This is a genomic window from Beijerinckia mobilis (genome assembly GCF_000745425.1).
Taxonomy (GTDB): domain Bacteria; phylum Pseudomonadota; class Alphaproteobacteria; order Rhizobiales; family Beijerinckiaceae; genus Beijerinckia; species Beijerinckia mobilis.
This window is the reverse complement of sequence record NZ_JQJH01000006.1, coordinates 56,592-114,262: the sequence shown is the minus strand read 5'-3', so window position 1 is coordinate 114,262 and position 57,671 is coordinate 56,592. Positions and strand designations below refer to the sequence as shown.

Sequence of the window (57,671 nt, the reverse complement as noted above, 5' to 3'; positions counted from 1 at the left end):
AGAATGTACGGCCCTATCTTTTCAATTCAGCACCGTTCCTCGCCGACAAGACCTCCATCCAGCAGGGCTATGTCACTTCCGAGCCTTTCGAAATCGAACAGAAAGGCGGCTTCAAGCCGAATGTCTTCCTGCTGGCTGATCACGGGTATGATTCCTATTCGACGACGATCGAGGTGCGGCGTGATCTGATTGAAAAGCAGCCCGATCTCGTCAGGCGTTTTGTCGAAGCCTCGATCATCGGCTGGTATCATTATCTCTATGGCGATAATCATGCGGCCAATGCGCTCATCAAACGGGATAATCCTGAAATTACAGACGCGCAGCTCGCCTATTCCGTGGAGCAGATGCGGGCGCGCGGGATCGTCGATTCCGGCGATGCCCTGACATCCGGCATCGGGACGATGAATGACGCGCGCGTCAAAAGCTTTTTCGACAAAATGGTGCAGGCTGGCCTGTTCAAGCCCGATCTCGATTACAAAAAAGCCTACACGTTGCAATTCATCAACAAGGGTGTGGGCCTCGATCTGCGGCCGCATACGCCATGATGCAGAATGAACCCGCACGCATACTCGTTTCCCTGCGGGACGTATCGAAAGTCTACCGCAATGGGACGGAGGCTCTGCGGGACATTTCCTTCGAAGTCCGGCAGGGGGAATGCGTGACGCTGCTCGGACCTTCCGGCTGCGGCAAATCCACCGTGCTGCGATTGATTGCCGGGCTGGATCCTGTGTCCTCTGGCGTGCTGACGCATGAGCGGGGTGAGACTGTTGGGCCCGACAGCCGCTGTGATATGGGATTCGTCTTTCAGGAACCGGCCCTGATGCCTTGGGCGAATGTCTTCGACAATGTGTTTTTGCCGCTTCGCTTGATCGGCCAGAGGCGGAAGGAAACACGGTCGAAGATCGAGGCTATTCTCGCTCAGGTGGGGCTCTCGGATTTTCAGAAGGCCTATCCGAACCAATTGTCCGGCGGTCAGCGTATGCGGGTTTCCATCGCCCGCGCACTCGTGCGGGATCCGGCTCTTCTGCTGCTCGACGAGCCCTTTGCCGCGCTCGACGAGATCACTCGTTTCCGTCTCAATGATGATCTGCTGCGCCTTCGCGAGACATTCGGGACGACCTTCGTCTTCATCACCCATTCGATTTATGAGAGCGTCTATCTCTCCTCGCGCATTCTGGTGATGGCGGCAGCGCCCGGACGCATCGTCGAGGAAATTGCGATCGATGCATCGCTCGAGCGGGATGAAAACTTCCGGCTCGGCGAAACCTATCTCGCCTATTGCCGCAAGGTGACGCGGGCGCTGGAGTACGCGAGCGGGGCGCGGGTATGAGGCATTGGTTGTCACGTCTGCCGGGATTTTTTCCGCCGCTTCTCGTCTTTCTTGCAGCGCTCGGCCTTTGGGAAGCCATCGTGCGTGTCGCCGCCATTCCGCCCTATATTCTCCCGGCGCCGTCGCTGATCGTCGCGACGCTCTATAATGATCGCGCGATCCTGTTTCCGGCTTTGTGGATCACGGTTGAAATCACCTTTGGCGCCTTTCTCGCGGCGACCCTTGGTGGCGTTCTGCTCGCACTCTGCTTCGCGCGATGGCCGTGGGCGGAGCGCTGTTTCCTGCCCTTCGCCATCATTTTGCAGGTGACACCCATCGTCGCCATCGCGCCGCTTTTGGTCATCTATCTCGATGCCGATAGCGCGGTCCTCACCTGTGCTTTTCTCGTCGCTTTCTTTCCCATTCTGGCGAATACATCGCTGGGATTGGCGGCTACCGACCGTATGCTCGTCGATCTCTTCACCTTTTACGGGGCCTCGCGCTCGCAGATGCTGTGGTGGCTGCGCTGGCCCTCCGGGCTGCCCTATTTTCTTGGAGGGCTCAGGATTGGCGGCGGACTTGCGCTGATCGGCGCGATCGTTGCCGAACTTGCGGCGGGCGCCGCGGGGAAGGGCGCGGGATTGGCTTTTCGCATTACCGAGGCTGGCTATCGTTTGAACATACCGCGCATGTTTGCCGGTCTTACGCTGATATCGCTCACCGGCATTACGATCTTTTTCCTTCTGTCGGCAGTGTCGCGCCTGTTGTTGCGGCATTGGCATGAGAGCGCGCGCTCGTCTGAGCGTTGATGATTGTGACCCCGGTAGCCAACAGGCGTCATACGGAGCGAGCATCCTGGACGGTGCTCAATGTTTCACGAACAGGCTCCTTTTTCAAAGGGGGCCTCACTTGCTGGCCTGATGCTGGTGAACCGGCATCGGGCCCGTGATCATCGTTTCCTGTGAGAGGAGCCGATTGTGGCTGATTTCGAAGTTCTTTTGCCGTCCCGTCTGCCCGATCTCGTGATTGAAGGGCTTTCCCGCGTCTTGACGATTCACAAGCTTTGGGAAGCGGCCGATCCGCGGGCTATGATCGATAAGGTCGGGGACAGGGTGCAGGGGCTTGCGACCAGTTATGCCTCCGGCAGGATTGATGGCGCCATGATGAGCCGGTTTCCCAATCTGAAGATCGTCGCGCATTATGGGGTGGGCTACGATATTATCGATGCCGCCTGGGCGGGCGCCCATGGCATCATCGTGACCAATACTCCGGACGTACTCAGCGATGAAGTCGCTGATCTCGCCATGGGTCTGTTGCTGGCGACGGTGCGTGAAATCCCGCAAGCTGACACCTTTCTACGGGCGGGACATTGGCATCAAGGTAATTTCCCGCTGACAGCAACCTTGCGCGAGCGGCGAATGGGTATTTTCGGTCTCGGCCGGATTGGCAAGGCCATCGCCAAACGTGCTGCCGCCTTCGATCTGGACCTCGCCTATTGCGCGCGCAAGAAGCATGAGGACGCTCCTTACGCCTATTATCCGAATGTGCTCGACCTTGCGCAAGCCTGCGACATTCTGATGGTGATCGCGCCGGCGACACAAGAGACGCATCATGCTGTCAATACGCAGGTGTTGCAGGCGCTTGGGACCAACGGCATTCTCATCAACGTCGCGCGCGGATCGCTCGTCGATACGGACGCCTTGATCGAGGCTCTGGAGGCCAAAACCATACTGGCTGCCGGACTCGATGTCTTTGAAGATGAACCCAATGTGCCCCAGGCCTTGATCGACTGTCCGCAATGCGTGCTGCTGCCGCATGTTGGCTCCGCCTCTCAATATACGCGCGATGCGATGAGCCGGCTCCAGGTCGATAATATGGTCTCCTTCGCACAGGGGCGGGGGCCGGTGACTCCGGTCGCCGAGACACCTTGGCCGCCGAATGCGGCATGATCGGAAGCCATTGCCGCGTCCTCCTATGTGTATGGATTTGCTGCCCCGGGAAAGCTGACCCCGATATTCAAAGCATCAAACAGAAATAGGGAGGCATTTCCGGAAAGTCTGAGGGGGCACGAAAAGACGGCATGAGTGCCGCGATCCCGCAGTCGTGAGGACCAAAAGGCGATGAGCCAGACTCATCGCCTTTTGGTAGCGCGGTATCTTCAATGGTTGCAAGATACTCGCAGACTGGACTTGTTCCTGCGATTCTGTGACTGGACAAGCGCCTGGTGAGAGGGATCGCGGAATACGATCGACTGGTTTCGATGGGCGAAGCTGCTCCATCTCTGGCGTATCTTCGAAAGCGAAGCTTTTTGTGGTTGAACGGGCTCATTTCGGGGCAAGGCTTTTGTGAACACCTCTTGTCTTTTGGGGGTGTAACCCTTCAAGATGATCCGAGGCGCTTTCGATACCGGTTGAACATCGGGCCGATGGCGCTGATGGGTACTTGGCGTAATGGCCAATAGTTCAGTATAGAATGATCGAATTCCCAAGTCTTTTTGGATGATTTCAGCATGATCGTCACGTTCGACGTGAAAACCCTGCCATTTTCCATCATCGCTTTTCGTATTTTTCTGTTTCTGCTTTTCGCCTTCTCCCTGCTCGCGGGAAATGCGCGGGCGCAGAATGGTGATCTGAATCGCGGGGCTGCCGGCATGCCGGGCGGTTCGGCGCTATCGCCGGAGCTCGCCGATCTTGGGGGGCAATGGGATCTCGCCCTCGAAAATGAAGATGCGAGAACGCCCGGCCGTTCGACGTGCCGGCTGACATTGAGTTTGCGGGTTTTGCCCGACCAAAACTTCCTGCTTCTGGCACCTGCCTATTGCCGGAAACATTTTCCCATAGCCGCTTCCTTCGCGGCCTGGCAGCCTATCACGCCGCACCGTATCGATTTCGCCGACCGTAATGGATCGGTCGTTCTCACCTTCTTCGGCGGGGATCAGGGACAGCTTTCCGCTGTCGGTCCGGAGGGGGAACATTATCATCTCACGGAAGTGACGCTCGGCAAACCCAACAGAGCGCCGATTGATATGGAATCAGTCTCGTCGACGAAACCCGTGCTGGATCGTTCACAACCGGCTGAAAGCGGGACAAGCGATGGTGCTTCTTCGATGAAGACAGCGAGGCTTGCCGCAGCCTCCGGGGCCGGAAGCCATGGGGCTCCGGTCAAGCCGGAGGACTTGCCGGGCCGTTACGCGGTCCTGCGGGAAGACCGCGATACCGGATGTATGATAACGCTTGACCGAAATGGTGCGCGGGCTCTCCTTGCACCGGCATGCCGCGATCATGGCATTGTCGTTTTTGATCCCGTGTCCTGGCGGCTCGTCCGCGACCATATCGTGCTGACGGCTCGGAAGGGGCATAGTATCAATCTCGACCGGCAAACCGATGGGAGTTGGAAAAAGGACTCTGCCGACGGCAAGAGCCTCGGGTTGAAGAAATTGTAGGAGGCAGGCTGGAGCAGAAAAAACTCTCCGTCCCGGTTTCTCTGCGGCTTTCTTGAATTTTGTTCCCGTGTGCATTGTCATCAAAACGATCCATGAGATGTTCACGGGAATTTCCAGGGAAAATTTCAGCCCCATGGGCTCTGTCGCGGCATTCTCCCTGTTCGGAGATTTGCTGCGAGTCGAGAGTATTTTCGGATAACATTGAATCGCTATGCGATTTTATTGATATACCACTATTCCGAAGGAATAAGGTGCATGCTTCTATAAGTCATTGGAATAAAATGATTTATAAGAACGGAATCCGGAATTCTTGCGGAATGCAAGTATATAAAAATACGCGCTTGCGGAGTTTTACACGCACTTCATTCAACGAAATGAAGGCGTTTCATTGCCCCTACGAGAAATCCGTTCGGTTGGAACGAATACGCTTCACGGCGTGGAAAACCGGCACGCGCTCTCGGTCAATTTTTGGTGGACACGGCGCAGTGCGGCGAGTGCTTCTTCCAATTCGCTCTGCTGACGTTCGAGATGGGAAATCTGGGCGACGATCTGTTCCGGCATCAGCTTGAGCTCACCGGCCGGTTTCGCTTCATCGCCACGCAGCATGTCGTGAATTTCTGAGAGGGTGAAACCGAGGCGCTTGCCCTTCAAGATCAGCTGCAAGTGATGACGGTTGGTTGCATCATAATAACGTGCCGTGCCTTTGCGTGCGGGCGAAAGCAGCCCCCGATCCTCGTAAAAACGTAATGCCCTGACGCTGACACCGAAATCGCGGGCCAACTCCCTGATGGAGGAAAGCGTTTCTTTGGGCCAGCTTTCCCCTGCACAATCATCTTCCTCGCCCTTGTCGAACATTCCTCTTTTGGTGGGCGATTGATTTCTATCCATGCTTCTTCCTCCATACGCCTCGGATCATCGAACGCTAGAGCATTTTCCGATAATGTTGAATCGCTACGCGATTCCATCATTTTGAAAATACTCTAATTTTCTTTCGTGGAGCGTTTCTGGATATATCCGAAACGCTCTAGCCAATTTCAGTAGTGAAAACAACTAATGATTGTATATTTTACAACACCTATTTCTAGGTTGTGTCCGTGTGCTTGAGCGCGCTCCATGACGATTGGGTTGTTCCTCTCCGCTTGGGGGCAGGAAATAAGGAGAATCAAGGAGATTCGCTCGCATACGATTCATGTTGAGCCCGTCCCGATGCGCCCGGTGATTTAACTCGGTCTTTACCTTCCACTTTCAAGCTGGTGCGAGACTGGACGGGTGCCTCGGTAACGGAGCAGCTGATCTGCTTCCGCTCAATCATCCGGAGAGAGTTTCGGAACGGACTTGGGAAAGGTCCGGGGATATGACTTGCCGCAAGGCTTGTGAGCGGTTTCGTCCGGCAACAGGAAACCGGCTACAGGCGGCATATCAATATGGCAGGATGGGAAACCCTCGAACAGAAAGCGCAAAAGGCCTGGGCGTTCGCGCATGAGCGGGGAAGGCTTCGGGCCCTCGAGAATCGCCGCGATCAGGAATGGGAGTTGATCGCCCATCTTTCCCATTCCCTCGATGACCAATTGTTTCTGCTTGACGAAAAGGCAACCGGCCCGCATCCCTTCAACTCGGCATCGATTGGCCACCGCGGGATGAATTCTGCGGCTGGTTCCGGGACAGGCCGGGAAATGGCGGAACATCCGGCGGAATGGAACGATTTGTGGAGTACGCTCGAATCGGAACTGACTGCGCTTGACCTTCGTCGCCAAGGCTCGTCTTTCAATGCTGCGGCGCGGGCGGTTCCTGGACGTTCCGCTCCGGCTTTGCCGCCATCCGGGGAGAAACGCGGAGGCGAAGGAGAGCAGAACGCGCTCGTGCGCACGGCCTATCATGGGCAGAGCGAAATGGCCGGACAGCGGGTCAAGGAGATCGATTTTCCCTTGAATGGATTGCACGACGATATCAGCCGGCTTGCCGCACAACTTGACGCGATGCGTCAGGAGGCGATGCGGCGTGACGCAATTCTGCGCGTTGACGTGGAGCGTAGCGCCGATATCGGACAGTTACGCAAGGAAGTTGGTGAGATCACGCTGTCGCTCGGCTCTTTCATGCCGGTGAGTGCCCTGCGTGATTTCGATCAAGACGTCAAAGCCGTCATCGAGCGATTTGAAAAATTAGGGGCCTCTGGACCTGCCGAGCCAATGCTGCGGCTGCAGCGGCAATTGCATGAAATCAATGAGCTTATTGCCGCCATGGCGAACCTTGTCAGCAAGGCGATCGACCGATTGGGGCTGCGGCAGACGGGTCATGAAGCGTCGATCGAGATCGGCGCCCGGTCCATGTCAGAGGGGGAAAGAGTGTCGGCGGAGGCTCTTCGAACCGTCGAGGACCGGATAGAAACGCTCGCGCGGCGGGTTGGTGCAGCGATCGCTCAGACTGAAATATCTGATCAATATATAGCGCTGGCGCGGCAGATCGATGCCGTGAGGCAGGAATTGACCGCGCGTGCCGACGCCAATGCGGCGTTTAGTGTGCCGCACCGGCAGCAACTCGAACAATTGGTGCATGTGCTTGCCGCGAGAATGGCGTCTTTGCCAAATCCTCAGCCGGTCCCAGACTTAACGACGAGGACGGTCTCGCTCACGCCCGAACGAGCGGCTGAAGCGTCGCGGCAGGAGCCCCCATCCCCCGGTGCGGTCGTTGAGCGGCCCGGTCATGTGATTGATCCTTCGGACCCGATGACAAGCGCCATCCACCGTCTGTCCGCAGACATGGAGGAGATGAAAGGGTCTCTGCGGGACATTGTGCGTGACGCCGTGCATCAGGCAGCTGACGAGTTTCGCCATTCCATGCCGAAAGGGCAAATGTCCGGCGCGGATTTGCAGATGGCCGAAAGGCGTTTCATGCAAATCGAGGCGATGATCCGCGAAGGGCTTGCCGCACTCGAAGACAGGCTTGGCAAGGTCGAGGCACGCCTCACGCATGATGAGGGCGCTCAAGCAACGTTTTTTGGCACGGACGGCAGGCAAAACCAGGAGGTAATTGAGGAGCGGTCCTTACGCTCCATCCTGACCCTTGGTGAAACGCCGATTTTCGCCCCGGTCAATGAACGGGGGAACCGGCCTGCTCCCTCCGCGAATATAGAGACCTCGCCGCGCCACGTGCCGCCCTCCGGGGGAATTGGCCGCTCTCTCGAACGGTCCGAAGATCAGTCATGGCCAGAAAAGAAGGCTCCGGAGCCTAGTGCTGCCGAATCGCGCATCGACGAAGAGGAATTGCTTGAACCCGGCAGCGGCCTGCCGTTTTCGGTCCGCTCCGCAGGGAAACCGGCGGGAAGACAAGCCGCGGCGGCGGCATCGTTGCAGCAACCCCTGACGAAACCGCTGACGGCAATCGACGGTTTTCCGGGGGAGCCTTCAACGCAGAAGCCGCAATTTTCCGGTATCCGGCCGGTTATCGAGGTGAAAAAAACCTCAGGCGTGGAGGGCCAAGCATCGATATCACGTGGCCGGATCGCACGCATGCTCACGCTCTTCAGGCGTCTCTTTCAAAAGAAAATACTGCTGCTTGGCCTTGCCGGCTTCGCGCTGCTGGCGGTCCTCGAAGGCGGGCTTTACGCTTTCGCCGGGAGGAATCCTGAACGTGTGGCGGAGGAATCGGCTGGAGTCCTCGCGGCCGATTCGGATGATACGGCGGTTGACGCGGTTCTGCCGCCAAATGATGGCCAAGCGCATGTCATTGCCGCGGCGGCTCCGCAAGCGACCGATGAACAGTCGGATTTCGCGCAAATGGGTGAGGATCGGCTGATTGCGCTCAGCGATGCGGGGCAGGCGGCTGCGCAATATAGGCGTGCCCTCCATTTGCAGGAAGGGGCGGCGCATGAACCGGGCGATGACCCTGCGCGGGACTTGCGTGCGGCGGTAACATTGTATGAGAAAGCGGCGGAGCAGGGCTTTGCCCCCGCGCGCTACAGGCTGGCCGTGCTTTACGAAAAAGGGCTCGGTGTGGCGCGTGATCTGGATAAGGCCGTGGCGCTTTACCGGCAGGCGGCGGAACAGGGCAATACGCGCGCCATGCATAATCTCGCGGTTCTTTCCGCGGAGACGGAAACAGGCCCCGCGGATTATGCGACGGCTATCACCTGGTTCGCCCGGGCGGCGGAATATGGGCTGCGCGATAGCCAATATAATTGCGCCATCTTGCTCGCGCGCGGTCTCGGCGCGCCGCGCGATCTGCCGAAAGCCTATGCCTGGTTCGCCATAGCGGCGGCGCAGGGAGACGAGGAATCCGCGCGCAAGCGCGATGAACTCGCGCGCCGTCTCTCGGATGAAGAACTGATCACCGCCAAAACCTTCGTTGCCGCATACAAGCCGAAAAGCATCGACAACGCGGCTAATGATGTCCCGCCCTCCGTGATAAAAAAGGATATGGGAGCGCGCCGTGCCGACAAGGCTGCGCCAAAAACGGTCAGCCTGTGCGAGGGAGGACATTTTCTGGCGAATAGCCGGCTTGCCTGTTTTCAGTAGGGATCAACGGTTCTGTTGCCGGATTAATCACTTTCTATCCGATATCAGTGATATTACGGATACGCGGCAGCAGAACAGCAAAGAGATGCTGCTGAATGTTGCTACGCTTGATCCGCAATGCGATGCATCGGAGATCCATAGAACGAGCCTATTGCTCCTCCCGTGCCAGAGACAATCCGCTGAGAAGCGCGACCAGATCGGATTGACGCGACAATCCGGTTTTTGAAAAAACGGATTTCAATTGGTTGCGTAAGGTTCCGATTTGGACGCCGAAACTATGCGCCATTTCCGCCAGGCTCTGTCCTTCGGTAAGGTTACGCGCCAGACGGGCTTCCGCGAAACTGAGATCGAACAATCCCTGCAACAATTGGATTGGGGGTGCTTGTTTGCGTGTTACCGGTGTTGCAATCAGTAGACAATAGGCATTGGAAAAAATGTCGTTGGCACCGCCGCGCAGAGGCACGAGATGTAAGATAAAGGCGGGTTGATCGTCCTCCCTGGGAATGGGGATGGAGAGCGCCTCTCTCAATGGTTCTTTGGAGGCGACACGTTTTAGTGCCGAGGCGAAGGTTTTGTCTGTTCCCTGGTGAACGAGACGGACACGTTCCTGTCGATCCTGTATTTGGCTTGGGATCAAGGATTCGAACAAGGGATTCCAGGCGACGAGCCGATGCTGGTTGCCGACGACAGCTGCTGCCAGCCCGATTGCATTCATCGTTTCCACAGCGACTCGTGCCCGCTCCAGACCAAGCCGGGCAGCCAACAGGGCTGAACGTGCAAAATGCGACCTGAATTGATCCGTATAAGCAATTGTATCGGTGTCAAAGGGCCCGTGGGCATGAGCGCGTTCGAAGTTGAGAATGAGCTGGTCGCCGCTTGGGACATCGAATGCACAACCAACGCTCCAGCCGCCACCATGTTTGCGGAGGAAGGCATACATCGGATTTTGCGCCATTTCATCCTGGGTCAGGAGTTGATGATCCGCGACAGTAAATCCAACCAATCCGCGATTCACAATACGCGCCATCCGGGGATTGCTGTCGATAAAACCCGAGGCTACGAATTCCTGGAAAGCCGCAGCATATTCCGGGGATGAAATGCATCCTGCTCTCTCGGCATTGACCGCAAGAAGAAATCCCGCCACGCTACCAATCTGTTCCGAAAAGCCCTCGAGGAGGCGCGGCCATTGCTCGGGAACAACGGCTGCTTCGTAAATTTGATCGACAAGTGTATTTTCATCTAGCTTTGTCATTGCTGTCCAGAATGCCAGTAAACAATGCTTGAGACTAGTATGGTACGAATGTATATGTTTCTACGGTGCGCGTCTTATACCAAGCCACAATGAGTTGTTCTCATTGTGACTTGGCATTAATCGTCATGCCCTCGTTTCATGCCGCCTTCGGCTCGGCAGGCGCGCCGGTCCATTCTGTCAGTGCGGGGATCGTCTCGCCTTTCATCACCAGTGTCAGCGGGCCGAGGCGGGCGTAATCAGAGACATGGGTATCATAAAGCACAGTCGAGCCCGCGCCGATGGTCACACCTCTGCCGACATGAACGCGGCCAACTTTCATGACACGATCCTCGTAGAGATGTGTCTGCAGGGCAGAAAGCGCGTTGAGCGCGGTGTAGTCGCCGATCGTCACGCAATCGAATTCGGTGATGTCGGTCATGTCCATATAAATGCCGCGTCCGCATTTGGTGCCGAACAGTCGCAGGATCCAGGGCAGGAAGGGCGTGCCGCGCAGATGGTCGAGCAGGACCTTGCCGGCCAGGCCCCAATACATGACGGCGACCGCCTCCGTCCGCATCGCCCAGAACGACCACATGGGTTTGGTCATCGGCTCGTAGCGGCCCATGCTCAGCCATTTGATGATGACCACGACGAGGGCGAGGCCGACGGTGATTGCCACCGAGGAGATGGTGAAATCGAGAATGATCTCGCCATAATGGCCCTCGATCACGGCTTTCGAGAACCAGTCCGTGGCCCAGGTGCCGAAGGTGATGAACAGCATGGTGGGTAGGGAAATGGTCACGGCCTCGAAACAGCCGCGCGCGAATTTCTTCCAGCGCGGCGCTTCATAGGTCCAGGTGGCGCCCCCCGTATCGAATTTCTGCCGCACCGGCAATTTGATCGGTGGCGAGCCGAACCATGTATCATGCTCCTGCATGAGCTCATTGGCGGGCGGTTTCGATTTGATGCCGATCAGGGCATTGGCGGGAATATCGGACCCCGCCGGTACGACGGCGCTATTGCCGACGAAGACACGCGCGCCGGTGCGCACACGTTTGAGGAACATCCAGCCATTGCGGATTTCTTCGTCGCCCAGCATCACTTCATCGGCGATGAAGCATTTTTCGCCGATCTCGACGAGATCATAGCGGCCGGAGAGATTGGTGGAGATTTCCGCATCCTTGCCGATCTTCGCGCCCATCAGCCGGTACCAGGCCCGCATGTAAATGGTGGCATAGAGGGCGGAAAGGGTTTCGAGCGTCACCTCGGTCGCAAGGGTCATCAGCCATTTGCGGAAATAGAAGCCGGAATGAATCGAATAACGCCCCTCGCGCACGCGCGGCAGGATGATCCAGCGGCAAAGTGCGATGAAGCCCACGGTGACGAGAACCATGACGAAGGCCGTCGGCCAGGCCATGACGGGGATCGACGCGAGATAGAGCGTGTGGTCGAGGACGGCGGAGCCGATGAGCTCGTCGATCCGGTCGAAGACCCAGAAGGCGGGGATGATCGGCATCAGCCCGAGCGGCGGGATGATCAGGAGGGCGAGCAGAAAACCGACCCCCATCAAGGCGCGGCGCAGAGCCGAGGCTTGCGGCGGTGTGCCGATATCGGCCGGATCGACTATGCCGATCCGGCGGCCGGGTGATCCGTCGATGTCTTCGAATGGGCCGATCGTCGAGCCGGCGGGCAAAGTCGTCAGATCGCCGAGCGCGGCGCCCTCGCCGATGACGACGTCGTTTTCGAGCACGCAGGAAGAGCCGAGATAGGCATCGTCGCCGATGGTGATCGTGCCGATGACGAGTTCATTGCCCTCGACGCGCGCATTGGCGAAATTGCCGACGGAGCCGATGCTGACGCGCGCCCCGATGCGGATGAGATCAGGCGCGCCAGCATCGATCTCGCCGAGCATGGCGTCGGGCCCGATCTCGGCGCCGAGTGCCCGCAGATAGAGCCGCATGAAGGGCGAGCCCTGAAACCATTTGAGATGAACGAGGCCGAGAAACCGCCGCGCAAGCCACCAGCGATAGAAATAGATCCCCCAGAGCGGATAGCGGCCGGGCTTGGTTCGGCCGAGAATCAGCCATTTTGCGGCGATGGCGATGAACACGGTAAGAATGTTGATCGCCATGTAGACGCTGATGAGTGAGACCACCTCTTCAAACAAAGTGGCGTCCGCGCCGGTCAACAGCATATAGCTTACAAAGACGCCGAGCCATTGAGCGGTGATGAGGGCGATGATGACCGGCAAAGCGATCGCCTGTGCAAGACCGCAGAGGAAACGCCGCAGCAAGGGTGGTGGCGTAAAGGCCAAAGCCTCCTCGGGCCCTGCCGCGAGCTTGCCCTGCAGGAGTTCCGCCATGCCGCGCAGACTGCGGGCCGTATAGACATCCTGCAAAGTAATGCCGGCGAGTGTCGGGTCTTCCCGCACCAGAGAGATGAAACGCGCTGCAAGCAGGGAATGGCCGCCGAGATCGGTAAAGAAATCCGCGTCGAGCGGAACGGGTTGCGGCGGCAGCACCCGCTTGGCGGCCGCAAGCAGGCTCGCCTCGATGGAATTGCGCGGATTTTCCTGCGCATCCTCGTCGACGATTTCGGATAGGACCCGCTGTTTCAGGTTCTTGCGATCGACCTTGCCGGACGAGAGCTGGGGCAATGCGTCGATCGTCTCGAACCGTGACGGAACCATATAGGGTGGCAGACGCTGGCGCAGCGCCTGCCGCAGCAGTGCCGGGTCCGGCGCTGTATCACTCGCGGCAACGATGAAGGCGACGAGCTGTTCGAGCCCGCCGTCCTGCCGCAACACGACGGCAGCCTGCGCGATCTCTTCCAGATCGGCGAGGCTCGCCTCGATCTCGCCCAGTTCCACGCGGAAGCCACGGATCTTCACCTGATCGTCGATCCGTCCACGAAACACGATCGCACGCTGGCCATCGTCCGCAGTGTCGATCCGCACGGCATCGCCCGAGCGATAGAGTTTGGGATCGTCGCCATTGCTGGCGAAGGGATTGGCGATGAATTTTTGTGCCGTCAGGGTTTCACGCTGGAGATAGCCTTGAGCGACGCCCGGGCCACCGATCAGCAATTCGCCCTCCTCGCCATCGGGGAGAAGGTTCAGTGATTCGTCTGTGACATAGCAGGTGTAATTCGGCAGCGGGCCGCCGATGGTGATCTCCTCGCCAGGAAAGATTTCCGCCACGGTTGCGACAACCGTGGCTTCTGTCGGGCCATAGGAGTTGAAGACGTGCCGTCCGGGGCGGCACCAGCGGGTGGCGATCGCCGGGGGACAGGCTTCGCCGCCGAGAATGATCAGCCGCAGGGTTTGAACGTCGCGGGGCAGCAGGCTGAGGAGGGTCGGCACGGTGTCGAGAACGGTGACGCCGTTCGACTCCATCAGATCCGGCAGCTTATCGACCTCGCCCATCATTTGCGGCGTAGCCACGAAGAGGCTCGCGCCGACGAGATAGGGGATCCAGATTTCCTCCATCGACAGATCGAAGGCGACGGAGGCACCCTGAAACACCCGGTCGGCGGCGGTCAGGCCATAGATCTCATTGGCCGAGCGTAAATAATGGCAGATGTTGCTGCCCTTGATCACAATGCCCTTGGGCGTGCCGGTCGAGCCGGACGTATAGATGAGATAGGCGGGATGGTCGGGCGTCGCGCCGAGCGCGCGGGCATCGATCCGGGCAAGAGTTTTGCCGGCGGCCAGTGTCGCGATGAGTTTCGCGGGCGTCACGACCGGGCAAGGGATCGGCTCATGAGAGAGCGCCGCATCGAGTTTCGGGAAAAAAGCCTCGGCCGTGAGCAGTGCAAAAGCCTCGGCATCGCCGAGGCAGACGCTGACCCGGTCGACTGGCGCATCGGCATCGAAGGGCAGCCAGGCCGCGCCTGTCTTGGCAACGGCGATCTGGGAGACGAGAAGCTCATGGCCGCGTGGCATCCACAGGCCAATGATTCCGCCTGGCCTTAGACCTTGTGCAACGAGGCCTTGCGCCAGAATCTCCGCCTTGGCGTCGAGTTCCGCATAGGTCAGTGTCCCTGCCTCGGTGACCATGGCAATGCTTGAAGGCTGTGCCGCGACCGTTCGTGCAAAGATTTCCGTCAGCAATTCGTCCCGGACGAGATCCGGACGGCAGGCTCCAAGCAGAATACCCTCATGGGCCATTTCGAGACTTTTGTCCGTGGAAGGCAGGGAGGAGACGGCGGAAGTTCGCGCCATTGGAAATCCTGTGCGAAATCGGCGGCCCCGGAAAGCGAGGGGAAAGAAACTGTTTGGGGCGCGTCAGAAGGTGCCATTCAAGCACACGCTATAGCAGATATTCATCCACTTTAGACGGTCAGGCTGAAAAGAGCCTGAATCGAAAGAAAGGGATCTGCATGGCCGCCTTAAGGCAGGATGGTTTCGGGCGCCGGATTTGTCGAGGCGCGATCGATGGTGATGATGGGGCTTGAGACGCGACCCATCTTTATAAAGCGCCGGTAAATCATCGAGACTTGGTGAATCTCGACTGATCAATCTCGTTGATCACAAGCGATCGTGATCAACGCAGGCGGAAACCGGTACCATGGGACCCAAGGAGATGAGACCAATCAAGTCGCTATCGAGGCCCGACGATGCGCCCCCCAAGGCGCATCCGGATTTTTGGCGGGATTTCGTGGAGGCTTTCTTGGCCATTGATCACGGGATCAGGCTTGCGCCTCCTCGGCCACAATTTTGGTGCCGTTATTCCTTGCCGACGACGCCGATATCGGGAGCCAGAGGGTTTTTCATGCCGACGACATGATAGCCGGCATCGACATGGAGAATCTCGCCGGTAATGCCGCGTGCCAGCGGCGAGACGAGAAAGGCTGCGCTTTCTCCGACTTCCTCAATGGTCACCGTCCGCCGCAGAGGCGCGTTATATTCGTTCCATTTCAAAATATAGCGGAAGTCGCCGATACCGGAGGCCGCGAGGGTTTTGATGGGGCCGGCCGAAATGGCATTGATGCGGATGTTCTTTTCGCCGAGATCCGCGGCGAGATAGAGCACGCTGGCCTCGAGCGCCGCTTTGGCGACACCCATGACATTATAATGCGGCATCCATTTCTCGGCACCGTAATAGGTCAGGGTCAGCATGGCCCCCCCATCCGGCATCAGCTTTTCGGCGCGTTGTGCGACTGCCGTGAAGGAATAGCACGAGATGAGCAGCGTGTTCGAGAAATTCTCAGCCGTCGTATCGACATAGCGGCCGGTCAGCTGATCCTTGTCGGAAAAGGCGATACAATGGACGATGAAATCGATCGTTCCCCAGGTCTTTTCGAGCGTCTCGAAAATCGCATCGAGTGTCGCGGTATCGGTCACGTCGCAATGGCCGACCAAGAGCGCATCAAGCTCTTTGGCGAGAGGACGTACGCGTTTTTCAAGCGACTCGCCCTGATAGGTAAAGGCCAGTTCGGCTCCGGCGCTATGCAGCGCCTTGGCGATGCCCCAGGCAATTGAGCGATTGTTCGCCACTCCCATGACGAGACCGCGTTTGCCGGTGAGAAAACCAGGGGTGATTTGGGCAGGCGTCAGACTTTCCGGTTGCGTCATTCGTTATGAACCAGGCACGGGCAAGAAGGCCGAGAAGATGAAATGCGAACCATGGAACGGCCGCTCTATGAGCCGCGTTTAAGGGCTATGCGGCTTTAGCGCAAGGTTGACGAAAAAGCCACGGTTCGTAAATCGCATTCTGGAGCGTGGCCCTTGCCGTGAAATGGGCCTTCGCCGGTACCAAATGCGGTGGCGTCGACTTTGCCGTCGCTCATTGTTTTTGCAACGATTGAAGGATGACCAAAATATAAGTCGATTCGCCAGCCGGATTTTGCATAATTCGCTCCGCGAAAAACGATGGATGCGGCCATTCTGTCCATTGGCTGAGGAGTGTGACAGTGGAGGCGGGAGAAACGCTCAAACCATGGATTCCGCGGCTGCGGCGCTATGCGCGCGCCTTTTTAAATGGGACGCCGGGAAGCAGTGAAGCGGCGGACTCCTTCGTTCACGCGACTTTATTGCGGGCGCGGGAAATGCGGCTACAGGTTTCCGCTGAGAATGGGCTGCCGCTATTCGGTCTGTTGACGCAATTGTGCCGCGAGGGCGCGCAGCAGAAGATCAGTCAAAAATCTCCCGCACAGTTTCAGGCTCGGCCAGTCGTGCAGCCGCCCCTTTGGGGTGTCGCGGCGCCTGATAATGCTCACAATGCTTTTGGCCAGTCGCGTTCGCACGAGGGGTTTGCGGCTGCCCTCAGCGCATTGAAGAGCGAGGAACGGGAAGCTCTTCTTCTGGTCGTCGTGGAGGGCTTCTCCTATGCGGAAGTCGCCCATATCCTGCGTATTTCCCGCACAGTGCTGCTGACGCGACTCAGGCAGGCGCGCGCCATTTTCAAGGAATGCGGCTTTTCTCCGGCTCCGGCTAAACCTTCCCGTCCATCCTATCTCCGGGTTGTAAAATAAAACAGCATCAACCCTTCGTACGACGCATATTCCTCCCCCCGGCAGCAGGCAGGAAAAATCATGCTGCACCGTCCCCCCGGTATTCATGAAGATGAATTGCATGCTCTCGCTGACGATCATCTCGATTCGCGGCGGCGGGAAGCCGTTCTCCTATTCTTGCAGGAGGTGCCGGATGCGAAAGCGCGGGTGGAAAGCTGGCGCGCCCAGAACGACGCGCTTCGTGCGGCATTCTCGAGAGTCGGGAATGAACCCATACCCCTCTCCTTGAGCCTCGCGGCTCAAATGCCGGCCGATGCGCCTTCCTTTTCCGTCCAGAATGCTCTGCCCTCGGCCTCAAACTTCCGGCAAAGGTTGAGTATGGCGTTTGCTTTTGCTCTCGGCGGTCTATCGATTTTGGCAATCACCTTTCTGGTCGATTTCATGATGCACGCCGGTCCGATCAGTTTCGGTCATGAGGAGGGAAGTCCCGCCCGGCAGCTCTCGGAATGGACGGCCTTTCTTGCCAGAGCCAAGACCGCTTATGCATCGTCGATCCCATCGGAGGCTGGCCGAACGGCAGCGGTGCCACGCCACTCAGTGTCCGGACAAGGGCTCTTCCTGCCGCATCTGGCAGCGGACGGGCTCGGATCTGCGAGCGTCAAGATCCTTCCCGGACTTTCGGCTCCGCTGGCCTGTCTCGTCTATAGCCGCGCGATTAAGGGTTCGTTTGCGCTCTGCGCCGAACATGCCGGTACTGGTACGGTCTCCCCGTCTGCTATTGCAACGGTTCAGGACGAAAATGAATTGAAGGAAGGATCGACAACGATTCTCTCCTGGCGTCAGGGTTCTATTCGTTACGCCCTGCTGGGATCCCTCCCGACTGCCGATTTACGGCGACTTGCCGATCAGGCGCGTGCCGATATTGCTTCCTTCGCGGATTAGGGCGTCGGATTTCCGGATTTTCCATTCTTGTTTTTCTTCTCCGGCGCACGTCGTTTCTCCTGACTCACGGCGTGGCAATCAGTGTCGCAAGCGAAGCTTGGCATGTCTTTGGTGATTACAGAGCCTATATCTTGTCAGCCCGATAATTTCGGTCATTTTCAACCGTGATGTAATTCAACTCAATGACATCAATTCAAAATGCCAGGGCCAAGTCTCTCTGATAACGAATGATTGCGCGTGGAAAAGTCTCACGCAAAAGCTGTATTCTTGATCTGAGCAAGTGGATCAGGCGATGAGTGGAGAGAAGATTGTTCTCGACGAAGCCAATCGTCGTAAGTGCTATCGTTGGGGAGAGGGAGTTGGAAGCCCCGATCATCAATTGAGAATCCTGGCATTTCGCCGGTTCGCAGTTCAAGCCATATCCATTTATTATCATTGAGATATCGTTATCTGGAAACATCGTGGTCCTGGCTTCCCCAAAAGGAAATGATTCCCATACTAGCGGTTTAATTCGGTGCAGAGTTTTTGTTCCCTGCCATTTCAAACGAACCGCCATGGCCATGTGGCGCATTGGCTTCCGCCTCTCCGAGTAAGCCGTCAGCGCTTCGGATTGAGGGGACGATGAATATCGGTGCCGGCCATTAGCAGCAGTCTCATATAACAAACATACATCAGCCTCTCTGATAGGGGGTTAACCATATGCGGTGGAAAGCCGATTTCGTTTCAGACGACGAAAGACACCGCTGATTTTCCGGGTTTGCCCCGTCTCTTACTGTATTGTTGGTTATATTTTCCCACGAAATTCCAGTCCGGAGATCTGTGAATTTCGCGGAGGGATCGGATTCGCTCGTCATGTTATCAATCAGCATATCACGAAAATCTATCTGTCTAGATTAGACTGCCAAAGAATAGATAAAAATACAGTAATATCAATAAGTTAATTAAAATTTAAAAATTATTTTAGCAAATGATGTGGTTGTTTTATATTCCGTATAGTACGCGGATACTATGGAGGTGTATGACCACTATTCTGTAATTTAGAGTACAAAGCCATGCGTATGTATGGGGGCATTTCCGTACTCAAGAGTTCGATTTTCTGCAGTGCAAAAAAATGCCCCGAGCTGCGCCGATTTTTATAACATATTGAAATGATGTTGATTGTTGTTCTGTTGCCAAGGTATGCGGGGCTTACTTTGGTGGTAAAATTACAAATACATGCCCGATATCGATAAAATGCGCTTGATCTATGGCCGGGCCGGAGATATCGTGAGGTCGATAGTTGATTGCATACTATCTCTTGTGTTGATTGATGTCTTGCCTGTATTTTTATTCTAGTCGGCATTGATATTGCGCTGACGTATAGATTGACGAAATTGCGTTATTGGGCTGTCGGGTTCCGGTAATGTGCTATTTTCTGAAATAAAATAATTACTTGTGACTTGACCCTCTCATTGAGCATAGGAGCTGCATACTCATTGTATGCTTCGCATCGGGCGCACTGCGTCCGCTGACCGGCGATCTATGTCCGAATGAGTCTGTTTTGGGTCAATCTAACGAACGATGGATGTTTTACGTAGCTCCTAGCGACGCGCGAATAATGGCGGTCGCTTGCCAGAGAGTTCGAGCTTCCGGCATCCAGTCATCGTTGATGAGATAATTCGTGTGATTGAAACGAGTCTGTTTGGAATTTGTGTGTGCGATTATGAAGTTGCTTGATTTTGGATGGATCGCTGTGTATGACAAAATAATGCGACGATTAGTCGCGTAATCATTGAAATGATTGTTTAAGTGTGGGCTGAATTTAATTTCTGGTGTGGCCGTATTTCGGCGGCATCGTCGTCAATCGGTTAGTCGTTTCGTGGTTCTCTTTTCGTTTCCATTGAATATTATTTTGCTATTATTGAAGTAGTATGGATATTTTCGGTGCTGTTTCTTTGTTTTAGATAGATTTTTGTTTTTCTAAGCGATTTTAAACTGATTTTTGATCAATAATTCGAGATGTTGATGGGGGAATTTCTGAATAGTGAGAAAAGTCCAGAATGGCTCGCATGCTAATCATGAAGATATGACAGTATAGTGAAGGTTTCGCCTGATCTGGCCGGGTTCGCTTTGCCTTGCCTTATGTCTCATACGTCATAAGTATCTGAGAAATAATGAGAAACTGTTTTCTTTGAGGGGAAGGCTTCGGGGCGGGGTTTCTTCGCGTGAATAAGTCGCTTCGAACGTCTGGCAGGTGGTTTTATGGCTCAGGTAGTGAGTTTTGCGGACCGTTCTTGGAAAAGTTGCGGCTTTTGAATGGGCTGTGGCTCGATCTTAACGCTGGCGATCTTCCTTTCCTTCGGATGATTGTCACATGACAGGTCTATGGGTCTATTGAAAGAATCGTTCTTGATCTCGGCGGATGTCGAGAGTAGTTGTGTCAATGTGACATATTGTCGCAAAACACTTTATAAGTGAATTTGGAGCTGCATTACATTGTTTGTTGTATTTTTCTTGCCTGCCTGAGCTGTTCTTTCGGGTCTTTTATTTTGCATTTCGTCGTGAAGATGATTTTGGCGATCGAATACAAAGAAATTGCAGGGTACGACCATCGAAAGTCGCATCAAACGGCATACCGATCATGGCGAGGCATTGCCTGCTATCGGGGACGATCGGTTTGGAGTGAGCTTGCGTTCGGTGTGTCCTCACGGAGTACGCGATATGGAAACCGTCATTGCTATTACGCCTAATCATAATGTCGATGCTCAGATCGCCATCGCTGCAACCAAGGCTGGCGGGATTGGTATTCTCGATCTGGGATTGCAGGATGATTCCGCGGCTGTTGTTTCAGCGATCGGGCGGCTCCGTGAATCGGCGAGTGTGGCTGGCCGGTGGGGAATTCGCTGGGATACGCTTGGCGCGAAGACGCGGGGTGCCGACGCTCTGGTCTCTTTGTTGCCGGAAGACGTGCCGCTGATCGTCCTTGCCGGTATCGGGCTTCATGATCTCGTAAACCAGCTGAACATTGCCCGTCAGCGCGCCGCACAGGTCTTCGTGGAAGTGTGCGATCAGGATGCTGCGCTTGCTGCCCAGGGGGCTGGTTATGACGGCCTCATTATCAAGGGGCATGAGGCCGGCGGCCATGTCGGGACGGCTGCTTCGTTCATTCTCCTGCAGGAAGTGCGCGGCCAGATCCGCATCCCCTATTGGATCCAGGGCGGCGCCAGCGAATATACCGCCGCTGCGGCAATTCTCGCCGGGGCAGCGGGTGTGGTGCTTTCCGAACAGCTCTGGCTGACCCAGGAAGGCCCCTTCTTCGCGGGCGGCCAGAAAGATCAGTGGAACCGGCTCGACGGCAGCGAGACGCTGACGATTGGCAGTGGCGGTGATTTGGTCCGTCTCTCGAGCCGCCACGGCCGCGCCAAATTGCGCGAAGTCGAGCTTGCGATCGCCCGCGGCGATGATTGGCGTGATGTGTTGCATCGGCACCTGCTCGATCGCGTCGATCCTTTGATGTTCCTCGGTCAGGATATTGCCTTTGCCGGCACGCTCGGGAGCAAATTCATCACCGTTGGCAGTGTCATAACGGCGCTCCGCGATGCCATGGAAGACGGGCTGCGGACTGCTGCCGACAACGCCTGTTTCGCGCCGGATTCCGCGCTCGCCAAGCTGCACGGTACCCGCTTCCCCATCGCCCAGGGCCCGATGACGCGGGTGAGCGATGTTGCACCTTTCGCGCGTGCGGTCGCCGAGGGCGGTGGCCTGCCATTCCTCGCGCTCGCGGCTCTGCGCGGACCGCAGGTGCGTTCGCTTTTGACCAAGGCGAAGGAGGAAATGGGCGGAAAGCCCTGGGGCGTCGGTATTCTCGGTTTCATGCCGCTCGATCTGCGCCAGGAGCAGATGGAAGCGGTCTATGAGGTCAAACCGCCCTTCGCCGTCATTGCCGGTGGCCGTCCGAGCCAGGCGAAGGAAATGGAAGAGCTCGGCATCACCGCTTATCTGCATGTGCCGTCGCCGGGGCTTCTGCGCGATTTCATCAAGAACGGCGCTCGCCGGTTCATTTTCGAAGGCAGTGAATGCGGCGGACATACGGGGCCACGCACCAGCTTCATCCTCTGGAGCTCGGCGATCGATACATTGCTCGATGCCGATATCAAGGATCCGGAAAAGGTCCAGGTTCTGTTCGCCGGCGGCATTCATGATGCGCTTTCGGCGGCCATGGTGTCCGTTATCGCCGCGCCGTTGGCGCGCCGCGGCATGAAGATCGGCATATTGATGGGCACGGCCTATCTCTTCACCGAGGAGGCGGTGCGCGCGGGGGCGATCGTCCAGGAGTTCCAGGATCAGGCCATCTCCTGCGAGGAGACGGCGGTTCTGCAATCGGGCGTCGGCAGCTACACGCGCTGTGCCAAGACCAATTTCTGCGACGATTTCGAAAAAACTCGCAATCAATTGCTGCTCGAGGTGAAATCCGAGAACGAGATCCTCATGGAGCTCGAGCTGCTCAATATCGGGCGGTTGCGCATCGCTTCGAAGGGTGTCTCGCATAATCCGAAGTCGACGGCGGCCGATCGCGCCGATCGCTATGCCGAGGTGGATGTCGAGACCCAGCGGCGCGAAGGCCTTTATATGATGGGTGAGGTGGCGCGTTTGCGCGACCGCCCGGTGACCATTGCCCAGTTGCATTCTTCCATTGCCGATGGCTCGGTGGAAATGCTGGCGGAAGTCGGCGCACGTCAGACCATTCTGGCGCCGCACAAAACGGGCTACCGGCGTCCCTCGGCCGATGAGCGTTACGAGGATATTGCCATTGTCGGCATGGCGTCCGTGCTGCCGGGTTCTAGCGACCTGCGCACCTATTGGACGAATATCATGCAATCCGTCGACTCGATCCGGGAGGTTCCGGAGGATCGTTGGCGGGTGAAGGATTTCTACGATCCCAAGCGTGGGCTCAAGGACAAGATTTATTCGCGCTGGGGCGGCTTCCTCGACGATATCGCCTTTGATCCGACGCTCTACGGCATTCCGCCGGCGAGCTTGTACAGCATCGATCCAATGCAGATTCTCGCGCTGCATGTGGCTGGCAAGGCGCTGGAAGATGCCGGGTTCGACCGTCTGCCGAAGACTCGCGAACGGACCGCGACGATTTTCGCCGTCAGCGGCATGAATGACATCGGCCAGGATTACATTTTCCGCACGCTTCTCGCGCATTACCTGCCGAAGGTTGAAGGTCTTTCCGACGAGGTCCGCGAACAGATCATTAATTCCCTCTACGACCACGCATTGCCGAAATGGACTGAGGATTCTTTCCCCGGCCTGCTCGATAATGTGGTCGCCGGGCGCGTGGCCAACCGTCTCGATCTGCGCGGTGCCAATTTCATCGTCGATGCGGCCTGTGCCGCCTCGCTCGCCGCGCTCGATGCGGGCATCCGTCAATTGCGCAGCGGCGATGCCGATGCTGTCCTCGTCGGTGCCGTTGACGGCGCCAATAATGCGACGGGCTTCATGACTTTCGCCCAGACACATGCGCTTTCACCGCGCGGGCGTTGCCGCCCGTTCGATGACACTGCCGATGGCATTGCGCTGGGCGAGGGGGTTGCCGCCGTCGTGCTGAAACGTCTGGCCGATGCCGAACGTGACGGCGACAAGATCTACGCTCTCATCAAGGGCATCGGCAGTTCGAGCGATGGCCACAACCGCAGCCTCACGGCGCCGGATTCGGCGGGCCAGGTTCGGGCGGTGGAACGGGCCTATGCAGATGCCGGCATCGATCCGGCGACGGTGACCTTGATCGAAGCCCATGGCACCGGTACGGCGCTCGGCGACAAGTCGGAAATCACCGCCATGACCACGGCCTTCGGGGCCGCCGGGGCACCGCTTCACGGTTGTGCGCTGGGCTCGGTCAAATCGATGATCGGCCATACGAAATCGACCGCGGGCCTCGCAGCTCTGGTCAAGTCCGCTCTCGCGTTGAAACAGCGGGTTCTGCCGCCGACGCTCAATGTCGAGAAGCCGACGACCCGCGTCGATTTCGCGCAATCTCCCTTCTACATCAATTCCGAGGCGAGGCCCTGGCTCGGCCTGCCGGAGGGTCAGCCGCGCCGCTGCGGCGTCAGCGCCTTCGGCTTTGGTGGCACCAATTTCCATACGGTGCTCGAGGAATATCACGGCAATTACCGTGCGAGCGATGCGCTGGATCTGAATCCTCGCACGGCGGAACTGTTTGCCTTTGGCCGCTCCAAACGGTCGGAGATCGAGCAGGCGGTCAAAGGCCTGCTGCAGGGTCTCTCGGAATCCCTGCCGATCGATTTCGCGCAGCTCGCTTATTCGGTTCATCTCGATGAAACGCGCTTCCGCCCGAAGAACGGCAATTTGATCTGCCAGCTTGCGGTGGTCGCCCATTCGCTGCCGGATCTGAAGGCGAAGCTGGAATTATTCCTGCGCGAGCCGGCGGACAAAACGACGATCAAGGCGCCGCAAGGGGTCTATTACCGCGAAGAGACACATCGCCCGGAAAGCGGCGCGGTCTGCATGCTGTTCTCCGGCCAGGGGTCGCAACGTGTCAACATGCTGCGGGAACTGATGGTCACGCGGCCGGCGCATTATGCCTTGTTCGAGAGGGCCGACGCTCTGTTGGCCGACAAGCTGCCGCATCCGCTTTCGCGCTATATCTACCCGCAACCGAGCTTCTCCAAGGAAGAGGAAGAGCTGCGGCGCAAGGAACTGAACAATACGCATGTCGCGCAGCCGGCGCTCGGCGTCATCGATCTGACGGCTTTCGACATTCTCGCCGATTTCGGCGTGCGGCCGAATTTCGTCGCCGGCCATAGCTATGGCGAATATGCGGCGGCCTGTGCAGCGGGGGTGATCTCCCGCGATGATCTGATCCGGCTTTCGGAAGTTCGCGGCCGTCTCTCCGCAGAGGCTTCGGCAGCGAATTCCGGCACGATGGCGGCGGTCAATGCCGGCGAGGCGCAGGTCAATGGGGCGATCAAGCGTCTCGGCCTCGATGTCAGCATCGCCAATCTCAATGCCCCCGATCAGACGATCATCGCTGGTTCCGCCGAGGCGATCGACAAGGCGGTGCAGGCCTTCACCAAGGAATCGGTCCGCATCAAGCCGATCCCGGTCACGGCCGCCTTCCACTGCGGGCTGATGGCCAAGGCCGGCGAGGCGTTGGCGGAGGAACTCGCCAAGGTTTCCTTCCACGCACCGAAGACGCCGCTTTACAGCAATACGACGGCTTCTCCCTATCCGGAGGAAGCGGCGGACATTCAGGCTCTGCTTGCCCGCCACATTTCCGAACCGCTGCGTTTCGTCGACGAGATTCAGAATCTCTACGATGCTGGCGCGCGGGTCTTCATCGAGGCCGGTCCCGGCCTGGTGCTGACGGGTCTTGTGGATCGCATCCTCGGCAGCCGCCCGCATGTCAGCCTCGGCGTAGACGCGCCGGAGCGCGATGGATGGCTGCAGCTCGGCCACCTGCTCGGGCAGCTGTTCACCCTCGGATTGCCGATCACCCTCGAACCCTGGTTCCAGGGCCGCGGCCTCGCGGATGTCAGCGTCAAGCAGATCCTCGCGGAGGCCCGGACGAAGGCGCAGCCAAGTTCCATGGTCTGGCGTGTCAATGGCGGACGGGCCGTGCCGTGGAACCAGACCGCCGGCGGCAAGCCGAAGCCTCCGGGAAAACCTGCAAGCTTGCCCGGCAACACTCCTGCGAGCCCGCCTGAAAGCAAGCCGGCAGCTGTTGCCTCCGCCAAGCCAACGGCGGCGGCGCAAGGTTCCGGATCGGGGCCAGTGGTGCAGAAGGCCGCCGCGACTGCCTCGCAAGGCACACAACCATCCCATTCACCGGCCGCGGCGCCTGCCGCCCAGCCATTGCAAGCCAAGGCCGCTGCTGCTGGTCCGAAGCCCTTTATCAAGACAGAGGTAAGGAAGTCTCCCGTGCCCGATCATGAACGTCCGCCGGCAAACGGCGTCCACTCACCGCCCATTTATGGGCCAGGTTTCGAGTCCCGGTTCAGCGAGGTTCAAGGGAGCCTGTCCCAGCTCATCGACCTGCAGCGCCAGCAGCAGGTGACATTGCAGCGGTTCTTTGCGTTCCAGGAAAACCTGCTCTCCGGGCAGCCAGCGCATACCAGCAATGGCAATGGGCAGGCTTATCCGACGCCTTCTCTTGAGGCTCCGCTTCATGAGGCGCCAGTCCTGACGCTGCCCCCGGTTGAATCGCAGCTGGCCGCCGCGGCAATCGCGGCACCAGCGAGAATCATCGTTCCGCCGGCGCCGGTTCTGCCGAATTTCGTCGCGCAAACGAAGACCGTGGAAGTTTCCTACGTTGCGCCGGTGCAGAACGGCGCCCCGGCCCCGGTAAAGGCTGCCGCCAATGGCGCTGCCTTGAATGGTGCGGGCAAAGCCCAGAATGGCGCAGTGGCTCCGGCCGGTTCGAATTTCCCGCCGGCCGAGCAGTTCAAGGCGGATTTGCTCGCGGCGGTTTCCGAACGCACCGGCTATACCGAGGATATGCTGGACCTCGACGCGCATATGGAAGCCGATCTTGGCATCGACTCCATCAAGCGGATCGAGATCTTCAGCAAGCTGAAGGACCAATATCCCTTCATGGACGGCCGCGCCGAGGAGACAGTCTTCGAGGAACTCGCTGGTCTCAAGACGCTCAATGCCGTGGTCGATTGGTATGACGGCCTGAGCAAGGCCGCAGGCGCGTCCTCAGGCGCAATTGCCGCGAAGAAATCCCCGGCTCCGGCCATCCTGCGTGAGGCCGAGGAATCGATCGCAATCGCGACCGCCGATCCGGCGCATCGCGCGGTCTTTCCGGCTGCAACCAATGGGGCGGCGGTTCCTGCCCTCGTGAAGGTGGGTACACCGGCGGCTTCGCTGAATTTCGCGCCGACCGAGCAGTTCAAGACCGATCTGCTTGCCGCGGTGGCGGAACGCACCGGCTATACCGAGGACATGCTGGACCTCGACGCGCATATGGAAGCCGATCTTGGCATCGACTCCATCAAGCGGATCGAGATCTTCAGCAAACTGAAGGATCAATATCCCTTCATGGACGGCCGCTCCGAAGAAACGGTTTTCGAGGAACTGGCTGGTCTCAAAACGCTCAATACGGTTGTCGAATGGTACGACAGCCTGCGTCAGTCCGCGAGCGCGCCTGAAGGAGTGCCCCCGGGAAAAAAATCCCAGACTCCGTCGTCAGTGTCCTTGCCTGAGACGACGGAGTCTGCCGAATCTGCGGCAAGGCCAGAAGAAGTGCATCGTTACACCGTCAATCCCGTGGCTGCGCCACGGGAGGGCGGACGCGAAATGGAAGGTTATCCGGCGGACCGCCTGATCCTTCTGATTGGGGACGTCCCGATTGTCGGGGCGCTCTTCCAGGACCGGCTCAAGACCGGCGGATATCTCGTACAGCAGATCGTTTCGGGATCGCAGACGCGGGTGCTCGACGCCGATCGCATCGCTGTCGATTTTTCTTCCCTGGAATCGGTCGGCAAGCTGCATGATCTCATCGCGGCAAAAGGCCAGAAGGTTGGCGCCCTGTTCAATCTCGCCGGGCTCGGCGGAGGCGGCGAGGGCGAGAGCGACAGGAATGGCGCGAGCCATCTCGACTTCGCACGCCGTCTGTTCCTGCTCCTGAAAATCTTCGAGAGCGATCTGAAGGATGCGGTCAAAGCCGGTGGCGGCTGGCTCGTCAACCTAACCGCTTTCGATGGCCAGTTCGGCTTGCGTCAGACGCGGGCTTTCCCGGCGCTCCACGCCGGGACGCTCGGTGTCGCCAAATCGGTGGCGCGGGAATGGCCCGGCGTCCGCGTGAAATGCATTGACGTCGATCTCGACATTAATCCCGATCAGCTCGTCACCGAAGTCTTGTCCGAGGCTGCTAATGCGGATGATGAGATCGAGGTCGGCTTCACGCCGCGCGAGCGCTGGAAGCTCGATCTCGGGCGGGGCGGTGCCGCGGCTGCGGATCTCTCGGCGCTGAACCTGAACAGTGACTCGGTCCTGCTGGTGACTGGCGGGGCGAATGGCATCACCGCCGATATCACCAAGGCGCTGGCGGAAAAATTCCGTCCTCGTCTCATTCTGGTCGGGCGCAGCCCGATGCCGGAAGATGAGCCTGAGACAACCCGGGAGATTGCCGATCCGCAGATGTTGAAACAGGCCTTGATCCGGGATCTCAGGGCGAAAAATCCGAAAATCACACCCGCCGAGATCAATCGCGTCTTCGCCAGAATTCTCAAGGATCGACAGATCCGCGACAATATTGGGGCAATGCGCGCGGCCGGAGCACAGGTCGAATATCACGCTCTGGATACACGTGACGGTGACGCCTTTGCCGCACTCATCGACTCCATCTATGCGCAATGGGGCCGGATCGACGGTGTGTTGCATGGCGCCGGTGTGATCGACGACAAGCCGATCCACAATAAGTCTCCGGACTCTTTCGAGACCGTGTTCTCGACGAAAGTGACGCCCGCAACTGTTCTCGTGAACAAGCTGCGGCCGGAAGGACTGAAATTTCTGGTGTTCTTCTCCTCGATCGCGGGCCGGTTCGGCAATGCGGGGCAATCCGACTACAGCGCTGCCAATGAAGTCGTGAACAAGATCGCGGGACGGCTGAGCCACGAATGGCCGCATGTTCATACGATTGCGATCAATTGGGGGCCTTGGGACGGCGGCATGGTCAATGAAGACCTCCGCAAGCTCTTCGCCAGCAGAAACATCCATCCCATACCGATTGCGGAGGGACGTCAATATTGTCTCGACGAAATCGGACGTGGCAATCACGGTAAACCTGAAATCGTCGTCTCAGCAAGTCTGCAACAATTCGCTCAACTGTCGGCGCGTCAATAGTTTGCATGACGAATGTCTTTAGGAGCACTATATATGTTTAATTCAAATCATGCCGCGCTGGCCGATTTCACGCCGATCCAGATGGCAAGCCCGACGCCGCAGGCCGTGACGCTGGAAATTTCCGCCTGGGGCTTCGCCAAGGCTTTCTGCCGCAATCAGGGCATCACGGACAAGGAAGCCTTTCAGAAGGTCCACCAGGAAGTCCGCGAGAAATTCGATAAATACGCTTTGTCGTCTTCGGTGATCAAGCGCCGGCAGCTGGTGTTCTTTCCGCGTCTGACCGACATCCAGTTCGAGAATGGCAGCTTCAAGCTGAAGGAGCCGGAGCAGGATTATCTGCAGCTGTTCGACAATTACGAAGATCTCAATCCCAAGGATCTCGGCAAACGTCATGAAAGCTATGGCCGGATCACCAATGAATGCCTGTCAACGCTCTATCAGGATGAGACGGAAGCGCCCGACGATCTTATTCATGTGACCTGTTCAGGCTATCTGGCGCCGAGCCCGGTCGAACGGATGGTGGCGAGCAAGAACTGGACGAACACCACCGTCACCCATTCCTATCATATGGGCTGCTATGGTGCCTTTCCGGCGATCAGAATGGCGCATGGCTTCCTGTCGTCGTCGCAATTCGGCGCGACGCGTCCCAAGGACCGTGTCGATATTGTGCATACGGAACTTCTGTCAGCGCATACGGGTGTTGATGAACTCAAGGCTGAAAACATCGTCACCATGACGCTGTTTGCTGATGGTTTCATCCGTTATTCGGTCGTGTCCGAAGATTCGTTGCGTCAACGCGGTGTGCATGGACTCAAGATCCTCGCTTTCAACGAGCATCTGCTGCCCAATTCCGCTGATGACATGACCTGGGTGCCGGGTTCGAACCGGTTCCACATGAGCCTGTCAGTCATGGTGCCGGTCATCATCAAGCAATGGGTGCGGCCCTTCGTCGAAAGCCTTCTGCAGCAGATCGGTCTCGATTTCGAGCAGGAGCGGCGCCGGCTCGCTTTCGCCATCCATCCCGGCGGCCCGAAGATTGTCGAGCACATCCAGGAAGCGCTGGGCCTCGTCGATGATCAGGTCGCGATCAGCAAATCGGTGTTCACCGAGAACGGCAATATGTCCTCGGCGACCGTGCCGCATATCATGAAGGCGATTGTGGAAGAGGATGGTATCCCCGTCGGCACACGCGTCGTCTGTCTCGGCTTCGGACCTGGACTTACGGCCACCGGTCTGGTTCTCGAAAAGATCTGAACGCCTGAGCATCGCTCCGCAAACAGGATTGCGTGAGCGATGCGCTCAATTTTTTGAACGTATCGAATTTCCATGAAAAGTGGCTCTGGCCACTTTTCGGTCTGATGTAGCAGACGCTCCTATTGCGAAATCGTTTAGGCCGCGAATGGCTGATCAATGAATTTACATTTTGGAGAATGCAAATGTTGAATTCGTTCCAGCCAGTGTTGACCGATTTCAGGCCCGTTGAAATGGTCAGCCCGACGCCTCAGGCGGTGGCTTTGGAATTGTCTGCCTGGGGCTTTGCCAAGGCGGCCTGCCGTCAGCAGGGCATTACCGACAAGGAAGGTTTCCAGAAGATTCATCAGGAAATCCGTGAAAAATTTGACAAATATGCCTTGTCTCCCTCGGCGATCAAGCAACGTCAGCTGGTGTTCTTTCCGCGCCTCAAAGATATTCGCTTCGAAAACGGTGAATTTCATGTCAACGAGCCGGAACATGAATATCTGCATCTTTTCGACAATTACGAGGATTTGAATCCGAAGGATATTCGCGCGCGTCATGACAGTTTCGCGAAGATTGCCGATGACAGCCTCGCTGCATTATATGGCGATGAGACGCAAGCGCCGGATGATCTCGTTCACGTGACGGGCTCCGGTTATCTGGCGCCGAGCCCCGTCGAACGGATGGTGGCTGACAGGAACTGGTTCAATACGACCGTCACACATTCCTATCATATGGGATGCTATGGCGCTTTCCCGGCCATGAAGATGGCGCATGGTTTCCTCTGCTCCTCGCAGTTCGGTACCTCGCGTCCCAAGGACCGTGTCGATATCGTGCATACGGAACTCTTGTCGGCGCATACGGGCATCGAGGGACTCAAAGCCGAAAACATCATTACCATGACGCTGTTTGCGGACAGTTTCATCCGCTATTCCGTGGTCTCCGAGGATTATTTGCGGGCGCGCAATCTCCGTGGTCTGCGGATTCTGACTCTCAACGAACATTTGATTCCCAATTCGTCCGAGGAAATGACGCTGGGGCTTTCAGGGGTCCATTTCCGCCTGACCCTGACGGTGATGGTGCCGGTAATTATCAAACAATGGATCAGGCCGTTCGTCGAAAATCTGCTGCAGCAGATCGGCATCGATTTCGAGCGGGAGAAGCGGCAGCTGGCTTTCGCCATCCATCCGGGTGGTCCGAAAATCGTCGAACATATTCAGGAAATGCTTGGTCTTGCCGACGAGCAGGTCGCTACCAGCAAAGCGGTGTTCGCCTCGCACGGCAATATGTCCTCTGCGACCGTGCCGCATATTCTGAAGGCGATTATCGAGGACGATGGCATTCCAGTTGGCACGCGCGTCGTTGCCATTGGATTTGGGCCCGGTCTGACAATCAGCGGACAAGTTCTTACAAAGATTTAAACATTAGCAGTTCGCGAGTAGGTCTCGAAGGACCAGAACGCACTGTGATCGACAATGGATTTGATGGGGTGGATCGGCTCAGCTGGTCTGTTCCAGGAGGGAGACGGAGCCATGGCCTCTCAGAATTCGGTATACGGAGCGGCTGCTTCGGAAAGGCCTTTCATCGCGCGTGTTCATGAAGTTCAGTCGAACGAGGAGCTTGAGCGGGCCTCGCTTGAACAGGTGCCGGACGAGCCCGTCGTTTCCTCGGTGCACGGCATTGCGAAGGATACGCCGGCTGTTTCCATCGGGCGAGAGGAGACTGTGTCGGGCGATTTGGCATCCGATGACACGGCGGAGGCTTCACCGTTGCCTTTCGTCGGCCGCGCCTTGCATTATGTGCCGGGGCAAAGCATCATTGTTGAGCGGCGCTTGAATCTTGCCGAAGATCTCTATCTCGCGGATCATGCCTTCATTCATGCGCCAGGGGTCAAGCCGGATTCGGCTTGCCTTCCCGTTCAGCCGATGACCGTCAGTCTGGAAGTGATGGCGGAGGCCGCCGCCTGTCTTGTTCCCGGCAACGGTTTGTTGGGGTTTGAGGATGTCAAGGCAGCGCGCTGGATCGAGCTTGCCGATACGGATAATTTGACGCTTGAGGTCAAAGCGGACGTCAAACGCTATGATGCCGAGCGTGGGGCGTGGTTCATTGCCGTTTCGGTGCGTGCCGAAGGGCAGAACTGGCCGGCGATTACCGCGACAGTGCTTTTCGGCGAGCGTTATCTCGTGGAACTGTCACCGACCTTTTCGGAACTCACCAACGCCTACCGTTATACCCACACCGGCGAGGAAATTTATGCCGACCGGCATATGTTTCATGGACCGCGTTTTCATTGTCTCGCCGGCGATATTATCATTGGTGATAATGGGCTTGTCGGCGAATTTTTGCGGCGTTCGCCGGAGGATTTGTTCCGTTCGCGACGCGATCCTCAGCTTCTTACCGATCCAGCCCTGCTCGATGCGGTCGGCCAGATCATGGGCGTCTGGGCCATGGCGAACGATCGGTATGCGTTCCCGATCGGCCTCAAGAAGCTCGAGTTCTATTGCCCGACGCCGCCGGTTGGCGCCCGTCTTCCTGTCCGGGTGGAGATCACCGAAGGCAGCGGCAAACGGATCCTCGCCAATGTCGAGGTCCAGGATGGCAGTGGCAATGTTTGGATGCGGATAGAGGAATGGGGCAGCTGGAAATTCGCCTGGGATCGCCGGCTTGTCGACTTCCGCCGTTTTCCGGATCGTTATCTGCTGGCGCGGGATGCGGGGCTGCCGGGTCTCGATGCGGAGGCAGTCGGTCTGACACTCTCGGCGGATGATTTGCAGGGTTTCGATTTTGGAATGCTGGCGCGCCATTGCCTGAGCATGGAGGAAATGCCGCATTTTCATGGCCATGCCGCGATCCCGAAGCGGCAGCAGGAATGGGTGCTCGGCCGCGCCGTGGCCAAGGATGCAGTGCGTCATTGGCTTGCCCAGCGGACCGGGTCAGCCATGCTGCATCCAGCTGCTTTCACCATTGCCAGCGATGTAAACGGGCGCCCCTTCCTAGAGGCTTTGCCGGGCGTCGGCAAAAAACCTGCGGTCAGCATTGCCCATAGCCAAAGCCGCGCAATTGCAGTGGCTTATGATGGGGATGTCGGTGTTGATATTGAAGTCATCGCCGAGCGGGACGAGAGCTTCGTGGCTGCTTTTACGACGGCATCCGAGCGTGAAATGCTCAATTCTTTTCCTTCGGAAGAACGCCCCGCCTGGGTCACCCGGTTCTGGTGCGCGAAAGAGGTTGCAGGCAAGCTTCGTGGTACAGGTGTCAATGGTGCGCCACAGACATTCGAGGTCGTCGGTGTGACGCTTGATGGCCAGATTCAGATCCGGCATCACTCGAGCTCTGAAGCCGTCGCAGTAAGGACCGCGGAAAATCAAGGTTTTATCGTCGCATATGCGAACCGGCCGCGCCCGGTGTAACCCTCGCCAGGCGTAGGTTTCTTGAATGGAGAGGATATCAAATCAACAGACTGGAAGGAGAGAAGATACGCTATATGATAACGGGTAATATCAAGAATGTGGCAGGATTCCGATTCAAAAATACTGTTCTGTGTGAAATTATTTAACATCGAACGTTGTATATGTGTAATTAATATCATTGACACGCGCCTGGTTTCAAAAAACAGTCTCCTTTATCAGATGCGTTGAAATGATGGACTGCTCTATGGAATCGAATCCGACTTTCGCCTTTGTCACCATTGGCAGCGGCTCCTATCTTGGTTCTACCGTTCGTGATCTTACCCTGGCCAATTCGCTTCATGAGCGCGGCTACAAAGTCATTATCTACTGGATGTTAGAGAATAACGCGGCGCTCGTCGCCGAAGGGATAGAACAGAGAATGCTCTGTTATGGAACGAGGTATCAATTCAAACAACCCTCTCAGCTTTTGGATCGGCTGCTGGGGCCAATGTTGTTCGCCCTTCCCAGACGTGTGCGGACAGCAGTCACCCAGAATATCCCGGGTTTCGTCGATCGTTTGTTGAGCCATCTCGTCCAATCTCTTTTTTCCCAGAATGATACGGACTCTGGTCTCGCTAAACGCCTGGCGAGATTCGCGAAGGCTGACGGTGTCTCGCATTTGATGATGAGTTTTGGAACGCTTGGTCCTCTTGCGCTCGCGGCCAAACGGCTCAGTCATCCGGGGCTCGAATATGTCCTGACGTTTCAGGGTGATGAAGAGTTTCATGCCTATGCGGTGAAGCTTGGGCTCGATGTAAATTTCCGGCGGCGGGTTGAAGAAGCTTTGCACAATTCCAGCTGGCCGGCGATTGCGATCAGCAATGATTACCGTGACCGTCTCGTCAGAGAGTTCGGGCTCGACCGGCGTTGTTTGGAGGTTATCTACAACGGCGTGGATCAGCCGGAAAATGGCGGCGTGCCGCCATTTTCCGCATTGCGGAAGATCTTTCCCGAACTCAGGGAAGACTGTCCCATCGTTACCTATGTCGGACGCCAGGAAAGCGAGAAGGGGATCGATCTTCTGCTTTATGCCGCGAAAATGCTGGCACTGCGAAACGTGGGTTTCCAACTGGTTGTTTGTGGTTCAACGGCCAAGGGGCGTGCCTATCAGCGTATTCTCGATGAACTTGCCGCGCATCTCGACATTGTCATTCACCATGCCGGCGCCATATCCACCGATGTCCGCAATACGCTTTATGCTCACAGCCGTTGTGTTGTCTATCCTTCCATCAACCGTGAGCCTTTCGGTCTTGTCGCCGTCGAGGCGATGAGCCATGGAACACCAGTTCTGGTTCCGGATCAGGGTGGGATCAGCGAAGTGATCCGGCAGGGGAGCATCGTTGGGGGGCTGACATTCAGGACGTGGGACAGCGCCGATCTTGCGGCGCAGCTGGAGCGTCTCCTGACCGACGATGTTTTGTACGCAAAACTCGCTGGCGATGCAAAAAATGTGGCGGCACAATTCAGTTCCGTTCAAATGACGAATGATATTTTGGCTCACCTTGGTTTGTCGCCTGGCAAAGACAGCCAAGAGACGATACGTAAAGTCGCATAACCATGAAATGGTGTATGGTCGATGCAATGACACAGGATAGTCGGTGCCGGACCCCGTGCACGGGGGCATGGCTCGAAAAAAGGGAGGCATCGCCATGCGAGTGATGAGCGCGGTGGCCTGGCATCATCCGGATGTAAGGCCAAAGGTCCATAAGAAAAACGATGATGGCCTGGCGGCTCATCAAATCATTCTCCGATGCGTCGGTAGACGCAGGGGGCCAAGGCGGAAGAATGGTTTTGTCGCGATTGGAAGGAACCGTATGATCCCGGACGTGCAAGTGGCGAGGCGGATCGTCGGCGAAAACAGGATCAACCTCGCGGAGGCGCGCGCATGTCTTCGGTGAACAGCCTGGGCCAATTGACGGAAGGTGTCCGGCGCCCGACGACGGCGGCGCATGGCCAGTCCGGTTTGACGCTGCTCATCGCGTGGCGCAATCTTGTTCATGACCGCGTAAGATTTGCCGTCACGCTCGTCGGTATTGCCTTTTCGACGGTGCTGATGGGCATTCAGCTCGGCATGTTGCTGAATTTCATGCATACGACGTCGACGATCGTCGATCATGCCAATGCCGATCTCTGGATCGCGGTGCAGGGCGTGCGCAGCGTTGATTTGGCTACACCCATCGAGGAGAGGCGGCGTTTTCAGGCGCTTTCCGTTCCAGGTGTTGCCGCCGCTGAATCCATGCTCCTGCAATTCGGTTCGTGGAAACGCAACAATGGCGTTCGCGAACTCGTTCTCAATATCGGGGTGGAGCCTTTCGCCGAAATGGGACTGGTGCCCGACATGGTTCCCGATGTCGACATTCATGATGCCTTGTCGGTGCCGAATGGCGTCATTATCGATCGTCTCTATGCCGATAAACTCGGCGTGCATTCGCTCGGCCAGACGGTCGAGATCAATGATCACCGCGCCCGCGTCGTCGGCTTCACCAATGGAATCCGGACCTTCACCCAGGCCCCCTATGTTTTTACGACGCTGAAAAACGCGCGCCATTTCACCAATCGAAGTGAAAATGACATCACTTATGTGCTAATCAGGGTCAAGGATGGCTTTTCGAAAGAGGAAGTCGCGAGGGAACTGAAGCGGCGTATGCCGGATGTCGATGTCCTCAATACCGATGAATTCTCCTTCAAAAGTCGATGGTACTGGCTGTTCACCACGGGTGCCGGCATTACGCTCGTGAGTTCTTCCCTGCTTGCGCTCATGGTTGGCGTCGTGATCGTGGCGCAGACCCTTTATGCAAGCACACTCGACCGCCTGCCGGAATATGCCGTCGTCCGCGCGATGGGTGGGCCAAGTTCCTATCTTTACAAGATCGTCATCAAACAGGCGATCATCGGCGGTGTGATCGGCGGCGTGGTCGGTATTACAATCGTGCTTGTGCTTGCCTATATCTCTCGTGACAGCAGCTCGCCGCCGCAAGTGCCGTTCTGGCTGGCTTCAAGCATCGGTATCGTCACTATTCTCATGTGTATTTGCGCCTCCCTGGTGTCGCTGAAAAAGGTCATGTCGATTGACCCGGTAAAGGTGTTCCGATGAACCAGCCCGTCGTCGCCGCGTCCGGCATCACGCATTCCTTCGGTTCCGGAGCCAATCGGTCCACCGTGCTGCATGACATCTCACTTGAGGTCCGTGCCGGCGAGGTGCTGATGCTCATGGGACCGTCCGGAAGCGGCAAGACCACTCTGCTCAATATCATCGGCTGCCTGCTCCAGCCGACAGAAGGCACTGTCCGTCTCCATGGTCAGGCCGTCCATCAGCTTAATATTGAAAAGCTCGCGGCGCTGCGGCTGCAGCATTTCGGCTTCGTATTTCAGTCGCATAATCTTTTTCCGGTTCTCACGGCCACGGAAAATGTCATGGTCGCGCTTGATCTTCTCGGTGTTAAGCGCAGTATTGCCCACGAGCGCGCGCGTGAACTTCTGGCGCTCGTAGGACTTGGTCATCGGCTCGATAATTATCCGGCGCAATTGAGTATCGGGCAAAAACAGCGCGTCGCCATTGCGCGGGCGCTTGCCGCCGATCCGCCGATCCTGATGGCCGATGAACCGACGGCCTCTCTCGATTCCGAAACCGGCCTCAAGGCCATCGAATTTTTCAGAATGCTGGCGCACCACCAGCATCGAGCCGTCGTCATCGTGACCCATGATCCGCGCATCTTCCATTTCGCAGACCGGGTCGTGCACATCGAGGACGGACGCATCGGCAAACATGAAATCGTGACTCATGAACCGGCCAGCCTAACGATGGGAGACGCGTGATGAAAACCTCTTGGCGCAAGATCGCGCTGCTCGCCAGCCTCGTCTGTATTGGCGGCTTGGGAGCGACAATTCTGTTTGGATCGATGCACCAAAGCATCGCTCAGGATCAACTGGCGAATGATAATATGCCGCGCAAGCCTCTGGCGGCGGCGCCCGGCCTCGTCGAACCGGTCAGCGAAGAACGCGAGGTCGGTTCGCAGGTGATCGGCGTCATCAAGGAAATGCGTGTCGACGAAAATGATGAGGTTCGTGAAAACCAGATCATTGCCGTCATCGAAAATGCGGAACAGATTGCCCGCGTGAACTCTGCAAAGGCGCAACTGGCCTTACGGCAGGCTGAACTGGAACGTGCCATCAACGGTCCTCGTAGCGAGGAAATCAAGGAAGCGCGTGCCGCTCTGACGGAAGCGGAGGCCAATCTTCAACTCGCCCGCAATGAATATCAGCGCCGGCTTCCGCTTGCGAAGACAGGTGTCTCGACACAAGCAGCGCTCGATCTCGCGACCTCGAATCTGAACGCGGGCGAAGCCCACCGTGTCATGATGAAGGAAAGACTGGCTCTGCTTGAAACCGGGACACGCCCGGAGGATATTGCGGCGGCGAAAGCGCAGGTCCAGCTTGCTCAGGCCGATGTCGATCTGGCCCAGGCGCTTCTCGACAAGACCATTGTCCGCTCTCCGGTTGCGGGAACGGTCCTGCGACGGATACGGATCGCCGGTGAACCCGTCACCAACCTGCCGCCGACGCCGATCGCGATCATCGGCAATATACGTGGCCTGCGTGTGCGGGCAGAGGTCGATGAAACAGATGTGAGTCAGGCTCGGGTCGGACAGCGCGTCGAAATCACGGCTGATGCCTTCCCCAATAAGAAATTCGGCGGCACTGTCTATCGCGTCTCTTCACGCATGGGTGGCAAACAGATCGTCACCGGACGTTCGGGTGACCGTCTCGACAATAAAGTCCTTCAGGTATTGATCGATCTTGATGCCGGCGTCATTTTGCCGATTGGTCTGCGTGTGGATGTGTTTTTCCTTGGCGGTCCCAGTTTCGCGCAAGCGCGTCCGACACATGGCGCTGTCCCGTAAAGCGTTTTGGATATATCCAGAAACGCTCCACTCAAAAACAAGAGCATCATGAATTGTTTCATTTGAAGATGTGATGCTCTCCGTTGGGATTCTGGCTGTCGTGACGGTCCTTTTTCGGGGCTTGGTCTGTATTTAGTATTGCGGCTTGGCGGCATGCAGTGTCACTGCGGGCGGTAATCGTCTTGCGGCATTCGTTTACAGTTATTGGGTGCCCAACGGTTCGCCAGGCCGAAGGATGAAGCATGCCTGCATGCCTTTGGATGTTCTGGAATGAGATATTTGATTAAATAATAATATTTTTGAATGCTTATAATAAGGATGTGATGTCGGTGAGGGCGGGAATCCTGTTAGGGGCAGGGAACGTCTGGCCGCCGTCGGGTTGGAATTGAGAGCGCTCGCAAAAAAAAAGACGATCGTGTGCCTGATCGCGCTGGTCTGATTGAATATAGCTGTTTGATGCTCGAAGGATCCCGAAGTTGGATAATCGTGAGCATCTTGTACACGATGCTTCTGTTTGATGTTTATGGATGTCGACACAAATAATTTGTGCTATTTTAAGTTTGGAAGTTGTCGAAACTTTGATTTACAATTGTAGGTTTGTTGGTGTCCCCATTTTCGTGGCGTAGCCTCTGCGGATTACGAGGAATATCATCTATCCTGAAATGGCTCACGTCCGCGGGTCCGGTGTTCTCGCCTGACCTCATTGACCTTGATCGTCGGGATCAATGAGTTTCGGTATCGAATGAACTATCTTGGCAATAGTCTTTTCAAAATGTGTGTTTTCTTGGTTCCTGTTTGTTCTATCGCTTTTTTGAAATGCAGGACCTGTAACGCGGCTGGCGAGACTTGAGGGGACGTTGACGATCGCCGCGTTGCCTGGTGCAGGGGTGAAGGGGTTTTTCATGTTCAACAAGATTTTGATCGCCAATCGCGGCGAAATTGCGCTGCGGGTTCTGCGTGCGGCGCGGGAACTTGGTATCGCGACTGTCGCGGTGCATTCGACGGCCGATGCGGAAGCCATGCATGTCAAGCTTGCCGACGAATCTGTATGTCTTGGTCCGGCGCCCGCCCGTGAATCCTATCTGAATATCCCGGCGATCATCGCCGCCTGCGAGATAACCGGGGCCGATGCGGTTCATCCAGGTTATGGTTTTCTTTCCGAGAATGCGCATTTTGCGGACATTCTTGCGGCGCATAAGATTGCCTTCATCGGGCCAAAGGCTGAGCATATCCGTATCATGGGTGACAAGATTGCCGCGAAACGGACGGCGATCGAGCTTGGTATTCCTTGTGTGCCGGGTTCCAAGGGCGCTCTCAGCGACCCCGCTGAAGCCATGCGGATCGCGGAAGAGATTGGTTTTCCGGTGCTCGTGAAGGCGGCGGCCGGAGGCGGCGGACGCGGCATGAAGGTCGCCCATACGCGTGAAGATTTCGCCGATGCGGTGGCGACTGCCTCGCGGGAAGCGCAAGCGGCTTTCGGCGATGGCTCCGTCTATCTCGAAAAGTATCTCGATAATCCACGCCATATCGAAATCCAGGTTTTGGGCGACGGGCTAGGCAATGCGATCCATCTTGGTGAACGCGATTGCTCGATCCAGCGGCGCCATCAGAAAGTGTGGGAGGAAGGTCCTTCTCCTGTCCTTGATCAGGATCAGCGCGACGAAATCTCCGAGATCTGCGCGAATGCGATGCGCAAGCTGCATTATTTGGGCGTCGGCACAATCGAATTTCTCTATAAGGATGGCCGGTTCTATTTCATCGAGATGAATACGCGCATCCAGGTCGAGCATCCGGTAACGGAGATGATCACCGGGTGCGATCTCGTCAATGAACAGATCAAGGTCGCAGCCGGGCATCCTCTCTCGATCAAACAGGATCAAGTCATCGTTCGCGGTCATGCAATTGAATGCCGTATCAATGCCGAGGATCCGAGTACATTCATTCCGTCACCTGGCAGGATCGAGCGTTATCATACGCCGGGCGGACTTGGCATCCGTGTCGATAGTGCCGCTTATTCGGGATATAAAATCCCGCCGGTCTATGATTCATTGATCGGCAAGCTGATCGTTTACGGGCCCAATCGCAAGGAAGCCCTGATGCGTCTGCGGCGCGCGCTCGATGAATTTATCGTCGACGGGATCAAGACCACGATTCCGCTGTTTCGGACCCTGGTGAATAATGACGATATCAAAAGCGGGATCTATTCCATTCATTGGCTGGAATCCTTCCTCGCTGCTATGGCGGAGGAGGTCGCCCTCGTGACAGCGCCGGCGCTGAGCGAGAGCAAGGAACCGACGCCATCCTGATGATGATCATATGGTCTCCAAGATGAGTCGTTTGGAAGAATTGTCAAACGACTCATCGTTCCCGTCATGTATCAGGCCGAAAACCAACGGTTTTCGGCCTGAATTTTTGAGTCATACCGAGCCGCTTTGATCGGCATTGGTCTTCCGATCGCGTCGCCCGTTTGAAACGCTTTCAGGGGAATGGGGGGAACCCTCCGATCAGACGATATGTGTCTTGTAAGGATTATCTGCCGACCCCAAGCACAGGGCCTATGTCACTCCGCGACGCCGTGGCTCGCCAGTTGTTTCAGGGCGATCTCGCGCATGGCCGTTTTCAGCAGCTTGCCGGTCGCCGTATGCGGTAGCTCATTGACGATGATGACGTCATCCGGAATGCTCCATTTCGCGACCCTATCGGTATAATGGTCGATCATATCGGCGCGTGAGAAACGCGCGCCCGGCTTGAGTTGCACGAACAGGACGGGGCGCTCTCCCCAGCGTTCATCCGGTTTTGCGACGACAGCGGCTTCCTGAATGGCTGGATGGGCGTGAGCAATGTTTTCAAGTTCGATCGAACTGATCCATTCACCACCCGACTTCACGACATCTTTGGTACGGTCGATGATCTGGACGAAACCATCAGCATCAATGGTCACGACGTCGCCGGTGTTGAACCAGCCATCGGTTTCATGCGCGGGACTTTTCGGGCTTTGGAAATAGCCCGAGGCAACCCAGGGGCCCCTGACCATCATTGCGCCGAAGCTTTTGCCATCGCGGCTCACTGGCCTGCCTTCCGGGCTGTCGACGCGAAGTTCGATTCCGAAGAGCGGACGGCCCTGTTTGGCCTGCAAGGTCAGTTTCGCATCCGCTGAGAGATCGGCATGTTTGGGCATCAGCGTTGCCGTAAGGCCAATGGGGCTCGTTTCCGTCATGCCCCAGGCATGACGCACTGTCACACCCATGGTTTCGAGGCGGTTGATCATGACCGGGGGAGGGGCCGAACCGCCGATTGCCATCCGCTTCAAGGTCGAAAAGGTCTGGTGATGGGCCTCCATCCAGTCGAGCAGTCCGAGCCAGACCGTCGGTACGCCGGCTGTGAAGGTGACGCCCTCGCTTTCGAACAGGGAATGCAGACTAGCACCGTCGAGGTTGGGGCCGGGCATCACGAGTTTGGCGCCGACCATCGGCGCGGCGAAAGGCAGGCTCCAGGCATTGACATGAAACATTGGAACGACGGGCGCGATGGTATCGGAGGCGGAAAGATTCAACACGTCCGGCAGGCTGATTGCCATGGAATGCAGCACGCTGGACCGGTGGCTGTAGAGCACGCCCTTTGGATCACCTGTGGTTCCGGATGTATAGCAGAGTCCCGAGGCTCTATTCTCGTCGAAGACCGGCCAATCGAACAGGTCGGGCTCGTCGGCGATCAGGGTTTCATAGCAGACGAGGTTGGGCAGGATTTCGGATTTGGGCATATGAGCTTCGTCGGTCAGGATGACGATCGCTTTCATTGAGGACAGGCGGTCCGCAAGCGATTCCAGAAGCGGCAGAAAGGTAAGATCTGAGAAGATGATTCTGTCACCGGCATGTTCGATGATATAGCCGATCTGTTCACGGAAGAGGCGAGGATTGATTGTATGGCAGATGAGACCCGAGCCGGAAACGCCGTAATAGAGTTCGAGGTGGCGATAGCCATTCCAGGCGAGCGTGCCGACGCGATCGCCAAATTGCAGGTCGAGCCGTTGCAAGGCATTGGCCAGCTTTTGGCTGCGTATCCAGGCATCCGCATAAGTGTATCGATGGATTGATCCCTCGACCGTGCGTGAAACGATCTCCGTGCTACCATGAAAGGTCGCGGCGTGACGCAGAATTGACGAGACGAGCAACGGGACGTTCATCATCGTGCCGAGCATGTTGTTCTCCTCCCCCTGGAGTATTTTTCCATAAAGTTGAATCGCTTGGCGATTCCATTGCTCTGAAAATACTTTATTTTTCTAATTGGAGCGTTTCCTGATATATCCGAAACGCTCGAATGCCACGTCTCTTTGATTCCGGCCTGGTGGGATCAAAGAAATCCGGCGGGAAACCGCCAACCCGCCGTTGCGGGGGGCACGTTTCAATGATCGAGTCTCGATGAGTCGTTGTCATAGAGACTTACTATAAGCGGATGAGTTCACGCACTCATAGTAGTGAGGTGTGGACTCGATGGATTGCAGATGTGATCCTCTGCAATGACCTGTTTCGAATTGTCTGATGAATGCGGAAATTGCTTGTTTTAAGCATGTGCGTAAGCGCATTCAGTTACGCAGAGGCTTGCCGGTTTCAAGCATGTGTTTGACGCGTTCGATTGTGGCCTTGGTAAACAGGAGATCGAGGAAGGCTTCGCGTTCGAGTGCGATGACTTCTTCTTCCGTTCGCGGCTTCAAGGGATCGGCGGAAGGGCCACCGGACAGGATCTCGATGAGCGCCCCACCGATCACGCGGTCGTGGGCTGTCGCACGGCCGGCGATCGCTTCGCTTTCCAGCATGTTGTGAAGGCTGGCCGCGCCCGAAGGCCCAGCCATCGGGATCAATGGCGGCTCCGGCGGTTTATAATCCTTTGCCAGCGAGAGCGCCTTTTGCTTGGCGTCGGCAAGCAGGCGGTTGCGGTTCATGGTGATGCTGTCCGAAGGCTTGAGGAAACCGAGAGTGCGGGCCTCCATGGCGCTGGATGATATTCTGGCGGGCGCGATCAGATTGAAGGCGGCGATTGCCGGCGCCACCGGCCCGCGCAGAGTGGAGGAAAAGCGCAGCATCATTTCCTTGCAGCCGCCCCAGCCAGGGATCACGCCGATGCGGGTTTCGACCAGGCCGATGGACAGTTCGGCATGTGCCTGAATGGCATCGCAATGGAGCAAGAGCTCGCAACCGCCTCCAAGCGCCAGTCCCGAGGGCGCGCCGACGACCGGGAAAGAGGCATATTTGACCGCTTGAAAGATCGCATGACCCAGGTCGAGAAAGGCGCCCATGGCTTTGGCGCCGCCTTTTTCGACCGTATCGAGAAACACTCTCAGATCCGCGCCGGCACTGAAGTTAGCGGCATCGCCGCCGATCACCAGGGCGCCGAAATTGGCGCGGCAATGCTCGAGGGTTTTGCCGATCGTCTCAAGCAGGGCGGTGTTGAAGGTGTTCATTTTCGTGCGGAATTCGAGGCAGGCGACGCCATCTCCAAGGTCGAAGAGCGTGGCGATCTCCGAGCTTTCCACCGGCTTTGCGGCGAGCCGCAGATCGGCGAGAATCACGATGCCTTCGCCGCGCTGCACTGGCTCGACGGAACCATCCGGCAAAAGATGCGTCCTCCGGCCCTTGGCGGTTGAATAGAATCCGCCTTTTTCCGATGCGAGCTTGAGATAGGCTGGAACATCGACGCCTCTGATCGAGAGCCGTTTGGCAAGCCAGCCCGCTCCGAGACGGTCGATGAGTTCGAAAGGTCCTTCCTTCCAGCCATAGCCGGTGCGCATGGCTTCATCGACGGCTTCGGGCGTATCGGCTATATCCGGCACCAGCGAAGCGGCATAGGCGAGCGTCCTTTCCATCACCGCCGCAGCATAGAGCCCGCCGGGACCTGGATGTTCCATCAAGGCGCGTGGATCGCCTTTTGCTGCCTCCAGGCTCGTGGACGTGACCTTTTTCTGCGGCCGGTAATCGCCCGTCGTGAGATCGGTCATGTCGCGGCTCTTTTTATCGGCCGAGAGGCGCGTGAAACCGCCGCCGCTTTTCCGTCCGAGCCTGTTCTCGGCGATCATGCGCGCGATCAGCGCCGGTTCGGGATCACAGTCCCTGATCGCATCATCCTCGGGAACGGCATTTTGCAGACTGCGCAAGACGGTCGGCATGAGGTCGATGCCGACGAGATCCAGCAGGCCGAAGATGCCGGTGGAAGGAATGCCGAACGGCTGGCCGATGACGGCATCGGCCTCTTCCACGTCGAGATCGAGACTGATCGCCTCGTTCTGCGCGACGACCATCCAGTAATTGCCGATCCGATTGCCGATGAAACCCGGCGTATCCTTGCAAAGGACGACGCTCTTGCCGAGTGACCGGTCGGCGAAATCCTGAAGAGTGCGGACGATCTGCGGTTTTGTCGTCTCACCGGCAACGAGTTCGAGAAGGCGCATGATGCGCGGTGGGTTGAAGAAATGGGTGATGAGGAAATCGCTGGTGAAGCGTTCCGGCAGGCCTTGTGTGAGGACGGACAGGGGAATGGTCGAGGTGTTCGACGAGACGATCGAGCCTTCCTTGCGCTCTCTGTCGATTGCGCGGTAAAGGGTCTGTTTGATCTCGGGTTTTTCCGCCACCGCCTCGATGATCCAGTCGGCATCGGTGATCAAGGCGAGATCGTCATTGACCGAGCCGGTCTTGATCGTTTCTGTGAAAGCCGGATTCATGAAACCACCAGCCTTGAGCTGGCGGGCGACGCCAGCATCCGCCAAGGCTTTGTCCCTGTCGAGCAAGACGACGCTCACGCCCGCGTTGGCAAGATGGGCTGCAATGCCGGAGCCCATGACGCCCGCGCCGATGACGGCGGCTCTGGTGATCGCCGTCATCACGCGGCCTCCAGGACGAGGGCGATCCCCTGACCGCCGCCGATACATTGGGTCGCGAGACCGTAGCGGCCCTGATCGCGCTTGAGCAGGCTCGCTGCCTTGCCGGCCAGGCGGGCGCCAGTCGCGCCGAGCGGATGGCCAAGCGCGATCGCGCCACCATCGCGGTTGAGACGTGCCGGATCGATGTCGAGTTCACGGCAGCAGGCGAGCACCTGAACGGCGAAGGCTTCGTTCATCTCGATGACATCGAGGTCGGTGGCGGTGATACCAGCTCGCTTCAACGCCTTGCGGCTTGCTTCAACCGGGCCGATGCCCATAATTTCGGGTTCGCAGCCGGAAATTGCAAAGCTGACCACGCGAGCGAGCGGTTTCAGCCCACGCCGTTTGATGAAATCTTCGGAACAGACGAGGGTTGCAGATGCTCCATCGGTCAGAGGCGAAGAATTCCCGGCGGTCACGGAGCCCTCGGCCTTGAAGACGGTTTTCAGTCCTGCCAGCTTGGTCGTGTCGGTTTCCCGTGGGCAACCGTCCTCCACAATCGCGCCAACGGGGGCGATTTCCGCCGCGAGCCGGCCGTCGGCCCGGGCCGCCAGCGATTTCTTCTGACTGGCGAGGGAATAATCATCCTGTTCTTCGCGGGAAATGCCATAGCGTTCGGCGAGATTTTCCGCCGTCAGGCCCATATTGACGAAGGTGAGCCGCCGGCCTTCCGGCCAGGATGGATTGGGAAGCGGGTTGAATCCCATCATCGGCACGCGGGACATGGATTCGACGCCACCGGCGATAAAGGCCTCGCCGGCGCCCATGGAGATCGCACCGGCGGCCATTTGAATGGCTTGCATTGAGGAACCGCACCAGCGGTTGACGGTGACACCGCCAATCGACTGCGGGAGACCGGCGGTCAGCGCCGCGCACCGGGCGATATTGAGACCCTGCTCTCCCTCGGGGAAGGCGCAGCCGAGGTTCACATCCTCGATCTCTTCGATGGCAAAGTCCATCCGTGCGGCGAGCGCGGCGATCACGCTGGCGGCAAGATCATCGGGGCGGATTCCGGCGAGCGCGCCCCTGTTCGCGGGCGCAAAGGGTGTGCGCAGATAATCGACGATATAGGCTTCAGCCATTCCCGGGTTTCCTCAGAGGGTCTGTTTCTTCGGACATCCACCTTGTCGGTGGAATGAGGCATTGCAGGCGAGCAGAAAGGAAGTAGCGGAAGCCACTGCCCGGGCACGCGGCGGAGGCTTTTCTCGCACCCTCTATCGGGCGGCCGTTTCCGGCATCGTCATTGGCAATGCCGGCCTCTCTGTTGTTTAATTTAGTACCAAACGATTGTTACACAAACAAGCGGCCGATGGCTGAAAAACCGCGCGTCTGGATACCGACGAAATGCAGAGGACTATTTCCAGAACGGACAGGTTCGCGCTAGAACCGTGCGTCCCGATTGCTCCCGCCTCGATTGTCCATCGTGCGCTAAGGCAAGACACGGTCGAGATATTGCCGAGCTGGAGCATGTTCGGATGTTTCCGAACTGCTCCACTTGGAAAATGCTCCAGGGCAATGCGGTGGAGAATGCGCAATGGTGGTGAACAAGACTTCGTCGCGGGCCAGGCCGGCGCGCCCCAGCGCCTTCGAGGACGATCTGTTCCAGAATATTGTCAACGAGCGGCACCGCGAAATCCTCGAGGTGGCGGCGGCGCTTTTCGCCGAGAAAGGCTATGCCGGAACCTCGGTGAGGGACATTGGCGAGAAAGTCGGCCTGCTTGGCGGTTCGCTCTATCACTACATCAAGTCGAAGGAATCACTCTTCGTTTGCATCCACGATATGGCGCTGCAATTGGCGGAGGATCGTATCCGGGACGCCATTGCTGAGAAGAAGGATCCCTGGGACCGGTTGGAAGCAGCATGCGTCACGATGCTGGAAATCAAGCTCGATCCGGATTCGCTGACCATGCCCATGATCAATGATTTCCAGTCGATGCCTGTCGATGTGCGCGCATCTCTGGTTGTGAAGCGCGATGCTTTCGAACGGATCTTTGTCGAATTGGTTGACGAATTGCCGCTGGCTTCCGGGCTTGATCGCGGAATCTATCGCCTGTTGTTGTTGACGCTTTTGAACAATATCGGCGGTTGGTATCATGAAGGCGGACTAACACCCGCCCAGATTGCTCGCCAGATCGTCGCAATCTTTCGACATGATCGCTGATTGCGTCACACGCCTGATCAGCGATCAGGTCGGGATCAGGGCCTTTTATATTCAGGCGTATGAATTGCGACTTGTCGCGATTGATAGTGTTCGGCGTAAGCCAACGCCCCATTAACGCCGACGGGAAACGGCAGAGAGGCAGCGGTTGCGAGCGCGAAATAGCGCCACGCAGCCGCGTACTTCGACCTCGCTCTCGGCGAAACGCTGCTGCAGCGCGTCCTTCAAGGTGGCGACACTATCCTCTCTATTCGAGAAGATCCCTTTGGCATTATAGAGATCCAGGAGCTGCTGCCCCCGTCTGGTGATGGGCACATCGCCCTGCACGATGCTTGCGCCGAACAGGACGGCGCCGGGATTCATCAAGGGCCTTACATGATCGAAGACGATGGATTTTTCGGCCATGGAGCCAGGCAGGCAATGCAGGAGATAGGTCATTCCGATGGAATCGAAGTTTGCGCCTTCAAAGGGAATGGGCCGTAGCACGTTGCGGCGATAGATTTCCGGGGCAAGATGCCGCGTGCGCCTGCCGGCGCGTTCCAGGCTGTACTCATTGATATCCATCAAAGCCAGCCGTGGATGATGCGATGGGTAACGGCAATTGGCGAGATAATAGCCGGTGCCGACGCCAACATCGAGATGGTTTGCTGTTATATTCCGATTGTAATTGTCCAGAAGATGGCGGGATGAGCAGCGCCAGGCGAAACGGTTGGAATAGGTGAGGACGAACAGATCGTAGGCCCAATTGAGCGTCCATTGTGTATAAATGGATTGTCCGGCGTGGACGTCCGCTGCTATTTCCATGGGAATTCCTCGAATGTCCTTTGATGCATCTCTCTCCTGCGCGAAGGAGAAAGCCCTTGCGGAAACGCAGGGCACAGGTTCGAGATCGGTACGATGAAGCCTCGGGCTGCGGCCTTTGGCCAGCTATGGTGCACTCCGCTGTTTCATCTATCAAAGAACATTGAAAATTCTATGTCTATTCAATTTATATAACGAACGCCAGTGGCAGGCCGGCTCCGTCGTCCAGCTTCACGCGCTGGGGACGTAGGCGAATTCCGTTCCCGCTGGTGGATGAGGGTCAGGCAGATCAGCAGTCCTGCCGACGACCATTTCGAGTGGCAATTTGCAGAAGAAAAGATCGCCGACGACGCGATCCATAGTCACTAAAGTCGGAACGCCCGGATCGGCGGTGATGAGATAATAATCGTTCCACTCGAAGCCTTCGCTTTCAAGAAGCGTAATGGCCTGGCGGAGGAGTTCGACACGTGCCGGATCGCTGATCTCGAGGAACAGGCGCCGCATGACGGTGAAATCATCGAGTTCGTAGGCCGAGATCTCGGCCTGTTTCATTCCCTCGCGTGAGACCACGGAGAAATCGAATGTGCGCCCGCAGGCTTTGGCGAAGGCGATCATGAATTGACGCAGGGTCGCTTCATTGCCCGCGCGAAATGGATGCAGCGTACACAGATCGGCCATGATCGCCGCCGCTTTGCCTGCAAATTCCACATGGGAAAGCGCGCGCCAGCTTTCGATTCCGGCGAGATTTTCCGCCATCTGGGCGAGTGCCAGAGGAATGAAGCGGCCGGTCATGTAGTCGCGGCCGCCGGGCGTCTCCATGCTGGATTCGCTGGCGATGGTGCCGTCGGAGAGTGTCACCTTTTCGTCGCGCGTGTGCCCGGCCCATTCATAGACATCCTGATAGAGATATTTGTGAATGGCCTTGAGATGGGCGCTGTCGAAATTGCCTTGAGGTCCAAGCCCGGCCGCGAGCTCGATTGCCCGCGCGGCGACATGGAGGGTTTCCTGCCGTGCCAGCGCATTGCGTGCCGTCAGGCCGAGTTTGTTCTTGAGCGTATCGCTGTCGGCAAGCGTGTAATTGGGCATGAGACCGGTATCTTTGGTGAGTGATCCCAAGGCCTGGCAGGAGGCTTTCGTCGCCACTTTCCCGCTGCGGCGGCTTTACGCCGGGGCTAGACCGTTTCGGAACGGTCCGAACGGATTCTAACAGGCTGGGCTTGCGCCTATCCACCGCCGAGAGCCGAAATATTCAGCCCCGAGAGTGGACAGAGGTTGCGATAAATCTAATTCAGGGGCGCGTCAAATTGCGGGGAATTCTTGTGATCCGCGCCGAATAGATCGCCGTGGCAGGCCGTGGCCTAAAACCTTAAAGCAGGACGGTTGACGACCCAGAGCGCGCGGGCCGATGGCGTTCTGCTTTGGAGGCAGGGCCGCTTCAGGGCAGGGCCAGAAAACGGTCGATCATTTCCCGGGCGCTGATTTCACCGCTGATATAGGCCTCGAAAAGGGCATGGCTCGCGGGGTCACGTTCCTGTCCGGCCAGAAGCACCTCGGTTTCGCCGACACGCACCTGTGCAGCACGCATGAAGATTTCTTCGTAGTTCAAAATCTCTTCGTGATCACGATACGTGGTCTCGCCGGAGGGGGCTGTTGCCACGGCGGCGGGATTGTGCTGCATGCGCGTCTTAACCTCCAATTCGGTCAGCCTGGGCGGGCGTCGGCAAATCTCTTCACCTCAGCCTATGCATTTTTGCCGCCATCTTCTGAATATCCGCTTAAGAGATTGCATTTTTTCTGAACGATTTCGGTAATAGCTTGAGGATTATGGGGAAATCCCATGCAGGAAAAGGACGGCGCGGCCGCGCCCGAAGGCCCAAATGGGGATGAGGAACGCCATCGCGCCAAAATGATCAAGCGCAAGGCGGTGCAGGACGCCGAGGTCGCGGGCAAGACGATTCTCGAAAAGGCGCTGCTCATCGTCCACACCGGCCCCGGCAAGGGGAAATCGACAGCGGCTTTCGGGCTGCTCCTGCGGGCTTTAGGGCACGGCTGGCCGGTCGGCGTCGTGCAATTCATCAAAGGTGCCTGGGATACGGGTGAGCGCCGCGCGCTCGAACGTTTCACAGATCTGGTTTCCTGGCACACGATGGGCGAGGGGTTCACCTGGGAGACGCAGGATCGTGAGCGCGATCGGGCGACGGCTCGCGCGGCCTGGGCAAAAGCCTGTGAACTCATGGCCCGGCCGGAGGTGCGGCTCATCGTCCTTGACGAGCTGAATATTGCCCTGCGCTATGATTATCTCCCGCTCGACGAGGTGCTCGCCGCCTTCGCTGCGCGGCGGAGCGATCTGCATGTCGTGGTGACCGGCCGTAACGCCAAGCCCGAACTCCTCGCCGCCGCCGATCTGGTGACGGAAATGAGCCTCGTCAAACATCCTTTCGCTGCCGGCGTGCGCGCTCAGGCGGGGATTGAATTTTGAGCGGATTTTCACACTTGCCCGTTAAGCCATTGTTGTCAAAAGCCTTGCTGGCAAAAGCGTTAATGGTGCAGGGGACGGGCTCCGATGTCGGCAAGAGCGTGATCGTCGCGGGCCTCTGCCGCGCTTATGCGCGGCGTGGCCTGCGTGTGCGCCCGTTCAAGCCGCAGAACATGTCCAACAATGCTGCCGTGACGCCGGATGGCGGCGAGATTGGCCGCGCCCAGGCCTTGCAGGCTTTGGCCTGCGGCGTGCCGCCCAGCGTGCATATGAATCCGGTTCTGTTGAAACCGCATAGCGGCACCGGCTCACAGATCATCCTGCAGGGCCGTCTCTCAGGTCAGGCGGAGGCGCGCGACTGGCAGAGCCGCAAGCGGGATTGGCTCGAGGTGGTGCTGGCGAGTTTCGCGCATTTGCGCGCCGAGGCTGATCTCGTGCTCGTCGAGGGCGCGGGCAGTGCGTCGGAGATCAATCTGCGTGCTAACGACATCGCCAATATGGGCTTTGCCCGCGCTGCCGATGTGCCGGTGATTCTCGTCGGCGATATTGATCGCGGTGGCGTCATTGCCCAGATCGCCGGGACGAAACTGGTGATTGACCCTCAGGACGCGGCAATGGTCGCCGGTTTCATCGTCAACCGCTTTCGAGGCGATCCGGCCCTCTTCGCCGAGGGCATGCGCCAGATCGAACATTTTTCCGGCTGGCCAGGGCTCGGACTGGTGCCGCATTGTCCGGCGGCGCGCGATCTGCCAGCGGAGGATGCGATGGCACTTGGCCGGCAGGCAGGAGGAGAGAGGGCAGCGAAGGCTGGGTTTAAAATATCCGTGCCGGTTCTGCCGGGAATCGCCAATTTCGACGATCTCGATCCCCTGCGGCTGGAGCCCGGCGTCGAATTGATCCTGGTGCGTCCGGGCGCGGCCTTGCCGGGTGATGCTGATCTCATCCTCCTCATCGGATCGAAGACAACGATTGCCGATCTCGAAGCCTTCCGTGCGGCGGGGTTTGCCGTCGATCTCGCGGCGCATCTGAGGCGGGGCGGGCGGGTTTTCGGCATTTGCGGTGGTTATCAGATGCTGGGCAAGGTTCTGCGCGATCCGCTCGGGCTCGAAGGGCCGCCGCGAACTGTCGAAGGGCTCGGTCTCCTCGATGTGGAGACGGATTTCGCGTCCGAGAAGAGGCTCGTCGCCGTGGAGGGTGTCAGTCTGCCGGAGGCAACGCCTTTTACCGGTTTTGAAATGCATGCGGGCCGCACGCAGGGCCCCGATTGCGCGCGTCCGCTTCTGCGTTTCGCCGATGGCCGCGAGGACGGAGCAATCTCGGCCGATGGCCGTGTCGCCGGCTGCTACGTGCATGGCTTCTTTGGCGGCGACGCGCAAAGGCGGGATTTTCTTGCGCGCTTTGGTGTCGCCGCTTCGGCGGATCTGTCATATGCGGGGCGCGTCGAGGCGGCTCTCGACGTGCTTGCCGATCATCTCGAAACCCATCTCGATCTCGACCACCTGCTCACATTTGCGCGATGATGAGACCGCAGGCAAGCAGGACCAAACCATTGAGACCGCAGGCGAGGCGATAGAGCCGCAGGGCTCGGTCGAGATCGGCACGGGTCATGAGTGCCGCCCCGGCTCCCATCGCGCCGCCGATCCATTGATCCTCGACGAGACGGCCTGCGTAAATTCTGGGGCCGCCGAGGCGGCGGCCGAGTGCGCCTGCCATGGCCGCTTCGGGCCAGCCGGCATTGGGCGAGGGATGGCCATGGGCGTCGCGCCGCAGGATTGTCCAGGCGCGGCGTCCGGAAAAGCAGGCATCGGATTGCTCCAGCAGCAAAGCCGCGCCGCAGAGAAGCCCTGCGGCGAGCCGTGCCGCTGGCCAGTTAACGAGATCGTCGAGTTTGGCGCTCGCATAGCCAAAAGCCGCATGGCGCTTCGTGCGATGGCCGATCATGCTGTCGGCGGTATTGATCGCCTTGTAGAGGCTGCCGCCGGGTAGCCCCCCGAGCATCAGCCAGAAAGCCGGCGCGACGATGCCGTCGGAAAAATTCTCGGCGAGGCTTTCGATGGCAGCCCGCAGCACGCCGGCTTCATCAAGGCCCGTCACGTCGCGGCCGACGATGCGGGCGACCATGCGGCGGCCACCTTCGAGACCCTCCGCGTCAAGGGCCGCTCCGATCGCGGCGACATGATCGTGCAGGCTCCGCTGCGCCACCAGCGTCGAGGCGCAGAGAATGAGGAGCGGAATCCCGATGGACAGGGGCAGGACGCCCCGGATGAGAAACGTCTGCAACGCCGATGAAACCAGAAAGACGATCGTGAGCAGAACAATGAGCGCGCCGAAGCCGGCTAGCCGTCTAAGGGCAAAAGAATCGCCATCGCGGTTGAAAGTTCGATCGGCAAAAGCGATGAAGGCGCCGATCCAGCTCACTGGATGACCGATGACGGCAAAGAGTCTGGGCGGGTAGCCAAATATAGCCTCGGCCGCGAGAGCCAGCGGCGCGAGAAGGCCGGACAGCGGGGCGAAGGGCGCATTGAAGAGCAGAGAAGGGGACGCAATCATCGACAGAGCGATACAGCAAGATCGGCGCGTGCGCGAAACGCTTTTGAGCGGAGAGGATTGCGCCGCCCATGAGGGACAAGATCATGGCGGTGATCTAGCTGCCGCGGCGCGGCTGTTTCCACGGGCGCCCCGGCCCTGGCTCGATCTTTCGACCGGGATCAACCCCTTCGCCTATCCCTATACGCCGCTCGCCCCTGAAATTTTCACGCGCCTGCCCGAAACCTGTACGGCGCTCGAGGCCACCGCTTGGCAGGCCTATGCTACGCCGCCCTATGCCGGGATCGTCGCCGCGCCGGGCTCGCAAGCCCTGATTCAGGCCCTGCCACGTCTGTGGGCGGCGCGCGGGAGACCGTTGCCCAGAGTTGGCATTCTGGGGCCAACCTATACCGAACATGCGGCGAACTGGCGGTCGATCGGCGCGCCAGTCGAAGAGGTGCGAGATTTCGCCGCACTCGATGCGATGGATGTCGCTGTCATCGTCAATCCTAACAATCCGGACGGGCGCCTGATCGCGGCCGACGCCCTTTGTGCTCTTGCGGCGCGACTTGCCCTGCGGAATGGGCTTCTGATTGTCGATGAAGCCTTCATGGATCTGGAGCGGTCCGAAGCCCATCTCGTCCCCCAGCTTCCCAGGGCTGGTGTCATCGTCCTGCGTTCTTTCGGCAAGACCTATGGGCTTGGCGGCCTGCGGCTCGGTTTTGCAATCACCGAGCCGGGACTCGCGGAGGATTTGCGTAGCTGGTTCGGGGCCTGGGCGGTGTCGGGGCCGGCCATTGCGATCGGCCGGCAAGCGCTTGGCGATGTGGCGTGGCGCGAAAGGACCGGCCGGCGTCTTACGGCCCAGATCGCCGTGCTCGATGGATTTTTGAAAGGCGCTGGCTTTACCATTTGCGGCGGCACGAGGCTCTTTCGCCTGACGAGCCATGCGCAGGCGGAAGTCTGGTTTCAGCGGCTTGGAGAAGCGGGGATTTATGTGCGCCGCTTTGCCAATGCGCCGAATTGGCTGCGGTTCGGCATTCCGGGAGATGATCGGTCGCTGATGCGTCTCGGTGACATTTTCGCGAAAGGGCTGTGACCGTCACTCTCTCCGGTGTTCAATGAGCTCCAATAGGCGACCTTATGTGAAGTATTCGCAAGCATTGCGGAGACAGTTTTAGAATGTTTCTATTCAATGGCTCAGGTTTATCGTGAATGTGAAAAGGAAAGCGATGAATTTTATGGTGCCGATCTGGTTATTCCTCTCCGTATCGCCTAAATAAAGAGGGATACGCTGAGCGTATTCGATGCTGACTGGCCTGAAGAATACGGGTGGAGCTGACCTGAACCCTTCAATCTTTCAGTGTCATGCAAAGTCGGAAGCAGGCTGGCGCCAGTCCGTTGGGTGCCTGCTTCGGCAATGCCCATAATGGTTTCAGAATGTCGGTTTTAAATTGCCGGTTTCCCGTTGATCTTGGCGGGATCATCCTCAAATGATCCTCCGGCCGCCGGCGTGAGTCGGTCTCTCGAATTGTTGGTTGTGGTAAGGACGGTCTCGTCGTGTGGGTACGTCTCTCGATTTCGCTTTTTCTTGTCGTTCTTTCCTGGATCGGCTTTCTGCCTGGTGCTGCCCGGGCGGAAGAGCCGCCGACTTTCGCGATTGAGTTCAATGACGGCAAGGTCACGCCGCTGCGGCTCGAGGTTCCGGCCGATCGCCGGTTTCGGATCGAGTTGAAGAATTCGGGCGTAACCCCGGCGGAATTCGAGAGCACGGAATTACGCAAGGAAAAAGTGCTCGCACCAGGAGTGGTGACGGTTCTTGTCATCAATCGGCTGGATCCGGGAGAATATCCCTTCTTTGACGATTTTCATCCCGAAGCGCCCAAGGCAGTGCTGGTGGCCAAATAACGCCGAATAAACTGATGGCACCGGGTCCAGATGGTCTGTGGTTTGCTGGCCTTGGGGCAAGGCTAGCGTGGAAGTGATGCGCTTTGTTGAGACTTGGCCCCGCAATGGCGGGGCGGTGGCTCTCTGCCGAATTTCTTGATCCCAACAGGTTGGGATCAAGAAGACCTCGTATAGGCAAACTTTCCAAAGCTTGCTTGCACATATAAATCGGGGCAGCATTGATTTTGCTTTTCAGAAGCAAGATCAATTGTGGCTTCAGTTAAGCAAGGGTGCTTGGAGCGTTTCGGATCTATCCGGAACCGTTCCGCTCGCAAATCTAGGCCGGGCTCACAGAGAGAGCCGTGTCGCTCGTCGAACCGGACAGGCAGACAATCATCCGGTGTGTGATGCTGAGGAGGGATCGAACGGCTTCTGGCGATCGTGCCGGCCGGTTCTGTCTTCCAGATTTTGAATGGGACCACCATGGCGTCGTTGAGTTCAGTCGGACGGGATCCGGTGCCGGACCAATCCACCGGCCTGTCGCATAGGCATGGGAATCTCGTGCGGCGTTATACGCATGCTTATGGCGAATGGCTGAGGCGGCATCAAAGCCTGATCCAGAAACTGCAATGGCTGGTGGTTTGTGTCTATCTTGCGCTCGTGGCCGTGCCGGCTTTTCTGCCGCTGCCGGGGCGCACCGCCTCGATGTGGAACAATCTGACCGTTTTCGCGCAATTTGCTTTCTGGGGCATCTGGTGGCCCTTCGTTCTCGTCAGCATGGTGCTGGTCGGGCGCACATGGTGCGGGGTTTTTTGTCCTGAAGGGGCGCTGACGGAGGCCGTGAGCCGGGTCGGTCTCGGGCTGGCCGTGCCGCGCTGGATCCGCTGGAAGGGCTGGCCTTTCGTCGCTTTCGTCTGCACGACGGTCTATGGCCAGATGCTCAGCATCTATCAATATCCGATGCCGGTTCTGCTGATTCTCGGCGGTTCGACGGCGGGCGCGATGGTGATCGGCTATCTTTATGGCAAGAACAAACGTGTGTGGTGCCATTATCTCTGTCCGGTCAATGGCGTGTTCGGCCTTCTGACGAAATTGGCGCCAGTCCATTTCAAGGTCGATCAGGACGCCTGGACGCGCTCACAAAAGTCCGGCGATCTTGGTGTTCATGCCGTGAATTGTGCGCCGCTCGTCGCGATCCGCACCATGCGCGGAGCGTCGGAATGTCACATGTGCGGCCGGTGCAGTGATTTTCGCGACGCCATTGCCTGCAGCCCGCGTTCTCCTGATGCGGAGATCGTGACCGTTGCTGGCGATACGCCCCGGCCGTGGGAGACGCTGCTGATCATCTTCGGGCTCATGGGTGTCGCCACCGGTGCGTTCCATTGGTCCGCGAGCCCCTGGTATATCGATATCAAACAGGCGGCGGCGACCTGGCTGATTGATCACGACATCACCTGGCCGCTCGAGATCGAGCCGCCGTGGTGGATCCTGACCCATTATCCGCAACAGAACGATACGATGACCCTGCTCGATGGGGGCGTGCTGCTCTTCTACATTTTCGCCACGGCGCTCATCCTCGGAGTAGCAATCTCACTTGGTCTGGCCTTTGCCGCTCTTTGTCTCGGCGCCACCTCGTCGGCGGATCGGTTCGCCGCACGTTTTCATCATCTCGCGCAATGCCTGATCCCGATGGCGGGCTGCGGCGTGTTTCTTGGTCTCAGCGCGACGACAGTGACCTTGCTCAAGGCGGAAGGAATGATCATCCCTTTCCTGCCGGAACTGCGTGAGGCGCTTCTTGCCGGCGCGTTCCTCTGGTGCGTGTGGCTCGCGTTTGAAGTGTCGGGCCGGCGTCTGGCGGGTGTGGTTACGAACGGCGGGCAATTGCAACCTGCCATTTTGGTCCGGCGTCTTGGCGCGACGCTCGGTGTCGCCGCTGCGGCTGCAATTGGCGTCTACAGTTGGGCGTTGATGTTCTGGATCTGGTGAGATCTACCTATCCTTCCAACCATCTCTTCTTGACGCATTATGCGGGAAACTGGCCTGTCCCCGGAGCAGGCCCCCCTTGCGCTATGAAATTTCAAGAAATTTCGAAGAGGATTTTTCAAGAAGATTTCACGGCGATCCTGTGACGGGATTTTTGTCGCTTTCGTCACAAGAAGGCTCAATATTCGAGTAAAGTGACGAATCTTGCCAGTTGTGAAGGCTTTCTGACCAAATGTTCGGCAAATATCTGTTTCGTATTTGACAAAATCAAAAGGAAGCGCAAGGTATTCGGTATCAGTCTGATATGAAACCGACTGTTTGTCAGTTCCCCTACGTAAGCCTGCGTATGGGGTTCCGTTTTCGGCCCGCTTCCATGAGATCCTACGCGCTGGTTCGCCAAAAGGTTCACCAAAGATGGTCTGAGGGCTGGCTCGCCAATCGGCCCACCGCCCTGGTTCCTGTTTTTTCATAAATCGTATGGCGCTGATCGCCATCTCTTGCGAGACCGCTCTTAGGCGCGTCGGCTCAAAACAATCAGAGCATTTTTTACGCAATGGAATCGCGAAGCGATTCACCGTCGTTGGAAAATGTTCTAGAGCGTTCTG

Annotated in this window: 35 protein-coding genes (1 of these 35 only partly in view); 23 read left to right on the top strand and 12 right to left on the bottom strand. The window is 57.7% G+C overall.

The annotated features are described in order from the left end of the window. From DL88_RS08195 to DL88_RS19835, 5 genes are all read left to right on the top strand, one after another. On the top strand, positions 1–545 hold the 3' portion of the coding sequence (locus DL88_RS08195) for an ABC transporter substrate-binding protein (protein WP_051955763.1). Its footprint begins 445 nt before the window's first position; 545 of the gene's 990 nt are visible here — the last part of the coding sequence; its start codon lies off the left edge, out of view; its stop codon occupies positions 543–545. Next, positions 542–1,330: an ABC transporter ATP-binding protein gene (locus DL88_RS08190; RefSeq protein ID WP_034994546.1), complete on the top strand. Its 789-nt coding sequence runs from the start codon at positions 542–544 to the stop codon at positions 1,328–1,330. Before DL88_RS08195 ends, DL88_RS08190 begins: the two co-directional genes overlap by 4 nt. Further along, positions 1,327–2,118 (top strand): ABC transporter permease, encoded by a 792-nt coding sequence (locus DL88_RS08185; protein WP_051955745.1) that lies wholly within the window; start codon positions 1,327–1,329, stop codon positions 2,116–2,118. The genes DL88_RS08190 and DL88_RS08185 overlap by 4 nt, the downstream gene beginning before the upstream one ends. A 168-nt stretch (positions 2,119–2,286) precedes the next feature. Next, on the top strand, positions 2,287–3,258 hold the full coding sequence (locus DL88_RS08180) for a 2-hydroxyacid dehydrogenase (protein ID WP_034994545.1): 972 nt from the start codon (positions 2,287–2,289) through the stop codon (positions 3,256–3,258). Positions 3,259–3,818: 560 nt separating this feature from the next. Continuing rightward, entirely contained in the window at positions 3,819–4,751 is a 933-nt protein-coding gene (locus tag DL88_RS19835) for an AprI/Inh family metalloprotease inhibitor (RefSeq protein WP_156971000.1), read from the top strand. Positions 4,752–5,180: 429 nt separating this feature from the next. Here the strand turns inward: DL88_RS19835 and DL88_RS08170 are convergent, their stop codons facing one another. After that, complete coding sequence (locus DL88_RS08170) at positions 5,181–5,606, bottom strand: MerR family transcriptional regulator (RefSeq protein ID WP_245270698.1); 426 nt, start codon at positions 5,604–5,606, stop codon at positions 5,181–5,183. 518 nt (positions 5,607–6,124) lie between these two features. Between DL88_RS08170 and DL88_RS08165 the strand changes: the two genes are divergently transcribed. Then, positions 6,125–9,262 carry a tetratricopeptide repeat protein gene (locus tag DL88_RS08165; RefSeq protein WP_034994541.1) on the top strand — a complete coding sequence of 1,046 codons (3,138 nt, stop codon included), beginning with the start codon at positions 6,125–6,127 and terminating at the stop codon, positions 9,260–9,262. Between the two features lie 148 nt (positions 9,263–9,410). On the opposite strand, the gene DL88_RS08160 is transcribed toward DL88_RS08165, so the two are convergent. From DL88_RS08160 to DL88_RS08145, 4 genes are all read right to left on the bottom strand, one after another. Then, positions 9,411–10,514 carry a helix-turn-helix transcriptional regulator gene (locus DL88_RS08160; protein WP_034994540.1) on the bottom strand — a complete coding sequence of 368 codons (1,104 nt, stop codon included), beginning with the start codon at positions 10,512–10,514 and terminating at the stop codon, positions 9,411–9,413. A gap of 136 nt (positions 10,515–10,650) precedes the next feature. Then, positions 10,651–14,715 carry a Pls/PosA family non-ribosomal peptide synthetase gene (locus DL88_RS08155; protein ID WP_034994539.1) on the bottom strand — a complete coding sequence of 1,355 codons (4,065 nt, stop codon included), beginning with the start codon at positions 14,713–14,715 and terminating at the stop codon, positions 10,651–10,653. Between the two features lie 504 nt (positions 14,716–15,219). Next, positions 15,220–16,068, bottom strand: coding sequence for an enoyl-ACP reductase FabI (gene fabI, locus DL88_RS08150; protein ID WP_034994536.1), 849 nt, complete (start codon positions 16,066–16,068; stop codon positions 15,220–15,222). Between the two features lie 95 nt (positions 16,069–16,163). Beyond that, positions 16,164–16,379 (bottom strand): hypothetical protein, encoded by a 216-nt coding sequence (locus tag DL88_RS08145; protein ID WP_034994534.1) that lies wholly within the window; start codon positions 16,377–16,379, stop codon positions 16,164–16,166. 27 nt (positions 16,380–16,406) lie between these two features. Between DL88_RS08145 and DL88_RS08140 the strand changes: the two genes are divergently transcribed. From DL88_RS08140 to accC, 11 genes are all read left to right on the top strand, one after another. Further along, a complete protein-coding gene (locus DL88_RS08140) occupies positions 16,407–16,967 on the top strand; it encodes an RNA polymerase sigma factor (RefSeq protein WP_034994532.1) in 561 nt (186 codons plus the stop codon). Between the two features lie 60 nt (positions 16,968–17,027). Then, positions 17,028–17,888 (top strand): anti-sigma factor family protein, encoded by an 861-nt coding sequence (locus tag DL88_RS19325; protein ID WP_051955744.1) that lies wholly within the window; start codon positions 17,028–17,030, stop codon positions 17,886–17,888. Between the two features lie 2,700 nt (positions 17,889–20,588). Then, positions 20,589–28,739, top strand: a complete 8,151-nt coding sequence (locus tag DL88_RS08125) for a type I polyketide synthase (protein ID WP_034994528.1) — start codon at positions 20,589–20,591, stop codon at positions 28,737–28,739. A 33-nt stretch (positions 28,740–28,772) separates the two neighbouring features. Next, on the top strand, positions 28,773–29,993 hold the full coding sequence (locus DL88_RS08120) for a 3-oxoacyl-[acyl-carrier-protein] synthase III C-terminal domain-containing protein (RefSeq protein WP_034994527.1): 1,221 nt from the start codon (positions 28,773–28,775) through the stop codon (positions 29,991–29,993). Positions 29,994–30,175: 182 nt separating this feature from the next. After that, on the top strand, positions 30,176–31,396 hold the full coding sequence (locus DL88_RS08115; protein ID WP_034994526.1) for a 3-oxoacyl-[acyl-carrier-protein] synthase III C-terminal domain-containing protein: 1,221 nt from the start codon (positions 30,176–30,178) through the stop codon (positions 31,394–31,396). Positions 31,397–31,507: 111 nt separating this feature from the next. After that, entirely contained in the window at positions 31,508–33,385 is a 1,878-nt protein-coding gene (locus DL88_RS08110; RefSeq protein ID WP_051955743.1) for a 4'-phosphopantetheinyl transferase superfamily protein, read from the top strand. 244 nt (positions 33,386–33,629) lie between these two features. Further along, on the top strand, positions 33,630–34,979 hold the full coding sequence (locus DL88_RS08105) for a glycosyltransferase (RefSeq protein ID WP_034994523.1): 1,350 nt from the start codon (positions 33,630–33,632) through the stop codon (positions 34,977–34,979). A gap of 330 nt (positions 34,980–35,309) precedes the next feature. Next, positions 35,310–36,518, top strand: coding sequence for an ABC transporter permease (locus tag DL88_RS08095; RefSeq protein ID WP_051955742.1), 1,209 nt, complete (start codon positions 35,310–35,312; stop codon positions 36,516–36,518). Further along, complete coding sequence (locus DL88_RS08090) at positions 36,515–37,240, top strand: ABC transporter ATP-binding protein (protein ID WP_034994521.1); 726 nt, start codon at positions 36,515–36,517, stop codon at positions 37,238–37,240. Before DL88_RS08095 ends, DL88_RS08090 begins: the two co-directional genes overlap by 4 nt. Beyond that, positions 37,240–38,325, top strand: coding sequence for an HlyD family secretion protein (locus DL88_RS08085; RefSeq protein WP_034994520.1), 1,086 nt, complete (start codon positions 37,240–37,242; stop codon positions 38,323–38,325). The genes DL88_RS08090 and DL88_RS08085 overlap by 1 nt, the downstream gene beginning before the upstream one ends. A gap of 902 nt (positions 38,326–39,227) precedes the next feature. Next, positions 39,228–40,631: an acetyl-CoA carboxylase biotin carboxylase subunit gene (gene accC / locus DL88_RS08080; protein ID WP_051955741.1), complete on the top strand. Its 1,404-nt coding sequence runs from the start codon at positions 39,228–39,230 to the stop codon at positions 40,629–40,631. A gap of 254 nt (positions 40,632–40,885) precedes the next feature. Here the strand turns inward: accC and DL88_RS08075 are convergent, their stop codons facing one another. The 3 genes from DL88_RS08075 to DL88_RS08065 all read right to left on the bottom strand — a co-directional run bounded on the left by DL88_RS08075 (position 40,886) and on the right by DL88_RS08065 (position 46,317). Beyond that, positions 40,886–42,523: a long-chain-fatty-acid--CoA ligase gene (locus tag DL88_RS08075; protein WP_034994518.1), complete on the bottom strand. Its 1,638-nt coding sequence runs from the start codon at positions 42,521–42,523 to the stop codon at positions 40,886–40,888. Positions 42,524–42,907: 384 nt separating this feature from the next. Continuing rightward, entirely contained in the window at positions 42,908–45,196 is a 2,289-nt protein-coding gene (locus tag DL88_RS08070) for a 3-hydroxyacyl-CoA dehydrogenase/enoyl-CoA hydratase family protein (RefSeq protein WP_034994516.1), read from the bottom strand. Then, the gene (locus tag DL88_RS08065; RefSeq protein WP_034994514.1) at positions 45,196–46,317 is read right to left on the bottom strand and encodes a thiolase family protein; all 1,122 of its coding nucleotides are present in this window, start codon (positions 46,315–46,317) and stop codon (positions 45,196–45,198) included. Before DL88_RS08065 ends, DL88_RS08070 begins: the two co-directional genes overlap by 1 nt. Positions 46,318–46,769: 452 nt before the next feature. On the opposite strand from DL88_RS08065, the gene DL88_RS08060 reads away from it, so the two are divergent. Beyond that, positions 46,770–47,396 carry a TetR/AcrR family transcriptional regulator gene (locus tag DL88_RS08060; protein ID WP_084705056.1) on the top strand — a complete coding sequence of 209 codons (627 nt, stop codon included), beginning with the start codon at positions 46,770–46,772 and terminating at the stop codon, positions 47,394–47,396. A gap of 111 nt (positions 47,397–47,507) precedes the next feature. Here the strand turns inward: DL88_RS08060 and DL88_RS08055 are convergent, their stop codons facing one another. The 3 genes from DL88_RS08055 to DL88_RS08045 form a co-directional block, all read right to left on the bottom strand. After that, entirely contained in the window at positions 47,508–48,197 is a 690-nt protein-coding gene (locus tag DL88_RS08055; RefSeq protein ID WP_034994511.1) for a class I SAM-dependent methyltransferase, read from the bottom strand. A gap of 228 nt (positions 48,198–48,425) precedes the next feature. Continuing rightward, entirely contained in the window at positions 48,426–49,337 is a 912-nt protein-coding gene (locus DL88_RS19320) for a Fic/DOC family protein (protein ID WP_051955740.1), read from the bottom strand. Between the two features lie 292 nt (positions 49,338–49,629). Further along, entirely contained in the window at positions 49,630–49,872 is a 243-nt protein-coding gene (locus DL88_RS08045) for an antitoxin VbhA family protein (protein ID WP_034994510.1), read from the bottom strand. Positions 49,873–50,031: 159 nt separating this feature from the next. Between DL88_RS08045 and cobO the strand changes: the two genes are divergently transcribed. Together cobO and DL88_RS08035 are read left to right on the top strand one after the other, a co-directional pair. Beyond that, complete coding sequence (gene cobO, locus DL88_RS08040; protein WP_034994507.1) at positions 50,032–50,673, top strand: cob(I)yrinic acid a,c-diamide adenosyltransferase; 642 nt, start codon at positions 50,032–50,034, stop codon at positions 50,671–50,673. Between the two features lie 62 nt (positions 50,674–50,735). Beyond that, complete coding sequence (locus DL88_RS08035; protein WP_034994505.1) at positions 50,736–52,190, top strand: cobyric acid synthase; 1,455 nt, start codon at positions 50,736–50,738, stop codon at positions 52,188–52,190. Here DL88_RS08035 and cbiB read toward each other — a convergent pair. Further along, complete coding sequence (cbiB, locus tag DL88_RS08030) at positions 52,174–53,220, bottom strand: adenosylcobinamide-phosphate synthase CbiB (RefSeq protein WP_051955739.1); 1,047 nt, start codon at positions 53,218–53,220, stop codon at positions 52,174–52,176. The genes DL88_RS08035 and cbiB overlap by 17 nt on opposite strands. A 28-nt stretch (positions 53,221–53,248) precedes the next feature. On the opposite strand from cbiB, the gene cobD reads away from it, so the two are divergent. The 3 genes from cobD to DL88_RS08015 all read left to right on the top strand — a co-directional run bounded on the left by cobD (position 53,249) and on the right by DL88_RS08015 (position 57,069). Then, positions 53,249–54,295 carry a threonine-phosphate decarboxylase CobD gene (gene cobD, locus DL88_RS08025; RefSeq protein ID WP_245270696.1) on the top strand — a complete coding sequence of 349 codons (1,047 nt, stop codon included), beginning with the start codon at positions 53,249–53,251 and terminating at the stop codon, positions 54,293–54,295. 461 nt (positions 54,296–54,756) lie between these two features. Further along, positions 54,757–55,104 carry a cupredoxin domain-containing protein gene (locus tag DL88_RS08020; protein WP_034994503.1) on the top strand — a complete coding sequence of 116 codons (348 nt, stop codon included), beginning with the start codon at positions 54,757–54,759 and terminating at the stop codon, positions 55,102–55,104. 462 nt (positions 55,105–55,566) lie between these two features. After that, entirely contained in the window at positions 55,567–57,069 is a 1,503-nt protein-coding gene (locus DL88_RS08015; protein WP_084705062.1) for a 4Fe-4S binding protein, read from the top strand. Positions 57,070–57,671 lie beyond the last annotated feature (602 nt).

Coding starts and splice junctions, on each gene's coding strand:
- DL88_RS08190 (WP_034994546.1), top strand. CDS start 542: ATGATGCAGAATGAACCCGCACGCATACTCGTTTCCCTGCGGGACGTA.
- DL88_RS08185 (WP_051955745.1), top strand. CDS start 1,327: ATGAGGCATTGGTTGTCACGTCTGCCGGGATTTTTTCCGCCGCTTCTC.
- DL88_RS19835 (WP_156971000.1), top strand. CDS start 3,819: ATGATCGTCACGTTCGACGTGAAAACCCTGCCATTTTCCATCATCGCT.
- DL88_RS08170 (WP_245270698.1), bottom strand. CDS start 5,606: ATGTTCGACAAGGGCGAGGAAGATGATTGTGCAGGGGAAAGCTGGCCC.
- DL88_RS08160 (WP_034994540.1), bottom strand. CDS start 10,514: ATGACAAAGCTAGATGAAAATACACTTGTCGATCAAATTTACGAAGCA.
- DL88_RS08155 (WP_034994539.1), bottom strand. CDS start 14,715: ATGGCGCGAACTTCCGCCGTCTCCTCCCTGCCTTCCACGGACAAAAGT.
- fabI (WP_034994536.1), bottom strand. CDS start 16,068: ATGACGCAACCGGAAAGTCTGACGCCTGCCCAAATCACCCCTGGTTTT.
- DL88_RS08145 (WP_034994534.1), bottom strand. CDS start 16,379: ATGGCCGCATCCATCGTTTTTCGCGGAGCGAATTATGCAAAATCCGGC.
- DL88_RS19325 (WP_051955744.1), top strand. CDS start 17,028: ATGCTGCACCGTCCCCCCGGTATTCATGAAGATGAATTGCATGCTCTC.
- DL88_RS08125 (WP_034994528.1), top strand. CDS start 20,589: ATGGAAACCGTCATTGCTATTACGCCTAATCATAATGTCGATGCTCAG.
- DL88_RS08120 (WP_034994527.1), top strand. CDS start 28,773: ATGTTTAATTCAAATCATGCCGCGCTGGCCGATTTCACGCCGATCCAG.
- DL88_RS08115 (WP_034994526.1), top strand. CDS start 30,176: ATGTTGAATTCGTTCCAGCCAGTGTTGACCGATTTCAGGCCCGTTGAA.
- DL88_RS08110 (WP_051955743.1), top strand. CDS start 31,508: ATGGCCTCTCAGAATTCGGTATACGGAGCGGCTGCTTCGGAAAGGCCT.
- DL88_RS08105 (WP_034994523.1), top strand. CDS start 33,630: ATGGAATCGAATCCGACTTTCGCCTTTGTCACCATTGGCAGCGGCTCC.
- DL88_RS08095 (WP_051955742.1), top strand. CDS start 35,310: ATGTCTTCGGTGAACAGCCTGGGCCAATTGACGGAAGGTGTCCGGCGC.
- DL88_RS08090 (WP_034994521.1), top strand. CDS start 36,515: ATGAACCAGCCCGTCGTCGCCGCGTCCGGCATCACGCATTCCTTCGGT.
- DL88_RS08085 (WP_034994520.1), top strand. CDS start 37,240: ATGAAAACCTCTTGGCGCAAGATCGCGCTGCTCGCCAGCCTCGTCTGT.
- accC (WP_051955741.1), top strand. CDS start 39,228: ATGTTCAACAAGATTTTGATCGCCAATCGCGGCGAAATTGCGCTGCGG.
- DL88_RS08075 (WP_034994518.1), bottom strand. CDS start 42,523: ATGCTCGGCACGATGATGAACGTCCCGTTGCTCGTCTCGTCAATTCTG.
- DL88_RS08070 (WP_034994516.1), bottom strand. CDS start 45,196: ATGACGGCGATCACCAGAGCCGCCGTCATCGGCGCGGGCGTCATGGGC.
- DL88_RS08065 (WP_034994514.1), bottom strand. CDS start 46,317: ATGGCTGAAGCCTATATCGTCGATTATCTGCGCACACCCTTTGCGCCC.
- DL88_RS08060 (WP_084705056.1), top strand. CDS start 46,770: ATGGTGGTGAACAAGACTTCGTCGCGGGCCAGGCCGGCGCGCCCCAGC.
- DL88_RS08055 (WP_034994511.1), bottom strand. CDS start 48,197: ATGGAAATAGCAGCGGACGTCCACGCCGGACAATCCATTTATACACAA.
- DL88_RS08045 (WP_034994510.1), bottom strand. CDS start 49,872: ATGCAGCACAATCCCGCCGCCGTGGCAACAGCCCCCTCCGGCGAGACC.
- cobO (WP_034994507.1), top strand. CDS start 50,032: ATGCAGGAAAAGGACGGCGCGGCCGCGCCCGAAGGCCCAAATGGGGAT.
- DL88_RS08035 (WP_034994505.1), top strand. CDS start 50,736: ATGGTGCAGGGGACGGGCTCCGATGTCGGCAAGAGCGTGATCGTCGCG.
- cbiB (WP_051955739.1), bottom strand. CDS start 53,220: ATGATTGCGTCCCCTTCTCTGCTCTTCAATGCGCCCTTCGCCCCGCTG.
- DL88_RS08015 (WP_084705062.1), top strand. CDS start 55,567: ATGGCGTCGTTGAGTTCAGTCGGACGGGATCCGGTGCCGGACCAATCC.